At 69.8% G+C, this 57,671-nt stretch carries 51 protein-coding genes and 1 pseudogene (2 of these 52 cut by a window edge); 31 read left to right on the forward strand and 21 right to left on the reverse strand.

The features are described 5' to 3' along the window. Both A5728_RS05345 and A5728_RS05350 read left to right on the forward strand, forming a co-directional pair. Positions 1–705 carry the final stretch of an ABC transporter ATP-binding protein gene (locus A5728_RS05345; protein ID WP_231885521.1) on the forward strand. It extends 1,422 nt beyond the left edge of the window, so the window shows 705 of its 2,127 coding nt (coding positions 1,423–2,127); its start codon lies off the left edge, out of view; its stop codon occupies positions 703–705. Positions 706–844: 139 nt separating this feature from the next. Beyond that, positions 845–1,543, forward strand: coding sequence for a maleylpyruvate isomerase family mycothiol-dependent enzyme (locus A5728_RS05350; protein WP_064846054.1), 699 nt, complete (start codon positions 845–847; stop codon positions 1,541–1,543). A 64-nt stretch (positions 1,544–1,607) separates the two neighbouring features. Here A5728_RS05350 and A5728_RS05355 read toward each other — a convergent pair whose 3' ends face one another. Together A5728_RS05355 and A5728_RS05360 are read right to left on the reverse strand one after the other, a co-directional pair. Next, a complete protein-coding gene (locus A5728_RS05355) occupies positions 1,608–2,762 on the reverse strand; it encodes a calcium:proton antiporter (RefSeq protein ID WP_064846055.1) in 1,155 nt (384 codons plus the stop codon). A gap of 113 nt (positions 2,763–2,875) precedes the next feature. Continuing rightward, positions 2,876–3,433 (reverse strand): hypothetical protein, encoded by a 558-nt coding sequence (locus tag A5728_RS05360; RefSeq protein WP_231885522.1) that lies wholly within the window; start codon positions 3,431–3,433, stop codon positions 2,876–2,878. A 106-nt stretch (positions 3,434–3,539) separates the two neighbouring features. Here A5728_RS05360 and gatC point away from each other — a divergent pair, with 106 nt between their 5' ends. The 3 genes from gatC to gatB are packed head-to-tail and all read left to right on the forward strand — an operon-like array spanning position 3,540 to position 6,945. Then, on the forward strand, positions 3,540–3,836 hold the full coding sequence (gene gatC, locus A5728_RS05365; protein ID WP_064846057.1) for an Asp-tRNA(Asn)/Glu-tRNA(Gln) amidotransferase subunit GatC: 297 nt from the start codon (positions 3,540–3,542) through the stop codon (positions 3,834–3,836). Positions 3,837–3,838: 2 nt separating this feature from the next. Further along, entirely contained in the window at positions 3,839–5,440 is a 1,602-nt protein-coding gene (gene gatA, locus A5728_RS05370; protein WP_064846058.1) for an Asp-tRNA(Asn)/Glu-tRNA(Gln) amidotransferase subunit GatA, read from the forward strand. Continuing rightward, entirely contained in the window at positions 5,440–6,945 is a 1,506-nt protein-coding gene (gatB, locus tag A5728_RS05375) for an Asp-tRNA(Asn)/Glu-tRNA(Gln) amidotransferase subunit GatB (RefSeq protein ID WP_064846059.1), read from the forward strand. Before gatA ends, gatB begins: the two co-directional genes overlap by 1 nt. Positions 6,946–7,032: 87 nt before the next feature. Here the strand turns inward: gatB and A5728_RS05380 are convergent, their stop codons facing one another. Continuing rightward, entirely contained in the window at positions 7,033–8,355 is a 1,323-nt protein-coding gene (locus tag A5728_RS05380; RefSeq protein WP_082943256.1) for a CapA family protein, read from the reverse strand. A 251-nt stretch (positions 8,356–8,606) separates the two neighbouring features. Between A5728_RS05380 and A5728_RS05385 the strand changes: the two genes are divergently transcribed. After that, on the forward strand, positions 8,607–9,389 hold the full coding sequence (locus A5728_RS05385) for a hypothetical protein (RefSeq protein WP_231885523.1): 783 nt from the start codon (positions 8,607–8,609) through the stop codon (positions 9,387–9,389). 161 nt (positions 9,390–9,550) lie between these two features. Here A5728_RS05385 and A5728_RS05390 read toward each other — a convergent pair whose 3' ends face one another. The 3 genes from A5728_RS05390 to A5728_RS05400 all read right to left on the reverse strand — a co-directional run bounded on the left by A5728_RS05390 (position 9,551) and on the right by A5728_RS05400 (position 11,149). Beyond that, positions 9,551–9,829: a DUF1540 domain-containing protein gene (locus tag A5728_RS05390; RefSeq protein WP_035965361.1), complete on the reverse strand. Its 279-nt coding sequence runs from the start codon at positions 9,827–9,829 to the stop codon at positions 9,551–9,553. A 308-nt stretch (positions 9,830–10,137) separates the two neighbouring features. After that, positions 10,138–10,437: an AzlD domain-containing protein gene (locus A5728_RS05395; RefSeq protein ID WP_064846060.1), complete on the reverse strand. Its 300-nt coding sequence runs from the start codon at positions 10,435–10,437 to the stop codon at positions 10,138–10,140. A gap of 1 nt (position 10,438) precedes the next feature. Beyond that, positions 10,439–11,149 carry an AzlC family ABC transporter permease gene (locus tag A5728_RS05400; RefSeq protein WP_064846108.1) on the reverse strand — a complete coding sequence of 237 codons (711 nt, stop codon included), beginning with the start codon at positions 11,147–11,149 and terminating at the stop codon, positions 10,439–10,441. 111 nt (positions 11,150–11,260) lie between these two features. On the opposite strand from A5728_RS05400, the gene A5728_RS05405 reads away from it, so the two are divergent. From A5728_RS05405 to A5728_RS05435, 7 genes are all read left to right on the forward strand, one after another. Next, on the forward strand, positions 11,261–13,285 hold the full coding sequence (locus A5728_RS05405; RefSeq protein ID WP_064846061.1) for an alpha/beta fold hydrolase: 2,025 nt from the start codon (positions 11,261–11,263) through the stop codon (positions 13,283–13,285). 101 nt (positions 13,286–13,386) lie between these two features. After that, a complete protein-coding gene (gene typA / locus A5728_RS05410) occupies positions 13,387–15,294 on the forward strand; it encodes a translational GTPase TypA (RefSeq protein ID WP_064846062.1) in 1,908 nt (635 codons plus the stop codon). 50 nt (positions 15,295–15,344) lie between these two features. Next, positions 15,345–16,202 carry a PIG-L family deacetylase gene (locus A5728_RS05415; RefSeq protein ID WP_231885524.1) on the forward strand — a complete coding sequence of 286 codons (858 nt, stop codon included), beginning with the start codon at positions 15,345–15,347 and terminating at the stop codon, positions 16,200–16,202. Beyond that, entirely contained in the window at positions 16,199–16,684 is a 486-nt protein-coding gene (locus A5728_RS05420; RefSeq protein ID WP_231885525.1) for a hypothetical protein, read from the forward strand. Before A5728_RS05415 ends, A5728_RS05420 begins: the two co-directional genes overlap by 4 nt. Positions 16,685–16,746: 62 nt before the next feature. After that, a complete protein-coding gene (gene fdxA, locus A5728_RS05425) occupies positions 16,747–17,070 on the forward strand; it encodes a ferredoxin (protein WP_035965353.1) in 324 nt (107 codons plus the stop codon). A gap of 4 nt (positions 17,071–17,074) precedes the next feature. Continuing rightward, positions 17,075–18,220: a succinyldiaminopimelate transaminase gene (gene dapC, locus A5728_RS05430; protein ID WP_064846063.1), complete on the forward strand. Its 1,146-nt coding sequence runs from the start codon at positions 17,075–17,077 to the stop codon at positions 18,218–18,220. Between the two features lie 175 nt (positions 18,221–18,395). Next, the gene (locus A5728_RS05435; protein ID WP_064846064.1) at positions 18,396–19,697 is read left to right on the forward strand and encodes a citrate synthase; all 1,302 of its coding nucleotides are present in this window, start codon (positions 18,396–18,398) and stop codon (positions 19,695–19,697) included. Positions 19,698–19,782: 85 nt separating this feature from the next. On the opposite strand, the gene galE is transcribed toward A5728_RS05435, so the two are convergent. Next, the gene (gene galE, locus A5728_RS05440; RefSeq protein ID WP_064846065.1) at positions 19,783–20,799 is read right to left on the reverse strand and encodes a UDP-glucose 4-epimerase GalE; all 1,017 of its coding nucleotides are present in this window, start codon (positions 20,797–20,799) and stop codon (positions 19,783–19,785) included. 112 nt (positions 20,800–20,911) lie between these two features. Next, positions 20,912–21,883 (reverse strand): 2,3,4,5-tetrahydropyridine-2,6-dicarboxylate N-succinyltransferase, encoded by a 972-nt coding sequence (gene dapD, locus A5728_RS05445; protein ID WP_064846066.1) that lies wholly within the window; start codon positions 21,881–21,883, stop codon positions 20,912–20,914. Positions 21,884–22,015: 132 nt separating this feature from the next. On the opposite strand from dapD, the gene dapE reads away from it, so the two are divergent. The 4 genes from dapE to A5728_RS05465 all read left to right on the forward strand — a co-directional run bounded on the left by dapE (position 22,016) and on the right by A5728_RS05465 (position 25,808). After that, positions 22,016–23,119, forward strand: coding sequence for a succinyl-diaminopimelate desuccinylase (gene dapE / locus A5728_RS05450; protein WP_064846067.1), 1,104 nt, complete (start codon positions 22,016–22,018; stop codon positions 23,117–23,119). 119 nt (positions 23,120–23,238) lie between these two features. Next, on the forward strand, positions 23,239–24,210 hold the full coding sequence (locus A5728_RS05455) for a TIGR00730 family Rossman fold protein (RefSeq protein WP_082943264.1): 972 nt from the start codon (positions 23,239–23,241) through the stop codon (positions 24,208–24,210). Further along, positions 24,207–25,481 (forward strand): hypothetical protein, encoded by a 1,275-nt coding sequence (locus A5728_RS05460; RefSeq protein ID WP_231885526.1) that lies wholly within the window; start codon positions 24,207–24,209, stop codon positions 25,479–25,481. Before A5728_RS05455 ends, A5728_RS05460 begins: the two co-directional genes overlap by 4 nt. A gap of 159 nt (positions 25,482–25,640) precedes the next feature. Next, positions 25,641–25,808, forward strand: coding sequence for a DUF3117 domain-containing protein (locus tag A5728_RS05465; RefSeq protein WP_064846068.1), 168 nt, complete (start codon positions 25,641–25,643; stop codon positions 25,806–25,808). Between the two features lie 72 nt (positions 25,809–25,880). Here A5728_RS05465 and crcB read toward each other — a convergent pair whose 3' ends face one another. Genes crcB through A5728_RS05480 form a run of 3 tightly spaced genes read right to left on the reverse strand, consistent with a single transcriptional unit; the run spans position 25,881 to position 27,312 of the window. Beyond that, complete coding sequence (gene crcB, locus A5728_RS05470; RefSeq protein ID WP_064846069.1) at positions 25,881–26,252, reverse strand: fluoride efflux transporter CrcB; 372 nt, start codon at positions 26,250–26,252, stop codon at positions 25,881–25,883. Next, the gene (locus A5728_RS05475) at positions 26,249–26,683 is read right to left on the reverse strand and encodes a CrcB family protein (RefSeq protein ID WP_064846070.1); all 435 of its coding nucleotides are present in this window, start codon (positions 26,681–26,683) and stop codon (positions 26,249–26,251) included. The genes crcB and A5728_RS05475 overlap by 4 nt, the downstream gene beginning before the upstream one ends. After that, complete coding sequence (locus A5728_RS05480) at positions 26,680–27,312, reverse strand: O-methyltransferase (RefSeq protein WP_064846071.1); 633 nt, start codon at positions 27,310–27,312, stop codon at positions 26,680–26,682. Before A5728_RS05480 ends, A5728_RS05475 begins: the two co-directional genes overlap by 4 nt. Positions 27,313–27,628: 316 nt before the next feature. Here A5728_RS05480 and A5728_RS05485 point away from each other — a divergent pair, with 316 nt between their 5' ends. Both A5728_RS05485 and A5728_RS05490 read left to right on the forward strand, forming a co-directional pair. Then, entirely contained in the window at positions 27,629–28,246 is a 618-nt protein-coding gene (locus tag A5728_RS05485) for a hypothetical protein (RefSeq protein WP_231885527.1), read from the forward strand. A gap of 46 nt (positions 28,247–28,292) precedes the next feature. After that, positions 28,293–28,652, forward strand: a complete 360-nt coding sequence (locus A5728_RS05490; RefSeq protein WP_064846073.1) for a sec-independent translocase — start codon at positions 28,293–28,295, stop codon at positions 28,650–28,652. A 179-nt stretch (positions 28,653–28,831) separates the two neighbouring features. On the opposite strand, the gene A5728_RS05495 is transcribed toward A5728_RS05490, so the two are convergent. Genes A5728_RS05495 through A5728_RS05505 form a run of 3 tightly spaced genes read right to left on the reverse strand, consistent with a single transcriptional unit; the run spans position 28,832 to position 31,972 of the window. Beyond that, entirely contained in the window at positions 28,832–30,019 is a 1,188-nt protein-coding gene (locus tag A5728_RS05495; RefSeq protein ID WP_064846074.1) for a P-loop NTPase, read from the reverse strand. After that, positions 30,016–30,681 (reverse strand): DUF1003 domain-containing protein, encoded by a 666-nt coding sequence (locus tag A5728_RS05500; RefSeq protein WP_082943258.1) that lies wholly within the window; start codon positions 30,679–30,681, stop codon positions 30,016–30,018. The genes A5728_RS05495 and A5728_RS05500 overlap by 4 nt, the downstream gene beginning before the upstream one ends. Then, positions 30,674–31,972 carry a magnesium transporter MgtE N-terminal domain-containing protein gene (locus A5728_RS05505; RefSeq protein ID WP_064846075.1) on the reverse strand — a complete coding sequence of 433 codons (1,299 nt, stop codon included), beginning with the start codon at positions 31,970–31,972 and terminating at the stop codon, positions 30,674–30,676. The genes A5728_RS05500 and A5728_RS05505 overlap by 8 nt, the downstream gene beginning before the upstream one ends. 181 nt (positions 31,973–32,153) lie before the next feature. Here A5728_RS05505 and A5728_RS05510 point away from each other — a divergent pair, with 181 nt between their 5' ends. Further along, entirely contained in the window at positions 32,154–33,257 is a 1,104-nt protein-coding gene (locus tag A5728_RS05510; RefSeq protein ID WP_064846076.1) for a general stress protein, read from the forward strand. Positions 33,258–33,519: 262 nt separating this feature from the next. Here the strand turns inward: A5728_RS05510 and A5728_RS05515 are convergent, their stop codons facing one another. After that, positions 33,520–35,127, reverse strand: coding sequence for an aminopeptidase P family protein (locus A5728_RS05515; protein ID WP_064846111.1), 1,608 nt, complete (start codon positions 35,125–35,127; stop codon positions 33,520–33,522). A 199-nt stretch (positions 35,128–35,326) separates the two neighbouring features. On the opposite strand from A5728_RS05515, the gene A5728_RS05520 reads away from it, so the two are divergent. Further along, positions 35,327–36,178 carry a PHP domain-containing protein gene (locus tag A5728_RS05520; RefSeq protein ID WP_064846077.1) on the forward strand — a complete coding sequence of 284 codons (852 nt, stop codon included), beginning with the start codon at positions 35,327–35,329 and terminating at the stop codon, positions 36,176–36,178. Between the two features lie 71 nt (positions 36,179–36,249). Here A5728_RS05520 and A5728_RS05525 read toward each other — a convergent pair whose 3' ends face one another. From A5728_RS05525 to A5728_RS05545, 5 genes are all read right to left on the reverse strand, one after another. Beyond that, on the reverse strand, positions 36,250–37,122 hold the full coding sequence (locus A5728_RS05525; RefSeq protein ID WP_064846078.1) for a site-specific DNA-methyltransferase: 873 nt from the start codon (positions 37,120–37,122) through the stop codon (positions 36,250–36,252). Then, complete coding sequence (locus A5728_RS05530; RefSeq protein WP_064846079.1) at positions 37,123–38,781, reverse strand: DEAD/DEAH box helicase; 1,659 nt, start codon at positions 38,779–38,781, stop codon at positions 37,123–37,125. A 301-nt stretch (positions 38,782–39,082) separates the two neighbouring features. Beyond that, a complete protein-coding gene (locus tag A5728_RS05535; RefSeq protein ID WP_035965329.1) occupies positions 39,083–39,316 on the reverse strand; it encodes a DUF3107 domain-containing protein in 234 nt (77 codons plus the stop codon). Positions 39,317–39,406: 90 nt separating this feature from the next. Further along, positions 39,407–40,087: a TetR/AcrR family transcriptional regulator gene (locus A5728_RS05540; protein ID WP_064846080.1), complete on the reverse strand. Its 681-nt coding sequence runs from the start codon at positions 40,085–40,087 to the stop codon at positions 39,407–39,409. Between the two features lie 39 nt (positions 40,088–40,126). Beyond that, positions 40,127–41,443, reverse strand: a complete 1,317-nt coding sequence (locus A5728_RS05545) for a glutamyl-tRNA reductase (RefSeq protein ID WP_064846081.1) — start codon at positions 41,441–41,443, stop codon at positions 40,127–40,129. Positions 41,444–41,577: 134 nt separating this feature from the next. On the opposite strand from A5728_RS05545, the gene hemE reads away from it, so the two are divergent. The 8 genes from hemE to hemL all read left to right on the forward strand — a co-directional run bounded on the left by hemE (position 41,578) and on the right by hemL (position 50,592). Beyond that, on the forward strand, positions 41,578–42,747 hold the full coding sequence (gene hemE, locus A5728_RS05550; RefSeq protein ID WP_064846082.1) for a uroporphyrinogen decarboxylase: 1,170 nt from the start codon (positions 41,578–41,580) through the stop codon (positions 42,745–42,747). Beyond that, complete coding sequence (gene hemG / locus A5728_RS05555; protein ID WP_064846083.1) at positions 42,744–44,231, forward strand: protoporphyrinogen oxidase; 1,488 nt, start codon at positions 42,744–42,746, stop codon at positions 44,229–44,231. Before hemE ends, hemG begins: the two co-directional genes overlap by 4 nt. A gap of 118 nt (positions 44,232–44,349) precedes the next feature. Next, positions 44,350–45,066 (forward strand): hydrogen peroxide-dependent heme synthase, encoded by a 717-nt coding sequence (gene hemQ, locus A5728_RS05560; protein ID WP_064846084.1) that lies wholly within the window; start codon positions 44,350–44,352, stop codon positions 45,064–45,066. 1 nt (position 45,067) lies between these two features. Continuing rightward, a complete protein-coding gene (locus tag A5728_RS05565) occupies positions 45,068–46,273 on the forward strand; it encodes a ferrochelatase (RefSeq protein WP_064846085.1) in 1,206 nt (401 codons plus the stop codon). Beyond that, on the forward strand, positions 46,270–47,214 hold the full coding sequence (gene hemC, locus A5728_RS05570; protein WP_064846086.1) for a hydroxymethylbilane synthase: 945 nt from the start codon (positions 46,270–46,272) through the stop codon (positions 47,212–47,214). The genes A5728_RS05565 and hemC overlap by 4 nt, the downstream gene beginning before the upstream one ends. Further along, positions 47,211–48,167 (forward strand): uroporphyrinogen-III synthase, encoded by a 957-nt coding sequence (locus tag A5728_RS05575; RefSeq protein WP_064846087.1) that lies wholly within the window; start codon positions 47,211–47,213, stop codon positions 48,165–48,167. The genes hemC and A5728_RS05575 overlap by 4 nt, the downstream gene beginning before the upstream one ends. Positions 48,168–48,183: 16 nt before the next feature. Continuing rightward, positions 48,184–49,191 (forward strand): porphobilinogen synthase, encoded by a 1,008-nt coding sequence (gene hemB / locus A5728_RS05580; protein WP_064846088.1) that lies wholly within the window; start codon positions 48,184–48,186, stop codon positions 49,189–49,191. Between the two features lie 81 nt (positions 49,192–49,272). Next, a complete protein-coding gene (gene hemL / locus A5728_RS05585; protein WP_064846089.1) occupies positions 49,273–50,592 on the forward strand; it encodes a glutamate-1-semialdehyde 2,1-aminomutase in 1,320 nt (439 codons plus the stop codon). Between the two features lie 148 nt (positions 50,593–50,740). On the opposite strand, the pseudogene A5728_RS05590 reads toward hemL, so the two are convergent. Beyond that, positions 50,741–51,424 (reverse strand): annotated as a pseudogene (locus tag A5728_RS05590) (3'-5' exonuclease); the annotation flags it as partial. A gap of 372 nt (positions 51,425–51,796) precedes the next feature. On the opposite strand from A5728_RS05590, the gene A5728_RS05595 reads away from it, so the two are divergent. Further along, positions 51,797–55,342: an ATP-dependent DNA helicase gene (locus A5728_RS05595; RefSeq protein WP_064846090.1), complete on the forward strand. Its 3,546-nt coding sequence runs from the start codon at positions 51,797–51,799 to the stop codon at positions 55,340–55,342. Continuing rightward, positions 55,339–57,671, forward strand: the 5' portion of a protein-coding gene (locus A5728_RS05600) for an ATP-dependent DNA helicase (protein ID WP_064846091.1). 1,177 nt of this gene lie beyond the right edge of the window; 2,333 of the gene's 3,510 nt are visible here — the first part of the coding sequence; its start codon is at positions 55,339–55,341; the stop codon falls past the right edge of the window. The genes A5728_RS05595 and A5728_RS05600 overlap by 4 nt, the downstream gene beginning before the upstream one ends.

Raw genomic sequence — 57,671 nt, forward strand, 5'->3', positions numbered from 1 at the left:
GGTGAATCCGGTTCCGGCAAGACCACGATCGGCCGCGCCGCGGTGGGACTGCTGCCCGTGGTCGAGGGATCGCTTGTGGTGGACGGTGTGGAACTGCACGGTGCCCCGCGCGCCAAGCTCAACGCGGTGCGCAAGGACGTGGGCATGGTCTTCCAGGACCCCGCGTCCTCGCTGAACCCGCGGCTGCCGATCGGTGAGTCGATCGGTGAGCCCATGTTCCTGGCCGGCGAGGCAAAAGGGGCGCAACTGCAGCAGCGCATCGAGCAACTCCTGGACCAGGTGCGGTTGCCGCGCAACTACCGCAACCGTTACCCGCACGAGCTCTCGGGCGGTCAGAAGCAGCGCGTGGGCATCGCCCGGGCCCTGTCCCTGAAGCCGAAACTGCTCGTGGCGGATGAACCCACGTCCGCGCTGGACGTGTCCGTGCAGGCCACGGTCCTGGAATTGTTCGAGCAGCTGCAAGCGGAGATGGGCTTCGCGTGCTTGTTCGTGACCCACGACCTCGCGGTGATCGACCGGCTCGCCAACCGGATCGTGGTCATGCAGCACGGGCACATCGTGGAACAGGGCTCGCGCGAAGCGGTGCTGCGCCACCCCGAGCAGGAGTACACCAAGCGCTTGCTCGCCGCGGTGCCCGTGCCCTCGCCCGAGGCCCAGCGCACGCGCCGCGAACTGCGTCAGCAGTTGGCCCACACGGTGTCCTGAGCATGATCGGAGCCCCGGGAGCAGCGCGGTTCGCGCGGCAGCCCGGGGCTCCGCCCATGGGGGACTCGAACGATATGCGTATGTGTTGAGCCCTGCCATCGTGCGCTGGCTCGCGTGGGGAATTACTACAGTGGGAGCCATGATGAAACCGGCACGCCTCAACTCCGACCTCTCCCGTCTGAGGCGGGAGACCGACATGTTCCTCGCGACCGTGGAGTCCCTCTCGGACGAAGAAATGGTGGGCCCCACCCTGTGCGAGGGTTGGGACCGCGCGCACGTGATCGCGCACCTGGCCTCCAACGCCCGCGCCCTGGTCAAGCTCATCGACTGGGCCACCACGGGCGAACCGCAGCAGCCCTACGAGTCCCACGAGGCGCGCGAGCAGGAGATCGACGAGCTCGCCGCGCTGCCCAAGGACGAGCTGATCGAGACCTTCAAGCAGAACGCGCAGTTCTTCGCCGAGCAGTGCGAGCGTCTCAAGGGCGACATCGTCACCGAAGAGCTCGACCTGCACGGTAAGCCCGTCCCGGCCACGTCCGTGCCCGCGGTGCGGATCGCGGAGGTCGTGGTGCACCACCACGACCTGGACACCACGTGGACCGTGGCGGAAGCGGACCCGGACTCCCTGCTCAACGCCGTGGAGGCCGCGGTGCGCACCATGCGGGCCAAGGGTGCCCCGGGGATGACCCTGCGCACCGAGGAGCGGGACGAGTGGATCATCGGCGACGGCGGTCAGCTCATCACCTCCGACCGCGAGGGCATGCTGCGGTGGCTGGCCCGCGGTGACGACGAGTTCGTGGAGTCCGAGGGCGCCCTGCCCGAGCTCCCCTCGTGGTGAACGCGGCTCGCTGATCCGCTGTCGGACTGACCCCGCTGGGCCTCCCAGCGGGGTCAGTTGCGCATCAGGAGAACACCGTGATCCCGTAGGCCGCGAAGATCACCAGGTGCGCCGCACCGTGGATCGACGTGACCCTGGAGGATGCGAACGTGGTGAGGGACAGTCCCAGCGTGATCCCGAGCAGCACCAGGTTCGCGGGGCTCTCGGCGAGCACGACCGTTTGATCGGTGAGCAGCCCGATCACGAGTATCGCCGGGATGGTCAACCCCACCGTGGACACCAGCGCCCCGTGGCACAGGTTGCTCACGCGCTGGATCTCCCCGGCCAGCGCGGCGCGCAGCGCGGTGAGGGATTCGGGCAGGAACACGATGGCCGCGATCAGCGCGCCGGCCAGCGCGGGCGGTGCCCCCACACGGCCGAGCCCATCGTCCAACAGCGAGGCCATGTCGTGGGACAGCACCACGATGGGCACCACGGTGATCACGAGCAATGCCAGGCGCGCGAGGATCTCGGTGCGGTGCTCGGCCAGGACCGAGCGCAGGGAAGGACGCGTCGTCGTCGTCTCCCGGGCCGCGGTCTCAGGACCCGGGCGCAACCGGGGGTCCACTTCGGTGAAGTCCACGGCTTGCGCGCCCGCCTGTCGGTACAGGAAGAACGCGTAGATCGCCACGGTGACTGCAATGATGGAGATCTCCTGCCACGGCTGGTACGCGCCGTCGGTGCCGAGCGCCGCGGGTAGCACGAAGGCCAGGGCGCCCAGGACCACGAGCAGCGCCAGGTAGTTGGAGGTTCCCGTCCGATTGTGGGCCATGTCCCCGTGCTTGAGGCCGCCCACGAGCAGGCACAGACCGATTACCAGGTTGAGGATGATCATGGCCACGGCCATCACGGAGTCCCGCGCGATCGTGGCGTGCTCACCGGGGCCCAGCATGACCGCGGAGATCAAAACCACCTCGATCACGACGATGGACAGGGTCAGCACCAGCGAACCGTACGGATCGCCGAGTCGGTGGGCCAGGTGTTCGGCCTGTCGCACGACGCCCGTGGCCGCGTACAGGATCACGCCCACGATCACCACGAGCGCCCCCACGAGCAGCGGAGAGGACACGGGTGGGGCCAGCAGCGAGCCGGAGAGTTGAAGCAGCACGAAGAATCCCCATCCCGCGATCACGCGGGCCAGGGCTCCCGGAGTCAGGATGGAACGACGTGTGGGGGACATGGAAGCGTCAGCTCGATTCTCGGGACTGTGCGCGCCCCGGTCCGGGCGGGGTCGTCCCCGAGCTATCCGGTGTGCTGACGGGTCGTCCCGTCGGAGGAGGCGATGTCCGGGTCTCAGCCACGCACCGCGAACAACCACGGATCCGCTCGATCCGTGTGCGGATCGCCAAAGTTCACGAACGTGCGGCCCTTGGCCTCCACGACATTGTATTCCTGGATAACTTCCAGGCTGAGCCGTTCGCGGTGGGCGACCTCCACGATCACCGCGGTGGCACCGGAGCGGTCCGGGAGGGTGGCGGGGTAGGCCAGTGCGGCGACGAGCAATCCGGAGGCCTTCTCGCGCGCGATGTCCCGCAGTTCGGCCAGCACGTCCTGGGGGGCCAGATCGTTCACACGAGACGGGTCCACCGAATCCAGTTCGAACTCCCCGTCCTTGGCGCCGGTGACCAGGAAGGCCGGGAATGCTCCGTACTGGCGCACCTGTTCCTCCACGACCGCCTGGACGTGGCTCAGTGCGGTGTCCACGGTCTCCACGGCGGAGTCCGAGACCCACTGGCGCCACGCGTTGTCGTGATCCACGCGGGCGCGCGCGGCGTCCGCCCGGGTCATCCGGGAGGTGCCCTTGGAAGGCGTGGAGCGGCGTCGTGATGAACGGGCGGAGGACTGAGCCACGAAGTGGGACCCCTTCGGGAGATCGGCGGGAGAACGGGAGTGCTGAGTCCAGGGTAGGCGCTCGCTAGACTGGATCGGAACCAATCAGCGAATACCAGGAGCATGCATGTCTGCGATCAATCGCGAGCAGGTGGCGCACCTGGCCGAACTCGCGCGCATCGAGATGTCGGACGAGGAACTGGCCCGCGTGGCCGGTGAACTCGATCTCATCGTCGAATCCGTGGCCTCGGTCAGCCAAGCCGCCGGGGACGACGTCCCCGCCACGAGCCACCCCCTGCCGTTGCACAACGTCTTCCGCGAGGACGTGGTGGGGGAGACCCTCACGCAGGAGGAAGCCCTGAGTAACGCACCGGACAGCCAGGACGGCAAGTTCCGGGTCCCGGCGATCCTGGACGGGGAGTGAGCATGAGCGAGCGCATCGTAGAACTGTCCGCCGCGGACCTCGCGGCCAAGCTGGCGTCCGGTGAGGTCTCCTCGGTGGACGCCGTGACCGCGCACCTCGAGCAGATCGAGGCCACGGACGGCACCCCGCTGGACGCCCAGGACCGCTCACGCGGGACCGACGGGCTGAACGCGTTCCTGCACCGCAACCGCGAGGAGGCCCTGGACGTGGCCCGTGGTGTGGACGAGGCACGCGCCAAGGGTGAGCAGTTGCCCGAGCTCGCGGGTGTGCCCGTGGCGGTCAAGGACCTCATCGTGACCAAGGGCCAGCCCACCACGGCGGCGTCCCGGATGCTCGAGGGTTGGATGAGCCCGTACGACGGCACGGTGACCCGCAAGCTGCGTGCGGCGCGCATGCCCATCCTGGGCAAGACCAACCTGGACGAGTTCGCCATGGGTTCGTCCACGGAGCACTCGGCGTTCGGTCCCACGCGCAACCCGTGGGACCTGCGCAAGATCCCGGGCGGTTCCGGTGGCGGTTCCGCTGCCGCGGTCTCCGCGTTCCAGGCGCCCCTGGCCCTGGGCACGGACACCGGTGGCTCCATCCGCCAGCCCGCGGCCGTGACCGGCACGGTGGGCGTCAAGCCCACGTACGGTTCGGTGTCCCGTTACGGCGTGATTGCCATGGCGTCCTCGCTCGACCAGGTGGGCCCGTGCTCCCGCACGGTGCTCGACGCCGCGCTGTTGCACGAGGTCGTGGGCGGTCACGATCCTGCCGACTCCACTTCGCTGACGGATCCCGTGGGCTCCTACGCCCGCGCCGCGCGCGAGGGAGCTGCCGAGGGTGGGCTCAAGGGGCTGCGCGTGGGCGTGGTCCAGCAGCTGAGCGGCGAGGGTTTCCAGGCCGGTGTGCAGCAACGCTTCGAGGAGTCCCTCGAACTCCTGCGCGCCGCGGGCGCCGAGATCGTGGACGTCCAGACGCCCAACTTCGAGTACGCGCTGGGTGCCTATTACCTGATCATGTCCTCGGAGGTCTCCTCCAACCTGGCCAAGTACGACGGCGTGCGCTTCGGTCTGCGCGTCACTCCCGAGGGCACGCCCACCATCGAGAAGGTCATGAGCGCGTCCCGCGCCGCAGGCTTCGGGGACGAGGTCAAGCGCCGGATCATCCTGGGGACGTACGCACTGTCCGCGGGGTACTACGACGCGTACTACGGTTCCGCACAGCAGGTGCGCACGCTCGTACAGCGTGATTTCGCGGCGGCGTTTGAGAAGGCGGACGTGCTGATCTCGCCCACCGCGCCCACCACCGCGTTCGACATCGGGGGCGTGGACGAGTCCGCGGATCCCATGCAGATGTACCTGAACGACATCGCCACGATCCCCACCAACCTCGCGGGGATCCCCGCGATCTCCCTGCCGGGCGGCCTGGCACCGGAGGACGGGCTGCCCGTGGGGATCCAGTTCATGGCACCGGCGCGCGAGGACGCCCGCGTGTACCGCGCCGGGGCCGGTCTGGAGCGGTTGCTCACCGAGCAGTGGGGCGGCCCGCTGTGGCGGGAACGCGCCGACGTGACCGCCACCGTTCGTGACTTTGCGGCCACTGCCGCGCAGGGAGGCAAGTGATGAGCCAGGACGTGCTGTCCTTCGAGGAAGCCCTCGAGCGCTTCGACCCCGTCCTGGGGTTCGAGGTGCACGTGGAGCTGAACACCAAGACCAAGATGTTCGATGCCGCCCCCAACACCTTTGGGGACGAGCCCAACACCAACGTGACCCCGGTGTCCCTGGGGCTGCCCGGCGTGCTGCCGGTGGTCAACGGCAAGGCAGTGGAGTCCGCGATCAAGCTCGGTCTCGCGCTGAACTGCTCGATCGCGCCGAAGTGCCACTTCGCACGGAAGAACTACTTCTACCCGGACACCCCCAAGAACTTCCAGACCTCGCAGTTCGACGAGCCCATCGCGTTCGACGGGCACCTGGACCTCGAGCTGGAGGACGGCACGGAGTTCCGGGTGGAGATCGAGCGCGCCCACATGGAGGAGGACGCCGGCAAGCTGACCCACATGGGCGGGGATGCCGGGCGGATCCAGAACGCGCAGTACTCCCTGGTGGACTACAACCGCGCAGGTGTGCCGCTCATCGAGATCGTGACCAAGCCCATCGTGGGTGCGGGGGAGCGGGCACCCGAGCTTGCTCGCGCGTACGTCGCGGCGATCCGCGAGATCGTGAAGAACCTCGGCATCTCGGACGCCCGCATGGAGCGCGGCAACGTGCGCTGCGACGCGAACGTGTCTCTGATGCCCAAGGGCGCCACGCAGTTCGGCACGCGCTCGGAGACGAAGAACGTGAACTCGCTGCGCGCCGTGGAGCGCACCGTGCGCTACGAGATCCAGCGCCACGCCGCCGTGCTCGCCGCGGGGGAGAAGGTCACGCAGGAGACCCGCTTCTGGCACGAGGACACCCGGTCCACGACCGCGGGGCGGCCCAAGTCGGACGCGGACGACTACCGCTATTTCCCCGAACCGGACCTGGTGCCCGTGGTGACCACGGCGGACTGGATCGAGGAACTGCGCGCGAGCCTTCCCGAGCCCCCCGCCGAGCGCCGCAAGCGGCTGAAGGCGGACTGGGGGTACACGGACGAGGAGTTCCGCGACGTCGTCAACGCGGGTGTGCTGGACGAGATCGAGCAGACCATTGCCGCGGGCGCCTCCGCCGCCGTGGCGCGCAAGTGGTGGATGGGTGAGATCGCCCGCCTCGCCAAGCAGCGCGAGGTCGAGATCGCGGACCTGCCCGTGACCCCGGCCCACGTGGTCGAACTCAACGGGTTGATCGACGGCGGCAAGATCAACGACAAGCTGGCCAAGAAGGTCCTCGGTTTCGTGGTCGAGGGTGAGGGCACCCCGGCGGAGATCGTGGAGTCCCGCGGGCTCGCGGTCGTCTCCGACGACGGCGCCCTCACCGCCGCCGTGGACGACGCCATGGCCCAGATGCCGGACGTGGTCGAGAAGATCAAGGGCGGCAAGGTCCAGGCCGTGGGCGCCCTGATCGGACCGGTCATGAAGGCCACGCGCGGCCAGGCGGACGCCGGACGCGTGCGCCAGATCATCCTGGGGAAGCTCGGCGTGCAGGGCTGACGCCCCCGTCACGAGCACGGAGAAGGCCGGTTCCGGGACCTTCACGGGTCTCGTGGAACCGGCCTTCTCTCGTGAACGTTCCGCCGCTCAGTCTTCCGTTTCCTCCGCGACCCGCCACTCCCGCAACCCGTTCGCCGTCGCCGAGTCTGTGTTGATGATCCCCGCGATGCGCTCGCGGATCTGCCGGTCCTCCTGGGGGGAGCGGCACACGCCGTTGGGCTGGTCCGAGGCCGTGGAGCACCACTGGAACCGGCCGTCCTGGGTGTTGGAGCTCGGTGCCCAGGCCAGGTCGCTGACCCGCCACCCGCCGTCGTCCCCGCGCGCGAACTGGAAGCGCGTGATCAGACCCTGGTTGTTGTTCTCGTACGCCGGGGAGGTTTCCGTGACGGTGTTGCCCAGTCCGTAGACGATCCACTTGCCGTTGTAGTGCTCGATGGGCTGCACGCTGTGCGAACCGTGACCGTACACGGCGTCGAACGCACCGGAATCAATCAGCGAGTGGGCCGTGGTTTTCTGGTAGGCGTCGGCGTCGTCCTGGTACTCGATGATCGAGTGCATGGCCGCGATCACCACGTCCGCGCCCTGCTGGCGCGCCTTCTTCGCCTGCGTCACGGCGCGGTCGATGTCCTGTCGCGCGGCCTGCGGCTCCTCGGCGGGGTCCCGCAGCCGGTCCACCTGCCAGTCGTGCTCCGCCCGCTGGCCGTTGAGACTGTTGGTCCCGGTGACCACGGCCACGGTCCCGGCCGGGGTCTCCAGCAGCATGGGCTCCTCGGACGCGCGCTCGGAAGTGTACGAGCCGGTGTGCTTGAGGCTCGCCTCGTCGAGGGTCGCCAAGGTCCGGTTCACGCCCTCGGTGCCGCGGTCCACGGTGTGATTGGTCGCGGACGTGCACGCGTCGTAACCCGTGTTCTTGGCCGCCACGGTGATCTCCGGCGGCACACTGAAGCTCGGGTAGTCCGAGTAGGGCCCACCCTTGGGCGCCACCGGGGTCTCCATTTCGCAGATGGCCACGTCGGCCTGGTCCAGGTACGGCTTCTGACCGGCCAGCAGTGGGTCGAAGTCGAAGTGTCTGCTTTCGTTCATGGCCGGGTCCACCGCGAAGTTGCGCCACAGGCCTTCGTGCAGCAGGAGATCACCGGTCATCGCCACGGTGAAGCACGCGTCCTCGGGACACTCCGGGCCCTTACCGGGCTCGCTCGTACGGGCCGTCTCGCTCGTCGCCCGGTTGGTGGCGGACGACGTCGCTGCGCCGGGATTCTGCCCCGCGTCCCCCTGGGCGTCCCCGCTTAAGGCCCCGCACCCGGAGACCAGCAACGCCACCCCGGTCAGTGCCGCGGCCCCGGCGATCCGCGGCGAGCGTGATCGCCGGGCGGCGCGGGATGAACGGGGTCGGAGGGGTAGGGGAGGCATGCTGCGATGCTATCGCACACGTCCGTGATATGAATCACCTCCGTTTAGGTCATAAAAATCTGACCAAATTCGTCGTAAACCCTTCCGTCCACCTTTTGGGGAGGTTAGGCTTTCCTAAGTTTTGCGAATCGGGTGCGATCGGGATGTTCTCGGCGGACCCGGTGGGATTGGTCACAACGGAAGCGGGGACGGTCGTGGGTCGAACTGACAACGGTGCACAGCTCGGGTACGTGGGCGTGTCGGAGCGAGTCGTGTCACTCGCGCACCGCATGCTCGCGGGCGCGGGCCGAGCGAACGTGGTCGCCTACCGCCTCGAGGGTCAACCTACACTGCCGTGCTTGGCGCACGGGTTCATGCCAAACGGCCGGATGGTCATGGCCGCGGCTCCTCACCCCGACGTCGCTGCGCTGACCCCGGCGGGGCAGACCGTGGACGTGCGCGTGGACATCGCCAAGTTCGCTCCGGACCCCTCCGTACGCATCGTGGCGGCCAGTGCACACTTCCTGGCGGGTCTTGAGTGGCTGACCCCGGGTGAGACCGACGAACTCCTCATGACGGGGGAGTTGCCGGAGCTCGTGGCGGCCGTGGCCGACACGGCCTCCGGGCGACTCGCGATCGTCTCCACGGCACGGGTCGTGGTTCATGACGGTTCCGGTGCCACGCCACTGAGCGTCGACCAGGTGCGGGCGTTCGGCCGCGAGCTCGGGGATTCCATTGCCGCGGTGAACACCGAAGTCGTGGCCCTGGACGCCGCGGTGTCCGTGGATCCATTCGATCTGGCCGGGATGTGCGATGCCGCGGAGAACGGATGGATCCCCGCCCACCTGCTGACGCGTAAGCCCTCGAGCGGCGGGTGCGCTCACACCCGGAATCGGGATTTCGTGGTGGACGTGGATCTCACCGGGGTCACGGTTCTGCGCGAGGGTTCGACCGCTACCAGCGTCTACTTCGTCCCGTTCAATCGTCCGACGTCGTCCGCGCAAGACCTCGCCGACAACCTCGCATCCCTGCTGGGCACCCCCGCCGCAGCGTGACGCCGCGCCGGTACCCCAGCGGCAGCGTCACGCCCCCAGGCTGTCCGGCGGTCGTGTGAACCTGCCGGGGCTCGATCATTCACTGCAGACACGAGAGGACCGTGAGTCGCATGACTCGCGGTCCTCTCGTGTCTGCAGTTGTTACCCGGTGAGCTCCGCGATCAGCGGGCTTCGTAGCTCGCGCAGTTGGCGTCCGCAGTGACCTCGATCGACGAGGCGGTGCACAATAGGTCCTTGTTGTGCACGCACTCGAGGCGCTGGCACGCGCCCACCTGGCCGTTGGCGGTGGGCAGGCCACCGCGGGCGTCGAGCGAGATGAACGTGGTGCACGAGGCCTCGGAGCCCTGGCCGCCCACCGTGATAGCGGGGGCGGTGCAGCCGTTGTCGTTGAAGGCGCAGCCGGTGGCGGTGCAAGCGGAAACAGCGGTGAGAGTGGCCATGATCTTCTCCTGTGATTCGGGTGGTGCTCTGATGGTCGGATGAACTGATATGGACACTACGGGTGTTTTTCGGGGCGCGCCAGTAAGTTGACCCTTATGGTAAAAGGTCGTTACCTAATTGGGGTTAGGTATGCCTGAGTTTGCTGAGGGTGCACTCACCAGAATAGGGAAACAATATTTGATCTAATGGTTCGAGTGAGCTTGAGACCCCGTCGTCGGCTCATCGCAGATGCGCGCGGGGCGTGTGTGCTCACTCACTGCGCGGTGGGGCTCAGAGTTTCCGGGGCCGCTCGAATTATCTCGACAATTTACAGGAGTAATCCCGACAATGAATATGCCGCGAATCCCGCGATAAATGCCATCAGGAAATTCTTGCTCACCGCGTTCACGATCACGGAAATCACCGCCGCGAGAATCAATCGGCTCAACTGCACCCCGGAATCGGCCTCCAGCAATGTATAGGCGACCAGGATCAACATGAGTCCCGCGGGGAGCAGGGTGAAGATCTCCCGCAGGTCCTCGCGATCGCGGAACCGATGGGCCAACAACACGGGGAACAGGCGCAACGAATAGGTCACGGCGGCGCACACGACGATGGCTGCGAGCATCTCAGGCGTCGCCTTCCGCGGTCTGGGACGAACGACCGTGCCGTGGGCGTTTGACGAGCACGACGCATAGCACCGCGTAGCACAGCATGGCACCGAGCAGGAACAGGTCGCGGGGCAGCAGCAGCCCCACCGCAATGGAGGCGAGGGCAGCGAGCACGATCATCACGCGCTGCGAGGCCGCGCTCAGGGCGCTCACGAACAACAGGGTGAACAACCCGGTCAGTGCGAAGTCGAAACCGTCGAACGATTCCGGGATGAGTCCGCTGGCCACGGCTCCGACCGCGGCACCGAAGACCCAGTAGAACTGGGAGATGCCCTGGATCAGCATGAGCTCGTGCTGCGTGGTGGGGCGCACGCCGCTGTTGATCAGCGCATAGGCCTCGTCAGTCAGGGCATAGGGGCCGTAGAACTTGGCGAAGGGCGAACGCAGCAGGTGGGTGGGATAGGAGAAGCCGTAGAAGATGTGTCGGCTGTTGACCAGCAGAGTGGTCACGGCGATCTGTAGCAGGCCCGCTCCCGCCGAGACCAATCCCACGAGCAGGAACTCGATCGAGCCCGCGAAGACCACGAGAGCCGTGAGGGGCGCCAGGTAGGGAGCGAACCCCAGCGAGACCGCATAGGCGCCGAAGGCCATCCCGAGCGGCAGGTATCCCATGGCCACGGGAACCGTGACGCGCACCGCCCACGCCAACGTCCCCTTGTCCGAACTCATGCGTTCCACTCCCATCCGCCACCGCTGCGCCACGTGGCCGAGGGCCACGTTAGTGGCTGGGGTGACACGTGGGCGCTTATGCGTGACCGGCACGTCTGTAATGTGACTCATATGACACCCCGTTATGAAACTCCCGAACAGCTCGTGGCCACCCCACGACTCACCGGATTGAGCGGACACCGGAACGGCCCGGTGATCGCCCTGCGGCAGGAACTGTCCTCAGACGGTAAGCGCTACGTCAAACACGCGTGGTCGGTACCCCGCCCGACCGACGGCGATCGTGCACCTGTCCCCCTGACCTCCGGCGATCACGGAGTCCAAGAGGTGTGCCCGGCGCCGTCGGGGGAGCTCTACTTCACGTCCGACCGACCCATGGACGGGGACCACGAGAAGCGCTCCCGGTTGTGGTTGCTCCCCGAACGGGGCGACGCCCGCATGGTGCTGGACATGCCCGAGGGCATCTCGGACCCCAAGCTGGGCGGGGACATGCTGTTCTTCCTCTCGGGCATGCACCCGAGTGCCAAGGGTGCGGCGGACGAGCTCGCCCGCAACCGTGAACTGCACGAATTGCGTGAGGAATCCGGGGCGAGTCCCATGCTCTACGACCGCGCGCCGTTCCGGTACTGGGACCACGACCTCCCAGCCGCCGAGACCGCCCTGTGGTTCGTGGACACCGCCGCGCTCGCCGAGTCCCGGGACGCGGGGGAGGCCGTGCGCCGCGTGGATCTGCCCGCCGGGCGGTTGACGCGCTACTCGGTCGCCCCGGACGGCACCTGGCTGATCGCACAGTTGACCGCGTGGTTGCCGGAGGGCTGGGAACGGTCCCAGCTGTGGCGGGTGCCGATCACGGCAGACGGCGCCGGTCAGGCCGAACTGTTCCGGGACGCCACCGAGGAGGACTGGTGGGAGCCCGGGCCCGTCTCCCCGGACGGCAGCCGGGTCGTCCTGGAGCGGGACGTCGTGTGGCGCGACGGCGTCAACCTGCAGATCTCGCTGTGGGTCCACGACTTGCGCACGGGTCGGGACACGGAAGTGGTGCCCACAGACGAATACTGGGCGGGGGAATCCCGGTGGATCGATGACGACTCCTTCGTGTGCACGTCCGACTATCAGGGCCGGGGGATCGTGCTGCGGGCCACGTGCCCGCGGGGCGGGGACTCCTCGATCGACGTCCTGGCCGGCGGTGCCGAGCAGCCGTGGACCTATTGCGCGGTCCACCCCGTGGGGGACGCGTTCTACGGTCTGCGGGCCACCTACGACCATCCCCTCGAGGTGGTGACGTGGTCCGGTCGGGAGTTCTGCGCCGAGCCCACCCGGATCGACGGTCTCGTACCCGACGACGCCGTCCCCGGCCGCCTGGAGGAGGTCACCACGACCGCCGAGGACGGGACGAGCATCCGCGCGTGGCTCGCGCTGCCCGAGGGGGAAGGAACCGAACACCCGTTGCTCGTGTTCGTTCACGGTGGGCCGTGGGCGTCCAACAACCAGTGGAGCTGGCGTTGGAATCCGTGGCCGTTCGTGGCCCGCGGTTATGCCGTGCTGTTCCCGGACCCGGCCATCTCCACGGGTTACGGACAGGCCATGATCGACCGGGGTCAGCAGGAGCTGGGCGGGGCGCCGTTCACGGACGTGATGGCCCTCGTGGAGGCCACGACGCAGCGGGCGGACATCGATGCCCAGCGCCAAGCCCTGCTGGGCGGTTCCTACGGCGGGTACATGGCCAACTGGGTGGCCACCCAGACGGCGGACCGGTTCCGGTGCATCGTGACCCACGCGTCCCTGTGGAACTTGGACTCCATGGGTGCCACCACGGACAACACCGAGTGGCGTGAGGCCATGGGCCCGGCCCAGGCCGCCGTGTACTCACCGCACCGGTTCGTGGACCGGATCCAGGTCCCCATGCTCGTGATCCACGGGGACAAGGACTACCGGGTCCCGATCTCCCAGGGCATCGAGCTGTGGTCCGATCTGCAGCTGCGCACCCGGGTGGAGGGCCACCGGTTCCTGTACTTCCCGGACGAGAACCACTGGATCCTCAAGCCGGCCAACTCGCGGGCGTGGTACGAGACCGTGCTCGCGTTCCTGGCCGAACACGTGCTGGGTGAGGAATGGCAGCGCCCCGAACTGCTCGGCTGAGCACACGGGAGACATGCATCACGTGTGCTCCGGGTGGTGGCGGAGGGGAGTAGAATCGCCACGATTCCCCTCTGCATCCACTCATGAAGAGAGACCTGTGCATGTCTGAAACCACCACCCAGCGCGCCGATCTGCGCAACGTGGCCATCGTGGCCCACGTTGACCACGGCAAGACCACCATCGTCGATGCCATGCTCCAGCAGACGAACGCGTTCTCCAGCCACGGAGAGGTCGAGGAACGAGTCATGGACTCGGGCGACCTGGAGCGGGAGAAGGGCATCACCATCCTGGCCAAGAACACCACGGTGTTCTACGACGGCCCCGCGGCCAACGGTGAGACCATCACGATCAACGTGATCGACACCCCGGGTCACGCCGACTTCGGTGGCGAGGTGGAGCGCGGTCTGTCCATGGTGGACGGCGTCGTGCTGCTCGTGGACGCCTCCGAGGGCCCGCTGCCCCAGACCCGGTTCGTGCTGCGCAAGGCCCTCGAGGCCAAGCTGCCCGTGATCGTCGTCGTCAACAAGGTGGACCGCCCGGACGCCCGGATCGACGAGGTCGTCTCCGACACCATGGACCTGCTGCTGGGCCTGGCCTCGGACATCGCCGAGGACCACCCGGACCTGGACCTGGACGCCGTCCTGGACGTGCCCGTGGTCTACGCCTCCGGCAAGGCCGGCCGTGCCTCCACCGACCAGCCCGGCAACGGCGAACTGCCGGACAATGAGGACCTCGAGCCGCTGTTCCGTACCATCATCGAGCACATCCCCGCGCCGTCCTACAACCCGGACGGCGTGCTGCAGGCGCACGTGACCAACCTGGACGCCTCCCCGTTCCTGGGTCGCCTGGCCCTGCTGCGCATCTTCAACGGGACGCTGAAGAAGGGCCAGACCGTGGCGTGGGCGCGTCACGACGGAACCCTCAAGAGCGTGCGCATCTCCGAACTGCTGGCCACCAAGGGCCTGGACCGGGTGCCCGCGGAGAGCGCCGGGCCCGGTGAGATCGTGGCCGTGGCCGGGATCGAGGACATCACCATCGGTGAGACCCTCACGGACCTCGAGAACCCCGAGCCGCTGCCGCTGATCACGGTGGACGATCCCGCGATCTCCATGACCATCGGGATCAACACGTCGCCCTTGGCCGGACGCGTCAAGGGGGCCAAGGTCACCGCGCGCCAGGTCAAGGACCGCCTGGACAAGGAGCTCATCGGTAACGTCTCGCTGCGCGTGCTGCCCACCCAGCGCCCGGACGCGTGGGAGGTGCAGGGCCGCGGTGAGCTGGCCCTGGCCATCCTCGTGGAGCAGATGCGCCGCGAGGGCTTCGAGATCACCGCGGGCAAACCACAGGTGGTCACCAGGACCGTGGACGGCAAGGTGCACGAGCCCTACGAGCACATGACGATCGATGCTCCGGACGAGTTCCTGGGTGCGATCACCCAGCTCATGGCCGCGCGTAAGGGCCGCATGGAGGGCATGAGCAACCACGGCACCGGGTGGGTGCGCATGGAGTTCAAGGTCCCCTCGCGCGGTCTGATCGGCTTCCGCACCAAGTTCCTCACGGAGACCCGAGGCGCGGGCATCGCGTCCTCCTACGCGGACGGCTACGAGCCGTGGGCCGGGGAGATCGAGTACCGCACCAACGGTTCTATGATCGCGGACCGCGCCGGTGTGGTCACCCCGTACGCCATGATCAACCTGCAGGAGCGCGGCTCGTTCTTCGTGGAGCCCACCTCCGAGGTCTACGAGGGCATGATCGTGGGTGAGAACTCCCGCGCGGACGACATGGACGTGAACATCACCAAGGAGAAGAAGCTCACCAACATGCGCTCGTCCACGGCGGACAGCTTCGAGAACCTCACGCCCCCGCGCAAGCTCACGCTCGAGGAGTCCCTCGAGTTCGCGCGCGAGGACGAGTGCGTGGAGGTCACCCCGGAGGCCATCCGCATCCGCAAGGTGGTCCTGGACGCCAACGAGCGCCTCAAGGTCGCCCGGCAGCGGGCGCGCGCCTGATCGTGGCCGATCCTCGATACCCGGGCGGGGGACACGCGACCGAGGGGGCGGTGGAGACACTGCTCCCCGGGGGCGTGGACTCCGCCCGGGCTCGTGTGTTGTGGGTGCACGCCCACCCGGACGACGAAGCCATCGTCACGGGCGTATCCATCGGGTACTACGGCGCGCTGGGCGCCACCACGGTGTTGCTGACCATGACGCGCGGCGAACGCGGTGAGGTTATCCCGCCCGCCCTGCGTCATCTCGAGGTGGGCCAACCCGGGTGCCCGGACACCGACGGCACTGCGCTGGGGCTCTACCGCGTGGGTGAGCTCGACGCCGCCGCGGCCGCCATGGGGCTCGCGGACCGGTTCTTCGCGGGGGAGCCCCCCGCCCACGATCCCGCCGAGGGTTTCGCCAACGGCGCGGACAAGTACGTGGATTCCGGGATGAGCTGGGGGCCCGACGGTCGCCCGCAGCCCGCCGAGGACGTCTCACCCGCAGCGCTCACGGCGGCGGATCCGCAGGAGGCCGCCGCCCACGTGGCCGCAGCTATCCGTGCGGTGCGTCCCCACGCCGTGATCACCTACGACGACGACGGCGGGTACGGTCACCCGGACCACGTGGCCACGCACGGGGTCACGCTGCGCGCCGTGGACCTCGCAGCGTCAGCACCGGACACCGCCCACGACGCGTGGGATGTCCCCCTGACGTGGGGGATCGAGAGCGACGTGAACCCCTCGGACGAACGGCCGCAAGCGGCGATCCACGGTGATCTGGCGGTGAAGCGCGCCGCAATGGCGGCGCACGCCACACAGATCACCCTGGGCGAGGACCCGCAGGGCACCACGTACGAGCTATCCAACGGCGTGCCGCAGACCCTCAGCGCCACCGAGACGTTCCGCCTGTTACGCCGGGGCGGACAATGAGCGCGTCCGGACTGCGCCGCACCGCCCCGTGGGAGAGCGCCCCGGCCGTGCAGACCGCCGGCGACCACGCGCCCGGGGGAGCCGAGAAGCAACGGCCGGGAGCGGCGTCGTCGTTGGTGACGGCACTGCTCACGGGACTCGTGGCGGGAGCGGTGGCCACGGCCATGCACGCCAACATCTGGTACCTGGACGGCTGGTGGCTCCCGTGGGGGCTCGTATTCTCCGGGGCGCTGCTGCTGTGCGCGAGCGTGTGGTGCGGTACCGCGACCCGGCGCGTGTGGGCGGCTGCCGTCCCAGGGCTCGTGACGTACGTGATCGCCTGGACCACCGCGTACCTGCGAGAGGGCTCGGCGCTCGTGGTCACCACGTGGGCCGAGCCCGTGGGGATCGTGGGGTTGCTGTGGTTCGCCGTGATCTTCGTGGCGGTCATGGCCTCCGTGATTGTTACGGGGCATTGGCTGGTGCGCTCGCGGGCGCGGTAGCCTCGAATGCCCGCCGCTAGAATGGTCGAGGACTTGGGAACAGAAGGAGAGGTTCGTCAACCGTGACTTACGTAATTGCGCAGCCGTGCGTGGATGTCAAGGACAAGGCCTGCGTGGAGGAATGTCCCGTGGACTGCATCTACGAGGGCGAGCGATCCCTGTACATCCACCCGGACGAGTGTGTGGACTGCGGTGCGTGCGAACCGGTGTGCCCCGTGGAGGCCATCTACTACGAGGACGACACCCCCGAGGAATGGGCCGAGTACTACAAGGCGAACGTGGAGTTCTTCGACGATCTGGGCTCTCCGGGTGGAGCTGCCAAGCTCGGCAACACCCACAAGGACCACCCCATGATCGCGGAACTGCCCCCGCAGAACCAGGACTGATCCGGTGAGCGTGGCCCGCGGATTCGGTCTGAACCTGCCCGACTACCCCTGGAACTCCCTCGCGCCGTACCGCCGGACCGCGCAGGAGCACCCGGATGGTGTGGTGGACCTGTCCATCGGGACCCCGGTGGACCCCACGCCGCTCGTGATCCAGGATGCGCTCGCCGCCGCCGCGGACGCCCCCGGGTATCCCACGACGCACGGGACCCCCGCGCTGCGGGAGGCCGTGGCCGCGTGGTTCGCCGATCGTCGCGGTGTGCCCGATCTGGACCCGGACGCCGTGATGCCCACGGTGGGGTCCAAGGAACTCGTCGCGTGGCTGCCGCTGTTGCTGGGTCTGGGCCCGGGCGACGTCGTAGTGCGTCCCGTGGTCGCCTACCCCACGTACGACATCGGGGCGCAGATCGCCGGCGCCGAGGCCGTGGCCGCGGACTCGCTGGACGAGCTCGAGCCCTCGGTGCGCGAGCGCGTGCGCATGGTGTGGGTCAACTCGCCGGGCAATCCCACGGGCATCGTGCGGGACGCGCAGAGTCTCAAGCGGCTCGTGGACCAGGCCCGCTCGCAGGGGGCCGTGGTGGTCTCCGACGAATGCTACGCCGAGCTCGGCTGGGGTCAGTGGGATCCCGCACGCGGTGGCGAACCCGTGCCGTCCGTCCTGGACCCGCGCGTGAGCGGCGGGGACACGTCCCTGCTGTTCAGCGCGTACTCGCTGTCCAAGCAGTCGAACCTCGCGGGCTACCGCGCGGCGTTCCTCACGGGTGACCCCGCGCTGATGCCCTCGCTCATCAACTCGCGCAAGCATGCCGGGATGATCGTGCCCTATCCCGTGCAGGAAGCCATGCGTGTGGCCCTGGGGGACACCGCGCACGTGACGGCGCAGAAGAACCTCTACCGGCAGCGGCGCGAGGCACTCAAGCCCGCCGTGGAGGCCTTCGGGCTCACGATCGAGCATTCCGAGGCCGGCTTGTACCTGTGGGCCACCGCCGGTGAGGACACGTGGGACACCGTGGAACGCTTCGCCCGCGTGGGCATCGTGGTGGGCCCCGGGACCTTCTACGGGGACGCCGGGCACGGCTACGTGCGGCTGTCCCTGACCGCGAGCGACGAGCGCATGGCGGCCGCCGTGCAACGGCTCTCAGGCGCCGTCTGAGCCCGCCGCACACGGGTGGGCAAGTGGAATCCCGATCACACCAACGGGTAGGTTGGTGGGGAATGACATCGTGTTCCCGCCCGGTGCGCACCGACCCGAACCGCCACGACGGCGTGGGGGTGAACCGCACCGCGAACCCGTCGTGGAACACCTAGCGAACCGTGAAGGACACATCATGGCAGAGGCCAAGAAGTCCACCGACAAGGTGGAGCTGAACTACGAGAAGGGCAAGTCCCTCGAGCTCCCCGTACTGGAGGTGACCGAGGGCAACAAGGGCTACGGCGTGGGTTCCCTGCTCAAGGAGACCGGCAACGTCAGCTTCGACCCCGGGTTCGTGAACACCGCGAACACGCGCTCCACGGTGACCTACATCGATGGCGCCCAGGGCATCCTGCGCTACCGCGGCTACCCCATCGAGGAGCTTGCGGAGCACTCCAACTTCCTGGAGACCGCCTACCTGCTGATCTACGGCGAGCTTCCCACGCGTGAGCAGTACGAGGACTTCCAGCACCGCATCACCACGCACACCATGGTGCACGAGGACATCAAGATGTTCTTCAACGGCTTCCCCCGCTCCGCGCACCCCATGCCCGTGCTGTCCTCGGCCGTGTCCGCGCTGTCCACCTTCTACTCGGACTCCCTGGACCCGTTCAACAAGGAGCACGTGGAGATCTCCACCATCCGCCTGCTCGCAAAGGTCCCCACTCTGGCCGCGTACGCGTACAAGAAGTCCGTGGGCGAGCCGCAGCTGTACCCCCACAACAACCTCAACTACGCGGAGAACTTCCTGCGCATGTGCTTCGGTGTGCCCGCCGAGGACTACGAGGTGGACCCGGTGGTCGCCAAGACCCTGGACATCCTGTTCATGCTGCACGCGGACCACGAGCAGAACTGCTCCACCTCCACGGTGCGCCTGGTGGGTTCCTCCCACGCCAACATGTTCGCGTCCGTCTCCGCGGGCATCAACGCCCTCTACGGCCCGCTGCACGGCGGTGCCAATGAGGCCGTGCTGGCCATGCTGGACCAGATCCAGAACCGTGGGCTCTCCGCGGACGAGTTCATGGAGAAGGTCAAGAACAAGGAGGACGGCGTCCGCCTCATGGGGTTCGGGCACCGTGTCTACAAGAACTACGATCCCCGTGCCCGCATCATCAAGGGCTACGCGCACGACGTCCTGGCCAAGATGGGCGGCAACAACGAGCTGCTGGACCTGGCCATCGGCCTGGAGGAGAAGGCCCTCGCGGACGACTACTTCGTGGAGCGCAAGCTCTACCCGAACGTGGACTTCTACACGGGCTTGATCTACAAGGCCATGGGCTTCCCCGAGAAGATGTTCACCGTGCTCTTCGCGATCGGCCGCCTGCCCGGCTGGATCGCGCAGTGGCGCGAGATGATCGAGGACCCCGAGACCAAGATCGGCCGCCCCCGCCAGCTCTACGTGGGCGAGGGTGAACGCCACTACCCGACCGCCAACTGAGTTCCCCGGTCAAACCGACGAGCCCCGATCACCGTTCGGTGATCGGGGCTCGTTCGTCGGTGCGGGCACGACGCCGCCGCTCAGCTCAGCCGTCGTAACCGTTCGGGTTGTTCTTCTGCCAGTTCCAGTGGTCCCGGCACATGGTGTCGATGTCCCGGTCCGCGGACCAGCCCAGCTCGGCGAGGGCGGAGGAGGGATCGGCGTAGGACACAGCGGCGTCGCCGGGGCGGCGCGGGGCGATCTCGTAGGGGATCTCCCGGCCCGAGGCCTTCTGGAATGCCTCGCGGACCTCCAGCACGGAGTAGCCGCGGCCGGTGCCCAGGTTCCACACGTGCACGCCGTGGTCCCGGCTGATCCGGTCCAGGGCACGTAGGTGTCCGTCCGCGAGGTCCACCACGTGGATGTAGTCGCGCACGCCGGTGCCGTCCGGGGTGGGGTAGTCGTCGCCGAAGACCATGAGCTTCTCGCGGCGGCCCACGGCCACCTGCGCGACGAACGGCATGAGGTTGTTGGGGATCCCCGAGGGGTCCTCACCGATCCGCCCGGACTCGTGCGCGCCCACGGGGTTGAAGTAGCGCAGCAGGGCCACGGACCAGCGGTCATCGGAGGCCGCAAGGTCCGCGAGCATGTCCTCGATGTGTTCCTTGGTACGACCGTACGGGTTCTGCGCGTCCATAGAGAGCTTCTCGGTGAGCGGCATGGTCTCCGGGGCGCCGTACACGGTGGCCGAGGACGAGAACACGATACTGCGGCACCCGTTCTCCTCCATGGCCCACAACAGGTTCACGGTCCCGCTGACGTTGTTCGTGTAGTACCACAGCGGCTTCTGCGCCGATTCCCCCACGGCCTTGAGCCCCGCGAAGTGGATCACGGCGTCCGGGCGGTGCTGCGCGAACACACGGTCCAGACCCTCGCGGTCCAGCAGGTCCACCTCTTCGAACGCCGCGACGTCGCGTCCGGCGAGTTCCGCCACCCGCTCGAGCGACGTCTTGGACGAATTGGACAGGTTGTCCAGGACGACGACGTCGTGCCCCGCCTCGAGCAGCGCCAGAACCGTGTGCGAGCCGATGTACCCGGTTCCCCCGGTGACAAGAATCTTCATGGTCCCCACCCTATCCAGTGGACCTCACGAAAACGCGCGGCCGGGCCCGCGAGCTGCGGGACCCGGCCGAGCGGCGTCGTCGTCGCGATCCGTGGACGCGCGACGGCGGGGATCAATTGGCGTGCAGTGCGGCGTTGAGCTCCACCGTGCTGCCCTGGCGGGGCAGCGCCTCCACGGCGCCGTTGGTGGAGTTGCGGCGGAACAGCAGGTTGTTCACGCCGGAGAGCTCGGACGCCTTGACCACGCGGGGTTCGGCGCCGCCCTCGATGAGGCTCACGCGGGTACCGGCGGTGACATACAGGCCGGCCTCGACGACGCAGTCGTCACCCAGGGAGATGCCCACGCCCGCGTTGGCGCCCAGCAGGCAGCGCTGGCCCAGCGTGATCCGCTGCTTGCCGCCGCCGGACAGCGTGCCCATGATGGATGCGCCGCCGCCCACGTCCGTGTGGTCGTGGACCACGACGCCGGCGGAGATCCGGCCCTCAACCATGGCCTCGCCGAGCGTGCCGGCGTTGAAGTTCACGAACCCCTCGTGCATCACGGTGGTGCCCTCGCCCAGGTAGGCACCGAGGCGCACGCGGTCCGCGTCACCGATGCGCACACCGGAGGGCACCACGTAATCGACCATGCGCGGGAACTTGTCCACGCCAAGCACGGTCACGGTCCCGCTGGCGCGCAGGCGCAGCAGGGAGCGGGTCAGTTCCTCCGCGAGCACGGGACCGCGGCTGGTCCACGCCACGTTCGCGAGCTTGCCGAAGACGCCGTCCAGGTTGAGGGTGTTGGGCCGCACCAAGCGGTGGGACAGCAGGTGCAGGCGCAGGTAGGCGTCCGCGGCGTCCTGGGGTGCCTCGTCCAGGTTGATCACGGTGGTCACGATCTCGGAGCGCACGTTGCGATCCGGGTCCGTGGTGGCGGCCACGCGCAGATCCGCCTCGTAGCTCGTATCCGGGTTGGCGCTCAGGCTCGGCGCAGGGTAGAAGACGTCCAGCACGGTCCCCTCCCGCTCGCCGGAGTCCACCACGGTGGCCAGCCCCACTCCGGAGGCGATACGGGAATTCTCGGTGCTCTCGCTCGTTGAAGTCATGGGCCCATCCTAAAAGATGCCCCGTGACCCGGTGGTAGATGACCCGACCCGCGCGGCTCGTCAATGAGGCCCCGCGGCAGCCGACCGCGATGCCCACTGCGGGGCGCAGGGGCAAACTGTAGGCTGGCACGCATGAGTTCAGACGCTTCCGTGACCCTCGACCTCACCATGGATCCCGCGGATCTGACCGCCGCGCTCGTGGACGTGGAGTCCGTGTCCGATCACGAGGGCCCCCTGGCCGACGCCGTCGAAACAGCCCTGCGCGCTCTGCCCCATCTCAGTGTCCACCGGGACGGGGACACCGTGATCGCCCGCACGGACCGCGGCCGAGACGAACGCGTGATCCTCGCCGGCCACCTGGACACCGTGCCCCTGCCCACCGTGGAGGGATCGCTGGGCGGAGTCCCGGCCACGCGGCGTCGGGAAGCGGACGGGGACGTGATCTACGGCCGCGGCACCACCGACATGAAGGGCGGTGTGGCCGTCCAACTGGTGCTCGCGCACGAACTCACCGAGCCCAACCGGGACGTCACCTACGTGTTCTACGACCATGAAGAGGTCTCGAGCGATGCGAGCGGGCTGGGCCGCGTGATGCGCAACAGCCCCGAACTGCTCGAGGCGGACTTCGCGGTGCTGCTCGAACCGACCAACGGGACCGTGGAGGGCGGGTGCAACGGCACCATGCGTTTCCGGATCACGACCCACGGCAAGGCCGCCCACTCCGGGCGCTCGTGGATCGGGGAGAACGCGATCCACAAGCAGGCGGACGTCCTGGCCCGGTTGAGCGCGTACGAGGCGCGCACCGTGACCGTGGAGGGCCTCGACTACCGTGAAGGGCTCAATGCGATCCGGATCGGCGGGGGAGTCGCGGGCAACGTGATCCCGGACACCGCGTGGGTCGAGGTCAACTACCGCTTCGCCCCGGACAAGTCCCTCGAGCAGGCACAGGACCACATGCGCGAGGTCTTCACCGGGTACGAGCTCGAGTGGCAGGACCTCTCGCCGGCGGCCCGTCCCGGGCTGGACCGGCCCTCCGCCGCGCAGTTCGTGGCCGCCGTGGGGCGGGAGCCCATGCCCAAGTACGGCTGGACCGACGTCGCCCGCTTCTCGGAGGCCGGGGTGCCTGCCGTGAACTTCGGCCCCGGGGACGCCCTGCTCGCCCACACCGACGACGAGCACGTGTTCGACGACGCCGTCCGGGCCTGCCACCGTGCGCTCGCGTCCTGGTTGTCCTGAGCGCGGGGTGATCGGGTATCCGATCCGAGGCGGGGGAGGTTGGCTCGAGTACTCACCGCGTTGCATGCCGCAGGGGAGTTCTGCGGCGTCGTGCAGCACGAGAACGTAGCCTGGTGGGCATGCACACCCCTGAGACACCGCACGAACGTTCCCTACCCCCCGAGCGTCACAAGGGGCCGGTGGTGCTGCGCCGCAAACAGCTGCATCGGCGCACGTCCGACCAGCGTTTCCTGGACCAGCGCCCCGCCGAACCGGACGACTTCACCCGCACCGACCCGTGGCGCGTCCTGCGGATCCAGGCGGAGTTCGTTGAAGGCTTCGACGCACTCGCGAACCTGGGCCCCGCCGTCTCGGTCTTCGGGTCGGCGCGCACCGCGCCGGGGCACCCGGAGTACGAGCTCGCGCGCGAGCTGGGACGGGAAATCGGCAAGGCCGGCTACGCCGTGGTCACGGGCGGCGGCCCCGGTGTGATGGAGGCCGCGAACAGGGGAGCGGTGGACGTGGGCGCGCACTCGGTAGGGATCGGCATCGAGCTGCCCCACGAACAGCGCCTCAATGACTGGGTGGACCTGGGCATCAACTTCCGCTACTTCTTCGCCCGTAAGACCATGTTCGTGAAGTACAGCCAGGGCTTCGTGGCGCTGCCGGGCGGCTTCGGTACGCTCGACGAACTCTTCGAGGCACTGACCCTCGTGCAGACGGGCAAGATCACGCGTTTCCCGGTGATCCTGGTGGGCACGGACTACTGGGGCCCGTTGCTGGACTGGATCACCACCACGCTGGTGGCCGACGGCAAGGTCTCCACCGCGGACCTCGAACTGTTCCGGGTCACGGACAGCGTGGCCGAGGTCGTGGAGATCCTCACCGCGGTCCACGCCGACGACGACGGCATCCCGGTCTCCGGCCCCGCCCCGGGTGCCTCTCCCGCCCCGGGCAAGGCAGCGGTCGACGCCGCGGCGCCCGGTTCCGGGGGCGACGACGCCGCTCCCGCGGATGGCGCGCGTGGTTCCGTGCGCGGCGACACCGACCCTGGCACCGCAATACCCCGTTCCAGGGGCGACGACGCTCGCGCCCCCGGTTCCGGCGCGTGAGTTCCACGGCGGTGGCGGACCCCGCGCGCAGCGCGCACGACTCCCGTGCGGGGAGGATGCGTCGACTGTGGGCGGCGGCTCCGTGGTGGCTCGCCGTGCTCGTGGTCTACGGGGTGTCGCGGGTCTGGGGCTGGGCGGTGTTCACGGTCGTGGGTGCCCAACAGGGTCCCGGGCCGTGGGGCAACGGCGCCCTGGGTTACCTGGATTTCGTGAACACGTGGGACGCCGACTGGTACCACACCATCTTCCGGGAGGGGTATCCGTTCCAGGTGCCCCGGGACTCGCTGGGCACGGTGTCCGAGAACGCGTGGGCGTTCTACCCCGTGTTCCCGCTGCTCGTGCGCGGCATCGACGCACTGACCGGGACCGGGTGGGCCGTCACGGCCGCCACGGTGTCCCTCGTGGCCGGTTTCGGTGCGGCCCTGGTGTTCTACCGACTGGTGTGCCAAGCACCCGTGATGGCCGGGCCCCGCACTCCCGGGGGCGTCTCACGCCCGGCACTGTGGGCCGTGGCGGTGTTCGCGTTCAACCCCGTGGCACCCGTGCTGCAGACCCCGTACGCCGAGGCGCTGAGCATGCTGTTCTTGCTGAGCGCCATGTTGTGCGTCGTGCGGGACCGGCCCGTGTGGGTCACCGTGTTCGTGGTGGCGCAGGCACTGACCCGACCCACCGGCGTGGCCCTGGCCGCGGCGCTGGGGGTGTGGTGGTTGTGGCGCAGCGTGGGGGACGTGCTCGCGCGACGTCGGGCGTGGTACCGGTGCCTGGACCGCTGGCTCGTGGTGGCGCTGATCGCGTGCGCTGCCGCCCTCGCGTGGCCGGCCATCGCGTGGGTCGTCACGCGGGAGCCCATGGCCTACACCGAGACGGAGGCCGCCTGGCGCGGGAGCCAGCACGTGATCCCCGTGTTGCCGTGGTTCCGCGAGGCCACCGATCTGCTGGGCCCGATCGCCGGACTCGTCGCTCCCGTGGTGCTCGTGGCGACGGTCGTGATGCTGTTGCGTTCGGACATGGTCAAGCGGGCCCTGCCGTTCTTTGTCCGTGTGTGGATCGCGGCCTACGGGTGCTATCTGCTGCTCGTGCTCAACCCGCAGAGCTCCACGTTCCGGTTGCTGTTGCCGTGGGCGCCGCTCGCCGCCGCCCTGGTGCACGTGAGCGACTCGCGCGCCTATCGGGTGCTGCTCGTGATCTTCGGGGCAGTGCTGCAGATCGTGTGGGTCGGGTGGCTGTGGCACTGGAAGCAACTACCCGGCGGTGGCGACTACCCGCCGTGACCCCGCGCGGCGGCCCTTGCCGCAGGCGCTGTCCACACACGCGCTGCGCGCTATGGCACAGATGGTTCCGAGCGCTCCCGCGTCGTGTGCCGGGTCACGGTACTGGCTGAGCGTTCGATAAGATAGCGAGCGTAAGTACTCACGAAGAGGAGCTCATAAATGGCGGCCATGAAGCCGAGGACGGGTGACGGACCCATGGAGGTCACCAAAGAAGGACGCAGTCTGATCATGCGGGTCCCCCTGGAAGGCGGAGGGCGTCTGGTGGTGGAACTCAAGTCGGACGAGGCCGCGGAATTGCGCGAGTGCTTGGCTTCGGTGACGCAGTAGCACCGACACCCCCCACGCCCGTGTCGCGGGGGCCCCTCACATCGAGTGGGGGGCCCGCGCGGCGTTCGGGGCTCAGAACGCCCAGTGGCTCCCGAGGGTGAGCCCCGCGGCCACGGCGAGCAGGCTCCACAGGACGGTTCCGAGCACCGACACCACCGCGGCCCCGGCACGTTGTTCTCGCGCGAGCCGTACGGCGTCCACCATGGCCGTGGAGAACGTCGTGTAGCCACCGCACAGCCCGGTGCCCAGGGCGAGCGTCCACACGGGTCCCAGAACCGCGCTCAGTCCGGTGACCACACCGAGCACGAACGACCCCGTCACGTTGATCAGCAGTGTGGCCGCGGGGAAGGTGGGAGCCCACCGGGCGGTGATCCCGCGGTCCACGAGGAAACGCAGGACCGCTCCCACGGCGCCGCCCAGGGCCACGGCGGGCGCCGCGATCACCGCGCCGCTCCCGCGGTGGGCGTGCCGCGGCGTCGTCCCCGGAGCCAGGCGCCCACCGCGAGACCCGCGGCCGCGGCGGCCAGCCCCGCGACGAGCATCAGCACCGCGTCACCGAACGCGGCCGCGCTCGCCCCGGAGCGCACGCGCTCCCACAGCTCCAGTGCGAAGGTCGAGTAGGTGGTGAACCCGCCGAGAAGTCCGGTGCCGAGCAGCATGCGCGCGGTGTGGGCACCACGGCGCTCGCGGCCGGGGCGGGTGAGCGCTTCGAGCAGCAGCCCGAGCAGGAAGGCGCCGGAGGCATTGACCGCGAACGTGGCCCACGACCACCCGGATCCTGCCGGAAGCACGAGGGTCACCCACCAGCGGGCCAGACTCCCCGCGGCGCCGCCGAGGGCCACGAGTCCGGCGTCCTTGAACAGGGAGCCGCTCACAGCCGGACGGCCAGCAGTACACCCGTTCCCGTGGGCACCACGGCCGTGGACAACCGCGGTTCGTCCCGCAGGGTGCGCACGACGTCGCGCATGATCACGGTCTCCTCCTGGCGCTGCGCGGGCTGGGGGACTAGGTCCTGGTGCAGGGCGTCGTTGACCACGAGCATCCCGCCGTGACGCAGCAACCGGGCGCCCTCGATGACGTACTCGGCGGTGTTGACCACGTCCGCGTCGATGAACACCATGTCGTACGCGTTCTCGGTGAGCCGCGGCAGCACCAGGGAGGCCGCACCGGAGATCGTGCGGGTGCGTTTGGTTTCGAAACCGGCCTCGCGGAACGTGTCCCGCGCGGCGCGCAGGGCCCGGATGTCGGTGTCGATGGTCGTGAGGACGGACTCGGACGGCATCCCGCGCAGCAGCGCGAGCCCCGAGACGCCCGCACCGGTGCCCACTTCCACCACGGTCGCGGGGCGGGACGACGACGCCAGGACGGTCAGCAGCGCCGCGGTGGCCGGGGTCACGGGGTCCAAGCGCAGGGCCAGGGAGCGCTCGCGCGCACGGAAAGCGGTTTCGTCCTCCGTGGCGTAGGCCTCGCAATAGGCCCAGCTCGTGGTTTTATCCGTGCTCATGGACGCGGCGTGCCCTTCACTGCTGTGTGTGCCCGGATCCCCGCGGACCCAGCGCTTCGACGTGGCGGGCCCGGCGTCATGTCCGGGCTCACGGTGCTTCAGCTTATCGCGGTCTGAGGGCACCGCCGGGAACGCCCGGTCGGTGTCCAGATCGCTGTCAGAATCCTGCCGCACAATGGGGGCGTCGAACGCGGCCGCCGCAGGGCGGTCGCAGCAGGGGACGAACAGGGAGGGGGACGGGGTGTCCACACGGGTCGCGGGTCGCAGCAGGGTGCGCCGGCCCTGGCGTCGGCCGAGTCGGCGGGCCGTGGGTCTCATGACCGCCTTCGCGGCCTGCGTGTGCGTCGCCCTGCTGACCACCGCCGTGTGGAGCGTGGGCAAGCAGGTGCAGCAGCGCCAGAGCGCGGACGCTCGGTCGGAGGCCACGTGGTCACCCGGTCCCCGGGGAATGGTAGACACCACCTCGGAGGCCGACATCCAGAGCCTGCGCGCCCGGGGGTGGGCCGTTCCGGGTCTGGCCGCGAAGGGGTACTCGGTCGCGGACATCCAACAGTCGCAGGTGGGGGGCCAGCCCGTCGTGACGGTGGCCCTGCACAACGATCACGGCTCGGTGACCATCGTGGAGCAGCGCGGTGACATCAATCCCGACAACCCCATGGACGGCATCACCGGGCTCCCCGTGGGCACCGAGGGCATGCACCGGTCGGTGCTCGACGGCGCGCGGTTGTGGGTGGACCGCTCCCAACCATGGCGCGCGGTGATGGTGCGCCCGGACGCCGTGTACACCCTCACATCGGACACCGCACCGGCCACCCTGGCCCAGACCGTGAGCGCAGTCGTGGCGGAGGACCGGGGACGGGTCAGCCTGCCCTCGCAGAAGGACGAGAGTTTCGGGGCCACGGTCGCGGACGGACTCAAAGAAATTTTCGGTTAAGGACCGCCCCCACCGGGGCGTTCCACGACGTTGATAGGCTCAGCGGGTGTTCGGGATTTCAGGCGGGGAAGCCATCATCATTCTCATCGTGGCCCTGGTGATCATCGGGCCCGAGCGGTTGCCCGAGTACGCCGAGAAGTTCAAGGACATGGTCAAGTCCATCCGGCGCTACGCCACGGGTGCCACGGACGATCTCAAGGAGACTCTCGGCCCGGAATTCTCGGACCTCGACTGGCGCAAGCTCGACCCCCGGCAGTACGACCCGCGCGTGATCGTGCGTGAAGCGCTGCTCGAGGACGACGAGGAACAGAACCGCCACCAGTACGAGGCCTCCACCGTGGCCGCACCCACGGTGCGACGGCTCGCACGAGGCGAACGCGCCCCGTTCGACACCGAGGCCACGTGAGCCGTCGAGCGCGGCGTGAGCAACCGGCCGCCGCGCTATCGGCCGCGCGCCGCGTGAGCTGACAGCCGTCCCGTCATCAGACCGACGCCGCGCGGAGGTCGACGCCGCGTGAACAGACGGGTAGGTGCCGGGCGAGCGGGAAGCGGGCCGTGCGGCGGCGTCGTCCCGAGGGAGATCGCTCAACCGCGCGGCGTGACGCCCAGATTCTTACCGGCCAGCCCGCGGCCCTGCTGATCCAGGGCGCGCGCGACGGCCCACAGCTGCTCGGCGGCGGGGGAGTTCGGCCGATCCCATACCGCGGGCACGCCGCGGTCCGAGGCCTCCCGCACGGTGACGTCCAGGGGGACGCTGCCGAGCAGGGGGACGGGGTAGCCCAGGCGCTCGGACAGCGAGCTCGCGATCGTCTCGCCACCGCCCGCTCCGAAGACCTCCATGCGCGTGCCGTCCGGCATGACCATCGCGGACATGTTCTCGACGACGCCCGTAACCTTCTGCTCGGTCTGCTCGGCGAGCGTCCCCGAACGCTGGGCCACGCTCACGGCGGCGTGCTGGGGCGTGGAGACCACGACCACGCCCGAGCGGGGCAGCAGCTGACCCACCGAGATCGCGATGTCCCCCGTGCCCGGGGGCAGGTCCAGGAGCAGGTGGTCCAGGTCCCCGAAGTGCACGTCCGTGAGGAACTGCTCCACCGCGCGGTGCAGCATGGGGCCGCGCCACGCCACGGGCTGGGCGGGATCCACGAACATCCCGATCGAGATCACCTTGAGCACCCCGCGCGAGCGGTGACCGGCCCCAGCCGCGCTGTCCTCGGGCCGGCGGTCCGCACCCTTCGGGACCTCCACGACGGGCGGCAGGATCATGTCCCCCACGCGCGTGGGTGGTTGCGCGATCCCCAGCAGACCGGGTACTGAGAAGCCGTGGATGTCCGCGTCCACGATGCCCACGGTGCGTCCCATCGCGGCCAGCGCGGCGGCGATGTTCACCGTCACGCTGGACTTTCCCACCCCGCCCTTGCCGCTCGTGATTGCGTGCACGCGCGTGAGTGAATGCGGGTCCGCGAACGGGTTGGTGCGGTGGTGCCCGAGTTTCTCCTGCAGTTCCTGGCGCTGCGCCGGGGTCATCACACCCACGTCCACGGCGACGTCGCGGACGTCCGGGAGCTCGTTCAGGGCGGCACGGAGATCCGCTTCGATCGTGGTGCGCATGGGGCACCCGGAGACCGTGAGCAGCACGGTCACGCGTGCCGTCCCGCCTTCGAGGACGGCCTCGGGGATCATCCCGAGCTCGGTCACCGGGCGGCGCAGCTCGGGGTCGATCACGCCGTCCAGGGCTGCGCGCAGTCGGGGATCGATGGTGCTCCCGTTCACTGATGCGGTCCTTCCTGCTCGGGGTCCTCGAGCTCGATCTTCTTCGCGCGCGGGGCCCTGGTGGAGCCGTCGGACTTCTTGCCCTCGGACTTCTTGGTCTTGGACTTGGTGGCCTGGGACTGCGCGGCGGCCTGATCGGCGGCGCGGCGGTCCTGGTCCTCGAGGATCTCCTCGAGCAGCCCGCGCAACTCGGAGCGGACGTAGTCGCGGGTCGCGACCTCGCGCAACGCAATGCGCAGGGACGCGATCTCCCGGGTGAGGTACTCGGTGTCCGCGAGGTTCTGTTGCCCGCGTTTACGGTCCTCCTCGGCGACCACGCGGTCACGGTCGTCCTGCCGGTTCTGCGCGAGCAGCAACAAGGGAGCGGCGTAGGAGGCCTGCAGCGAGAGCATCAGTGTCAGCAGCGTGAAGTTCAACGCGCGCGGATCGAACTGCATGCTCTCGGGCGCCAGGGTGTTCCACGCCAACCACACCGTGACGAACACGGTCATCCACAGCAGGAACTGGGGCGTGCCCATCCAGCGGGCGAAGGACTCCGTGAGCCGCCCGAAGGCGTCCGGGTTGGGGCGGAAGCGGGTCAGGTACCCCGGGCGTTTCTCGCGCGGTTGGTCCAGGGGGCCGGGCGAATACTGCGAGGACGCGCTGCGCCGGGGATTACTCATACCGCTTACCCACCTTCCGGACCGGGGTTCCGTCGTCGTACGTGCGCCAGTCCTCGGGCAGCAGGGCGTCCAGGACGTCGTCGATCGTGACCGCACCCACGAGCCGGTCCTGGTCGTTGACGACCGGCAGGATCGTGAGGTCGTACGTGGCCAGTTCGCGAGCGACGTCGGCTAAGGACGCCTGGTCCGAGACGGGCTCGATGGACCGATCGATTAGGTTACCAATCGCCTCGGGCGGCGGGTAACGCAGCAGTCGCTGCGTGTGCACGAGACCCAGGTACTTACCCGTGGGGGTCTCGAGCGGCGGGCGGCACACGAGCACCGCGGATGCCGCGGCCGGGATGACCTCCTCCTGGCGGATGTGCGCGAGCGCTTCCGCCACGGTGGCCTCCGGGGGCAGCACGATGGGGACGGGCGTCATGAGCGAACCGGCCGTGCCCTCCTCGTACTCGCGCAGGCGCCGGACGTCCTCCGCGTCCTCGGGTTCCATCATGGTGATGAACCGCTCGGCCTCCGCTTCCGGCAGTTCGTTGAGCAGGTCGGTCGCGTCGTCGGGGTCCATCTCGGCGAGCAGCGTGACGGCGCGCTCGTTGTCCAGGTGGGTCAGAATGAAGACCTGGTCGTCCTCCGGCAGCTCCTCGAGCACGTCCGCGAGCCGCTCGTCCTGCAGTTCCGCCGCGATCTCGAGCTTGCGCTTGTCCGGCATGTCCCGCAGCTCGTCCGCGATGTCCGCGGCCTGGTCCTCCTCGTGCTGCGCGATCCACTGCGTGGCCGGTTGCGGCCCCGCGTTGGACGGGTCGTCCGCGTCCTCCCAGTCCACCACGAGCGTCTGATTACGACGCCGGATCAAGCCTCCCGTGGCCTGCGACCTGCGCACGAACAACTGCGAAATGACCCAGTCACCCCGGTTGTTGCTCTTCTCCATGGCCACGTCCTCGATCGTGGCGGTCCCGGAACCGTCCAACAGCACCACGGTGCGGTCGAAGAGCTCACCCACGGCCAGCGTCTCGGCACCGCGCTGCTCGAAGCGGCGCAGGTTCACGAGCCCGGTGGAGATGATCTGCTCCGCGTCGATGCTCGTAACACGCGTCATGGGCACGAACACACGCTTCTTCCCGAGCACCTCCACCACGAGACCCACGACGAGCGGGCGGGTGCGCACCGACGGTTTGCTACCCGGGCGCAACAGCACCACGACGTCGCGCAATCGCCCCAGGCGGTCGCCCAACGGGTCGAAGACGTCCAGGCCGATGAGTCTCGCGACGAAGATCTTGGAAAGGTTTGTGCTCACCCGCCCAGCCTAGTGAACCGTGCTGTGCGGTCCCATTCCTGGAGTGGGGGATCAGAACCCGGGCAATACCGGTTGCTGGGCACCCGATCCGGGGTGGGTTCACCGGCCGCCGTGTTCACCCGCTGCGATGATCCAGGGTTTTCCCGGCGGGCTCGTGGGTGACTACGGGACAATGGATGGCATGAGCAACTCGAAACCAGGCCCCGCCCAACTGTCCATCGCCCCGGAAATGCCCCGCGGTGAGGTGGTGGGCCGTTACCGGACCTACGCCCTGGCGCAGAAAGCCGTTGACTACATGGCGGACGAACACTTCCCCGTGGCCATGGTCTCGATCATCGGCAGCGACCTCAAGTCCGTGGAGCAGGTCACCGGTCGGCTCTCCTACCCCAAGGTCGCCCTGCAGGGTGCGCTCAACGGTCTGGTCTTCGGCGCGTTCTTCGGCCTTTTGATGTCCCTGCTGGGCGGGGCCAACATGGCTTCGTCCCTGTTGCTCACCATGATCCTCGGTGGCGCGTTCTGGATGCTCATGGCCACCATCACGTACGCCATGTCCCGCGGCAAGCGGGACTTCACCTCGACCAGCAGGATCGTGGCGGGCAGCTACGAGGTCCTCGCCGCCCCGGAGGTCGCGGGTCAGGCCCGCCAGGTGCTCAACGGCATGGAGGGCGGCCACGTGGTGGGGCAGCGCGGGCAGAACCCGGGTCAGGGGTACCGCGGTCCCGCCGGTCCGCAGGGCAACCAGTACCCCGGTGGCCCGCAGCACGGTGGACCGGCCCAGGGCGGACCGCAGTACGGTGGACCGGCCCAGGGCGGGCGGCCGGGCGCTCCGGGTCAGGGCGCCCCGGTTCACGGTGCTCCGGTGCAGGGTGATCCCGGGGGACAGAACGCTCCCGGCGGTTCCGAGCCGCGCTACGGTGTGTTTCTCCCGGGTGCAGATCAGCAGCAGGAAGACGCCAACCGTTCCGCGAAGTTCCCGGACCTCCCGGACGGACGCCCGCAGTACGGTATCCGGCTCGAACCCTCCGACGCCGCCCCGGCCGGTGGGCAGCCCGCACCGCAGGCCCCCGCGAACGCCGCCGCTCCGTCCCACCCCGCGGCCGACGCTCCCGCTCCCTCCACAGACGGGGCGTCATCGGGCACGATCCCCGCGAACCCGGCTCAGTCGGCCGACCGCGCGGCGCCGTGGACACAGCCGGGTACCCCCGAGGCACCGCGCGAGGGCGGGTCCACCCCGCACAACGGACAGGGCACGACCCAGCGGCCGCACGGCGAGGACCAGCGCTGACCCACGGCACACGCGCAACAAAATTTCGGGCACGCCAGAGCCACAAATGGTGCCCGAAGGTGGCGCGGGAGTGACTGGGAGTTGCGGCGCCCGTGGATGGCCCCGCGACATACGGCTGGCGACATTTCGGGCAGTGTGAGGCCACTTTCGGCCCCCGAATGTGGCCTGGGAGTGACTGAGAGTTCGGCGGCGTCACGCACAGAGAGCGATCCCCGGGTCCTGACATGCGGGCCCGGGGATCACTCTCTAGGTGTTCCGGGGGTTACGCCGCGGGGCCCGCGCTGGGGCCCACGTTCTCCTCCCGGTTCCAGATGCCCTGGATCCACGACTCCACGTCGTCGGGGTTGCGGGGGAGGGCCTCGGAGAGGTTCTCGTTGCCCTGCTCGGTGATCAGCACGTCGTCCTCGATGCGCACACCGATGCCGCGGTACTCCTCGGGGATCGCGAGGTCCTCGTTCTTGAAGTACAACCCGGGCTCGATCGTGAACACCATCCCCGGCTCGATCACAGCGTCCAGGTAGAGCTCACGCTTGGCCTGGGCGCAGTCGTGCACGTCCAGTCCCAGGTGGTGGCTCGTACCGTGCGGCATCCAGCGGCGGTGGTGCTGACCGGCCTCGGACAGGGAGACCTCCGCGGACACCGGCAACAGCCCCCATTCCTCGAGCCGCTGGGCGAGCACCTTCATGGCCGCGGCGTGGAGGTCCCGGAACTTGTTACCGGGGACGGCGACGTCGAACGCGGCGTCCGCGGCGTCGAGCACGGCCTGGTAGATCCGGCGCTGCACGTCCGTGTAGCTGCCGGTCACGGGCAGGGTGCGGGTGAGGTCCGCGGTGTAGAGCGACTCGGCCTCCACACCCGCGTCCACGAGGATCAGCTCGCCCGGCTTGACCGAGCCGTTGTTGCGGATCCAGTGCAGCACGGTCGCGTTGTTCCCGGACGCCGCGATGGTGTCGTAGCCGAGGTCGTTGCCCTCGAGGCGGGCGCGGGAGAAGAACGCGCCCTCGACTACGCGCTCGCCGCGTTCACCGCCGATCGCGCGCGGCAGCACGGAGACGATGTCCTCGAAACCGCGGATCGTGGCCGCCACGGCCTCGCGCAACTGCCCGACCTCGTACTCGTCCTTGATGAGCCGCAGCTCGCTCAGGGCCTCGGCCAGGGTCGCGTCCTTGGTGTCCGACTGCTCGAGGTCCACGCCCGTGTTGATCCGGGAGGTGTCCACGAGCGCGTCCATGTTCAGGTCCACGTCCCGCACCAAACGAATGCTGAGACCACCCAGGGCGGTGTTGCCTGCGTCCTTGGTGACCGCGGTCTCCAGAGCGGAGAGGTCCTCGGTGGGCAGCGCGAACTCGTCGCGCAATTGCGCCAGCGTGGGGCGGGGCCCCACCCAGAACTCACCGTTCTTGGCATCCGCGTAGAACTCCGCGGAGTCCCGCCCGGCCATGGGGTGGAAGTACAGGGTGGAGGTGTGGTCGCTGCCGTCGTCTCCCTGACCCTGCTCGGTGGGTTCCATGACCAGCACGGCCTCGGGCTCGTGGTCCACTCCCATGCCCGTGAGGTGCGCGAACGCGGAGTGCGGGCGGAAGCGATAGTCGGTGTCGTTCGAGCGCACCTTGGGGGCGCCCGCGGGGATCACGAGACGCTCGCCGGGGAACATCCGGGAGAGCCGGGCACGGCGCTGAGCGGCGAACTCCGCGACCTCGGCGCGCGGCGTCGTCGTGTGCTCCGGAGCGGCCCAACCCGAGGCCATGAACTCGCGGAACTCCGCGTTGTCGGGGCGCTGCGAGCGGTTGTCCACCCGCTCGTCCATGGGCTGCGCGGCGTCCTCGCTCGCGTGATGGGAAGCGGTGGGGTGTGCTGAGCCTTGGCTCATGGACGCGGTCATCTCCTTCGGGGCGCGGGCTCCCGCGCGGGTCGCGATGCTGGCGGAATGTTCTCGTCCATGGTGCCACGCCGGTCAACCCTGGCCCGTGGGCAGCGAGGACCGGGCGATCGGTAGCGATGGCTCGGCCTCGTCCGATCGGCGCGTATCGCGGGCCGACCCACCGCGGTCCGCGGGTATCGTGGAGGTGATGAGAATCGACCTGCACACCCACTCCAACGCGTCGGACGGCACGGAGTCCCCGGCGGACGTGGCCCGCGCGGCACACCGGGCCGGGCTCAACGTCTTCGCGCTCACCGATCACGACACCACCGCGGGGTGGCAGGAGGCGGGGGACACCGCCGTGTCCCTGGGGGTCGCGTTCGTACCCGGCATGGAGATCACGTGCACCACCGCGGACGGTATCTCGGTGCACATGCTCAGCTATCTGCACGGCCCGGACCACGCACCGCTGCTGGACGCGATCGAGGAGTCCCGGCGCAGCCGACTCTCCCGCGCGCACAAGATGGTGGACCTGCTCGCGCAGGACTACCCGATCAGCTGGGACGACGTCATGGCCCACGTGAGTCCCGAGGCCACGGTGGGCCGCCCACACATCGCGGACGCCCTGGTGGAGCTGGGCGTCGTCCCAAACCGCTCTGCCGCGTTCTCGGACATGCTCTCCGGGCGATCTAAGTACTACGTGCGGCACATGGCCCTGGACCCGGTGCAGGCCATCAAACTCGTGCGCGCGGCGGGCGGGGTCCCGGTGTGCGCCCACCCCATGGCCCCGTTGCGCGGTCGCGTGGCCACCCCGGCCGATTTCAACGCGATGATCGACGCCGGTCTGGCCGGCGTGGAAGTCGCCCACCGGGACAACCCGGACGAGTCCCGCGCGGTGCTCATGAAGCTCGCCGCGGACCACGATCTCATCGTCACGGGATCCAGCGACTACCACGGCGCGGGCAAGCCCAATCGGTTGGGGGAGAACTCCACGTCAGTGCGTTCGCTCACGAGGATTTGCGAACAGGCCACCTCCGGGATGGAGGTCCGCTGGCCGTGAGGCCGGGGCGCACGGCACGGTCCTGACGACGTTTCGAAGAACAGTCGGGATGCAGCGGCTCGTGAACCGGATCAGGACGCGCTGAACACCGCCGTATCCGGCAGGCGCCGACGCATGACGTCCACGGCCTCGGGGTTGGAGTCCACGCACACGAACTTCCGGCCCAGTTGCTCGCTGACCGCGCCCGTGGTCCCCGAGCCTGCGAAGAAGTCCAGCACCCAGTCCCCGGGACGCGAGGACGCCGTGACGATCCGGCGCAACACCCCGGCGGGTTTCTGCGTGGGATAACCGGTCTTTTCCTTGCCCGTGGGGGAGACGATCGTGTGCCACCACACGTCCGTGGGCAGCTTGCCGCGCGCGGCTTTGACGGGACCCACGAGCCCCGGGGCCATGTACGGCTCCCGGTCCACGTCCGCGGAGTTGAAGTGGTAGGCGGTCGGATCCTTGACGTAGACCAGGATCGTGTCGTGCTTGGCCGGCCATCGCTTGGCGGTGCGTCCGCCGAAGTCGTAGGCCCAGATGATCTCGTTGAGGAAGCACCGGCGGCCGAACAGCGCGTCCAGCAACACCTTGACGTAGTGCACCTCGCGGTAGTCCAGGTGCACGTACAGCGTCCCGTGCGTGGCCAGCACGCGCCGGGCATGCATCAGCCGGGGTTCCAGGAAGCCCAGGTAGTCCGCGAACGAGTCCTCGTAGCGCAGCAACGAGCCCATGATCGTTTCGTAGGAACGCCCCGCGAAGCCCACGCGATCGCCCTCGCCCGCGGCCGCGGGGACGGAGCGAGTGGTGCGGCGCACCTGGTCCCTGCCCGTGTTGAACGGGGGGTCCAGGTATACCAGGGAGAACGCCTCGTCCGGCAGCCCCTCCAGCACGTTGAGGTTCTCACCGTGCACGATCGCGCTGGTGCCCTCCGCGTCGAATGCGAAGGGCTCCCACTGCGCCATCTACTCTCCCGCTGCAGAGGACTGCTGCGCCTGCTGACCGCCCTGGGCAGCCTTGTTCTGCCCCGAGGAACGACGACGCCGCCGGCGCCGCTTGGTGCCCTCGCCCGTGTTCTCCACGGAGGTCTCCCGGGAACGCTCGCCCTGCTCGGAGCGGGGCCGCTGGTTCTCCGCCTGGGATCGCCCCGCGGAGCCGCTGCGGGGGTCGGAACCGCCCGAGCGGCGTCGTGCGCCGGAGCCGTTGCGGCCACCGGAACCACCGCGACCGCCGCGGCCCGAACGCTTCTCGGAGTGCTGCGGCCTGCCGTCACCGAGGTCCTCGAGCTCCTCGGCGTCGAGGCCCTCGAGCGTGCGCTGCGACTTGGGCAGCTTGCCCTTGACGCCGCGCGGGATGTTCAGGTCCGTGTAGAGGTGATCGGAGGACGAGTAGGTCTCCACGGGTTCGGGCACGCCCAGCTCGAGGGCATTGTCGATCAGGCGCCAGCGGGGGACGTCGTCCCAGTCCACGAACGTGATGGCCGTGCCCTTGTTGCCCGCGCGCCCGGTGCGCCCGGTGCGGTGCAGGTAAGTCTTCTCGTCCTCGGGGCACTGGAAGTTGATCACGTGGGTGACGTCCTCGACGTCGATCCCTCGCGCGGCGACGTCCGTGGCCACAAGCACGTCCACCTTGCCGTGACGGAACGCGCGCAGCGCCTGCTCGCGGGCGCCCTGGCCCAGGTCGCCGTGCAGGGGAGCGGCGGCGAAACCGCGGTGGATGAGCTCGTCCGCGAGCTTGGCGGCCGCGCGTTTGGTACGCGTGAAGATGATGGTCCGTCCCCGGCCCTCGGCCTGCAGGATGCGCGCGACGACCTCGTCCTTGTCCAGGTGGTGGGCGCGGTAGATGACCTGACGGATGTCCTTCTTGGTGCTGCCCTCGTCCGGGGCAGCCGCACGGATGTGCATGGGCCGGGTCATGTACCGCCGTGCCATGGCCACCACGGGGCCGGGCATGGTCGCGGAGAACAGCATGGTTTGGCGCACCTGCGGAACCGTGGCCAGCAGCTTCTCCACGTCCGGGAGGAAGCCCAGGTCCAGCATCTCGTCCGCCTCGTCCAGCACGACCATGCGCACGTGGCTCAGGTCCAGGAAGTGCTGGCGGTTGAGGTCGATCAGGCGCCCGGGGGTGCCCACGACGACCTCCACGCCCTTTTCGAGCTCGGCGATCTGCGACTCGTAGGGGCGGCCACCGTAGATCGTGGCCACGCGGGCGTTGCGGGTCTTGGCGGCGATCGCGAGGTCGCTGCCCACCTGGACCGCGAGCTCACGCGTGGGGACCACGATCAATGCCTGGGGGGCGCCGGGCTTCTTCAACTGGGCCCAGCCGTCGTCGTCACGGCCTACGGCACGCTGCAGTGCGGGGATGCCGAAACCGAGGGTCTTGCCGGTACCGGTCTTGGCCTGACCGATGATGTCCTGGCCGGACAGCGCGATGGGCAGCGTCATGGCCTGGATGGGGAACGGGGAGGTGATGCCGTGCTCGGCGAGCGCGTCCACGATGTCCTGGCGGACGCCGAAGTCCGCGAACGAGGACTCGGTCACGGGTTCGGCGGTGTCGACCGCCTGGGTCCCGGCCTCGTCCGGCTCGATGATGTCGTGTTCGGGTGTTGCAGTGATATCGGTCACGAATGTCCTTCACGGGTCGGCGCGGGGCACCACACCGGATCATCGGCCGGGCCGTCCCGGAGGACGGAGCGGCACGAAGCGGGGGCCGCCGCGCTGTGAGAGGAAGCCGATCGTGAAACGCACCCCGCCCGGGCGCTCAGCGGAAGGCGCGGGACCTTCCGGGCGCGGGCCGAAGCCGGGTAACAAGTGAACGTGACGGTCTCATGGGACGACCGGTCATCCTGATAAACACCTCCAGTGTACCCGCAAAACGGTGAGGCCCCCGGACGCGGTGGTCCGGGGGCCTCACGGCGTGGGCGGTTCAGCCGAGGGGCAGGGGGGTGAAACCCACCTTTCGCTTGGTCTCCTGGCCGGTCTCCACGTAGCCGATGCTCGCGGAGGGGACCACGGTGGTGGAACCCTTGGTGTCCTGCAGCACGAGCGGTGCGCCGGAGCTCAGCGCCTCCGTGACCTTGGTCTGCACCTCGTCCGCGGAGAGGTCGGCGTTGACCACAAGCTCGCGGGCCACGTTCTGAATCCCGATCTTGATTTCCATGAGTACCTCCTGCGGCGTCACCGGCCCACGGTGATCACGGGCCGGACCATGTCTTCCAGGTGCCGCGCACCCCGGTGAGGGGCGGGCGCGTCAGCCTCGGTCGTTGCCGATCAGTTTAGGAGCAGGTTCCCGGCGCTCCTCGTCGAGCGTCCTGATTCCGCCCCAGGCTAAACGGAAAATCCGGTCCTGGACCTCTTCGCGTGTGCCCGCTTCCGGGTGGCGGGTCCAGAACACAGCGGAGGTCTGGACCAGGTGCACGAGGCCCCGGGACAGCATGATGGCCTGGGCCGGTGGCATGCCCGCTTTGGGTCCGAGCACCGCGGCCACGGCCACGGCAATCCCCTGGTAGAACTCGTCCAGTTGCGCCGCGACCTCGGGGAAGGACATGAGGTCCGCGCTGAACACGAGCCGATGGGCCTCCGGCTGGCTGTTCACGAACTCGAAGTGGGTGTCGATCACGTTCTGCACCCGCGCCTTGTTGGTCTCGGCGCTGGCCAGGGACCGCTCGAGCTTCTCGGACAGTTCCGCGAGCGTGAACTGCACGAGCGCCAGGAACAGGTCCCGCTTACCCGGGAAGTGCTGGTAGAGCACCGGTTTGGAGACCCCGGCCGCGGCGGCGATCTCGTCCATGGAGGTCGAGTGGTAGCCGCCTTCGGAGAACACCCGCAGTGCCGTGCTCAATAGCTGCTCCCGCCGCTGGTCCCGGGTCATGCGAGGGGCCCGCGTGTGGCCGGTGGGCGCGGGCGCGTCGCGTGCATCGGGAGCGTTCATGGGGTCCTCCTCTGTGACGGGCCCTCGCCCGTCGTGGCTTCAACCGGCCGCGCGGGGACGCGGGGTGTCTGAGGGGGATCGTTCAGCGAGGGGATCCTGATCCGCGGGGAGGGTCTGCGGTGGTGCGACCTCCAGACCGAACAGCGCTTCCAATCCGGAAATGTATTCGTCCGCGCGGCCCTCCGCGGCGAGCTGACGGGCACGGACGGTGGGGATGTGCAGCAGTGAGCGGACCATGCGGCGCATGGCCATCTCGATCTGTTCCTCCGCGCCGGTGCAGCCGTGGTGGGCACGGACCTTCTCGAGTTCGGTGTCCAGCACGGCCATGGTGTGCTTGCGCAGCGCCACGATGGCCTGGTCCATGGTGCGGGCGTTCTGGGCTGCCGCGAAGCCCTGGGCGGCCTCGTCCACGATCTCGCGCGCCGCGCTTACGGACTCGCGGGTCTCCTCGGGTGCGGCCACGCGCACCGATTCCAGGGTGATCAGCTCCACGTCCGGCAGGTCCGCGACGGCGGGGTCGAAGTCCCGCGCCAGCGCGAGGTCGATCACGGTGCGCGGTCCGCTCGGGAAGGCGGACGCCGGTATGGGGGCGGAGCCGCCCGAGCAGCCGATCACGACGTCCGCGCGGCGCAGTGCCGCCGGCAGCTCGACCTCCGTGACGGGGGAGCCGCCGCGTTGGTCCGTGAACTGCTGGGCGCGTCCGGAACCGGAGTAGACCTCGATGTCCGCGCAGCCGCGGTCGCGCAGCGCGGCCATGGTGGCGCCGGCGTACGCGCCGGTGCCGAAGATCAGGGCGTGCCGGTTGGGCCAGCTGCCGCGGGTGATGTCGTCGGCGAGGTCCAGGGCCACGGACACGATGGAGCGTCCCCGCTCACCGAGGCCGGTGCGGGCCCCGACCTCACGTGCGGTGCGGGCGGCGGCCTCGAATAACTGCACGAGGTGTCCCGAAGCGGTGCCGGACTGGCGGGCCTGGTTCAGCGCGCGGCGGACCTGTCCGGTGATCTCACGCTCGCCCACCACGGCGGACTCCAGACCAGAGACCACGGTGAACAGGTGTTGCGGGACCTCGGTGCCGTGGTAGGTGTCCATGGTCTCCAGGACGAAGCGTTCGTCCAGCCCCGCGCGCTCAGCCACGCGTTCGGCGAGCTGCTGCTGGGCCAGGGCGACGTCGCGGGTCCCGTCCTCGGGCAGCTCAGCGTAGAGTTCGAGCCGGTTGCACGTGGATAGCGTGATGGCCCCCGAGAGCGCGCCCTGGGACACGGCCTCCTCGGCCACCCCGAGAGCCCCCGTGCTCAACCGTGCGACGGTGTTGAGGTCGACGGAACGGTGCGATGCGACAAGACAGAAAAGAACCACAATCCGGCCATCCTAGACGAATTCATCCTGGCTCGCTCAGCATAACCACTGGGCGCACCCGGCGCAGAGATTGTGTTCCCGGCGGACACTACGTCATCAAAACCGGCGGGCTCCTTTGGCACAATGGGGCCATTATGGCTTCCCAGAATGATCGCACCGTAGAATCCCGCCGCGCCGAGTCCCCCCATGATCCCGCCGCGGCCACGGAGCCGGGCGGCGATCACGCGTGGGAGCAGCGCATCGCCGCGCTGCCCACCGAGCACCCGCTGCGCTCGGCGGGTGTGGCCGACTCCCCCCTGATCAGTACCCTGCGGGGGCTCCCCGCCGCGCACACGCCCGTGTGGTTCATGCGTCAGGCGGGTCGCTCGCTGCCCGAGTACCGCGCCGCCCGGGAGGGCACGGGGATGCTCGAGGCGTGCCTGACCCCGGACCTCGCCGCGGAGATCACCCTGCAGCCGGTGCGCCGGCACGGCGTGGACGCGGCCATCTTCTTCTCCGACATCGTGGTGCCCATGAAGCTCGCCTCGGTGGCCGTGGACATCGTGGCCGGGCGCGGCCCAGTGCTCGACCACCCTGTGCGCACCGCCGCGGACGTCACCGCGCTGCCCGAACTGCCGGACTCGGCGTTGGACCCGATCCGCGAGGCCGTGGCGCGCACGGTCGCCGAGCTCGGGGACACCCCGCTGATCGGTTTCGCGGGCGCGCCGTTCACGATCGCCGCATACGCCGTGGAGGGCGGGCCCTCGCGCGACCACTTGCGCCCGCGCACCATGATGCACGCGGATCCCGCGTCCTGGACCGCTCTGGCCGAGTGGGCCGCGCGCACCTCCGGAGCGTTCCTGCGCGCCCAAGTGGAAGCGGGGGCCTCGGCCGTGCAGTTGTTCGACTCGTGGGCGGGCTCCCTGTCGCTCGCCGACTACGAGGCGCACGTCCAGCGCCACTCCGCGGACGCGCTCGCCGCCGTGGCGGACCTGGGGGTACCGCGGATCCATTTCGGCACGGGTACGGGCGAGCTGTTGGCCGCCATGCGGGACGCGGGAGCGGACGCCGTGGGTGTGGATTACCGCATCCCGTTGGACATCGCATCGCAGCGTCTGGGTGGGCGCACCGTGGTGCAGGGCAACATCGATCCCGCGCTGCTCGCCGCCCCGCGGGAGGTGCTACACGAACACGCCCGCGACGTTCTGCGCCGCGGTCGCAGCGCCCCCGGTCACGTGGTCAACCTGGGCCACGGCGTGCCGCCGGAGACGGACCCGGACGTGCTGAGCGAACTGGTGACCTTCATCCACAAGGAGACTCGGTGACAACTTCCCCCGGTGCCCAGCGGCGCACCGCGCCACGGCGTCCTCGCACGGCTCTCGTGGTGGGCGGCGGCGTCGCCGGGTTGACGGCCGCCCGTGACCTGGCGCGCGCCGGTCTACGCGTGACCCTGGTCGAGGCCTCGGACCACTTCGGCGGCGCCGTGGGTGCCCACGAGGTGGCGGGACTCGTCCTGGACTCCGGCGCGGAATCCTTCGCCACACGCTCGGACGCCGTACCCGATCTGCTCGAGGAACTCGGGCTCTCCGACCGCGTGGTCACCCCCCATCCCGCGGGCTCCTGGTTGCAACTCCCTGAGGGTGCGGTGCCCGCACCCAAGTCCGGGGTGCTCGGGATCCCCGCGGACCCCACCGCACCGGAGCTGCGCAAGCCCCTGGGCCGGGCGGGCGTGGCCCGTGCGCGCATGGACAGGGCGCTGCCGGCCCGCGTGGGCGCGGGGGAGCGTTCCATCGGCGGTCTCGTGCGTGCCCGCATGGGCCAGCGCGTGCTGGACCGGTTGGTCACCCCGTTCGTCTCCGGGGTCTACTCGACCCACCCGGACGAACTCGACGTCGACGCCGTGGCCCCCGGTTTGCGCGCCCGCTTGCGCGAACTCGGCAGCCTGGGCGCGGCCGCGGGTGCACTGCGAGCAGCGAGCCCCGCGGGTGCGAACGTGGCCGGTCTCGACGGCGGGATGAACCTGCTCAGCGAACGGCTCGTGCGGGACGCGGAGCGGTTGGGCGTCAAGCTCGTGACCCGCTACGACGTCATCGCCCTGGACCGCGACCCGCGCAGGCCCGGGTGGATGGTGATCCAGCGCCAACCCGTGAACGGGGACAAGACGGCCGTGGCCCGCGGGGAACTGCTCGTGATGGCCACGGACGGACCCACCACGGTGCGCTTGCTCGGCACGCAGGTCAGCGACGTCCAGAACTTCACGCCTCGCTCGGGGCCCCGGATCGCGCTCGCCACCCTCGTGCTGGATTGCCCCGCCCTGGACAGTGCACCCCGCGGTACCGGTCTGCTCGTGAGCGACGACGTGCGCGAGGTGCGCGCCAAGGCCCTGACCCACGCCACGGCCAAGTGGAAGTGGGTGGCTCGCGAGGCCGGGGAGCACCGCCACGTGGTGCGGTTATCCTACGGCCGGGCCACCCCGCGTGGATCGGGCCCCTCCCCGGAGGTCACGCTCGAGGACAAGCACCTCATCTCGCTCGCCCTCGGGGACGCGAGCACGCTGCTGGGCGTACCGATCGAGCCGGAACAGCTCGTGGGCGCGGACGTCGTGCGGTGGCACACCGCCCTGCCGCGCACGGACGCGGGTCACAGCGCCCGCGTCACGGGGTTCCGCCGGGCGCTCAAGGACGTCCCGGACGCCGCGGCCGTGGGGGCGTGGCTGTCCGGCACGGGACTCGCGGCGGTCGTCGCCGACACCCGCCACCAGGTCAGGACCCTGCTCAAGCACCACGGGTTCGACGTGACCCCGAACTGAGGGACCGCCGCGCGCGGGACCGAGCCGTGCGACGTCGTCCGCGCAGCCCGGGCAGTGCTGCGCGGGACGAGAACCATCGAACGTGAACAGAACGAGAAGTCGAAAGGGAGCACACACGATGAGTGAGCACGCAACCGAGGCACGCCAGGACGCGGCACAGGCCGGTGGGGACACGCTGTACTGGGCCGGTTACACGGTGTTCGAGCGGACGGGTGAGCGCCCGCGGGACGCGGACTCGCAGGCCAACCGCAGCGCGTTCGACGAGCTCGTGAAGGACCTCGAGGGTCGGGGCGTCACCGTGCGCGGCGTGTACGACGTCTCCGGGATGCGCGAGAGCGCCGATCTGATGCTGTGGCTCACGGGCAAGGAACCGGACGCCCTGCAGGCCGCGATCCGGCAACTGCGCCGTCAGCCGCTGCTCGCGGGCACCCGGCAGTCCTGGAACGCCATGGGTGTGCACCGCGAGGCGGAGTTCACGTCCAACCACTCGCCCGCGTTCGCGCGCGGTGCGGAAGCCAAGGACTGGGTGTGTGTGTACCCGTTCGTGCGCTCCTACGAGTGGTACTACATGAACCCGCAGCGCCGCGGTGAGATGCTCAAGAACCACGGCATGAAGGCCCGTGAGTACCCGCAGGTGCTCGCCAACACGATCGCGTGCTTCGGGCTCAACGACTTCGAGTGGTTGCTCGCGCTCGAGGCCCCCGAGCTCGTGGACCTGGTGGACATCATGCGCCACTTCCGCAACACCGAGGCACGCCTGCACGTGCGCGAGGAGACCCCGTTCTACACGGGGCGCCGGATCACCACCCACGAGATTGCCGAGGTGCTTGACTGAGATGACTGACACCCGAGAGACCAATGCCCTGAGTGCCGAGCGCGCCAACGCGCCGCACAGCTTCGACGCCCTGATCCTCTCCTCCTTCGGCGGGCCGGAGGGTCAGGAGGACGTGATCCCGTTCCTGCGCAACGTCACGCGCGGCCGCGGCATCCCGGACGAGCGGCTCGAGGAGGTGGCCACCCACTACCGTGCGAACGGCGGCGTGAGCCCCATCAACGCCCAGAACCGGGCGCTGCGCGATGCGCTCGAGGCCGAGCTGCGGCGTCGTGGTGTGGAGCTGCCCGTGCTGCTCGCCAACCGCAACTGGGACCCGTACGTGGCGGACGTTCTGCGCGAGAGCCACGAGCGCGGGTACCGGGACCTCCTGGTGCTCGCCACGAGCGCGTACTCCGGGTACTCCAGCTGCCGCCAGTACCGGGAGGACTACGGCGTGGGCCTGGAGGAGACGGGGCTGCAGGACGAGCTGCACGTGGAGAAGATCCGGCAGTACTACGACTCCGAGGGCTTCCTGCGCCCGTACGCCACCAAGCTGCGGGACTCGCTGCTCGCCCTGCGCGAGCGTACTGACGGACCCGTGCGCGTGCTGTTCACCACCCACTCCGTGCCCATGACGGACGCCAACGCGGCCGGCTCCCAGCGGATGAGCTTCGAGGGGGACTCCGCCTACGTGGCGCAGCACCTTGCGGCCGCGCGCTGGATCGTGGAGCAGGTGGGCGAGCCCATGAACGGGGTGGAGTGGGAGCTCGTGTACCAGTCCCGCTCCGGGCCCCCGCAGGTCCCGTGGCTCGAACCGGACATCTGCGACGTCATCGAGGAGCTGCCTGGCAAGGGCGTCACCGGCGTGGCCGTGGTGCCCCTGGGCTTCGTCTCGGACCACATGGAGGTGCTCTGGGACCTCGACACCGAGGCCCGTGACGCCGCGGCCGAGGCCGGCCTGGAGTTCGAGCGCATCCCCACCGCCGGCACCGATCCCGAGTTCGTGGCCGCGCTCGCGGACCTCGTGGAGCAGCGGCTGGGCACGCCCACCGCGCCCCCGCGGGTATCCGCGTGCGCCCAGGGCACGTGGTTCGACACGTGCGCCCCGGACTGCTGCGTGAAGGTGCTGCGCGGCCAGAGCGAACCCCGCCCCACGATCGCCCAGCGGCCCGTCGGCGAGCCGATCCCCGTGGGGCTCGACGAGAACGGCGAGGTGATCCACCGGTGAGTGGACCCGTGTTCAGGGTGGGCACCCGAGGCTCGCAGCTGGCCATGACCCAGAGCCGGTGGGCGGCCGAGGCCGTCTCCCGTGCCGGGGGCATCGACCACGAGCTGGTCACCGTGCGCACCGAGGGCGACGTGCTCACCGGGCCGCTGTCCCAGTTGGGCGGTACAGGGGTCTTCGCCACGGCGTTGCGGTCCCAGGTGCTCGATGGCGCCGTGGACCTGGCCGTGCACTCCCTCAAGGACCTGCCCACCGCGGCGGTCACGGGGCTCACCATTGCCGCGCTGCCGCAGCGTGAGGACCCGCGGGACGCCCTGTGCGCCCGTGACGGTCTGACCCTCGACGAACTGCCGGAGGGCGCGGCCGTGGGCACGGGCTCGCCGCGGCGCGTCGCGCAGTTGCGCGCGCTGCGCCCCGACCTGCGCATCGTGGACATCCGCGGCAACGTGGGCACGCGGCTCAACCGCGTGGCTCCCGGGGACCCGGGGGACCTCGACGCGGTGGTGCTCGCGGCGTCGGGCCTCAAGCGCCTGGGCCTCGAGGGGCGGATCACCGAGTACCTGGATCCGCACCGGATGCTGCCGGCCCCGGGCCAGGGTGCGCTCGCGCTCGAGGTCTCGGCGGAACTCGCGGCGGACTCGGGTCTCGCGACCGGTCTGGCCGCGGTGGACCACCTGCCCACGCGGCTCGCGGTCACCGCGGAGCGCTCGGTGCTGGCTCGTCTCGAGGCGGGCTGCGCCGCACCTGTGGGAACCTTCGCACGCCTCGTGGACGGTGATCTCGAACTGGACGTCGTCGTGGCGAATCCGGACGGCTCCGAGGTCATGCGCCGCACGGAGTCCGCGCCGGAACCCTCGGTCGAGGCCGCGCGGGCTCTCGGTCAGCGGGTCGCGGAGGACCTGTTGGCCCACGGCGCGGACCGGTTGGCACGGTTGAGCCTGTGACCGCGGCGCGCGTGCTCATCACCCGCGACCCCGCTTCCGCGAGCGCCCTGGCGGTGCTGCTGCGGGAACGCGGGTACGAGCCGTGCGCCTCGCCCCTGCTCGAGGCCCAGTTGCCGTCGGACGTGGAATCACTGCGGGAGCTGCTGGCCGAGGCCACCGGCCCGAGCGGTCCCACGTGGTTGTGCGTGACGTCCGCGACCACGGTGGCGGCGCTTGCCGCGGTCGCCCCCACCCCGCAGTGGGGTGCCGCGCTCGACGCCGCTCGGCGGCCCTCCGCTCGTCACCGCACCGAGGCCGGTGAGCCCGCGCTGCGGGTCGCCGCGGTGGGCGAGGCGACCGTCCGCGCGCTGGGGGAGTATGGTGTGGGCGTGGATTTCGTCCCCGCGCGCGTCTCGAGCGCGGCGGGCATGCTCGCCGAGTGGCCCGAGGAGCACCCGGGTGCATCCGGGGCCCCGGTGCGGGCCCTCGTGCCGGTCTCGGCGCTCGCGTCCGACGCCCTCGTGAGCGGACTGCGGGAGCGGGGGTACGACGTCGTGCGGATCACCGCGTACGACACCGTCCCGGCCCCGGCGGACCGCCCGCTGCGCGCCCCCGGTGCCGGGACCGCAACCACACCGGAAGCCCCCGAGGAATGGGGCGCCGACGCCGCTCGGGCCGCGTGCGCGTCCGGTGAGCTGGCCGCGGTGGTGGTCACGGCGCCGTCGCGCGCGGACGCCCTGCTGGAGGGCATGACGCCCGCGGCCGCCACGGCGTGGATCGCGATCGGGGAACCGACCGCCCGCGCGCTGCGGGCCCGCGGAGTCGACCCGATGACCTCCGCGCAACCGACCCCAGCGGCCCTGGCCGACGCCGTATCGCGGGCGCTGGGTGAGCCGGACACTTCGGCGCCGGAGCGGGACGGTCACGCCGAGCCCGCAACGACCCGCCCCGTGACGACTCAAAGATTTCGATGATCAGGAGATGTGAACCATGACCGACCATGACGTGTCGTACGACCTCGTGTCACGGCCCCGCAGACTGCGCAGTACCCCGGCCATGCGCCGGTTCACCGCGGAGACCCGCGTGACGCCGTCCGAGCTGATCCTGCCCGTGTTCGTCAAGGAAGGACTCGACGAGCCGCAGCCCCTGGCCTCGATGCCCGGTGTGGTGCAGCACAACATGGACTCTCTCAAGCGCGCGGCCGCCGAAGCCGTGGAGCTGGGGCTGGGCGGCTTCATGTTGTTCGGGATCCCGCAGACCCGCGACGCAGAGGGCTCCGCCGCGCTGGACCCGGACGGCATTCTCAACCGCGGGATCCGTGCCGTGCGTGACGAGGTGGGGGACGACATCGTGGTCATGTCGGACCTGTGCCTGGACGAGTTCACCGATCACGGCCACTGCGGCGTGCTGGATGATCAGGGCCGCGTGGACAACGATCGCACCCTGGAGATCTACGGCCGCATGGGCCTGGCCCAGGCCGAGGCCGGCGCCCACATGCTGGGACCCTCCGGGATGATGGACGGCCAGGTGGGCGTGATCCGCGCGGCACTGGACGCTGCGGGCCGCGAGGACGTGTCGATCCTCGCCTACAGCGCCAAGTACTCGTCCGCGTTCTACGGCCCGTTCCGTGAAGCCGTGGACTCCACGCTCACGGGTGACCGCAAAACCTATCAGATGGATCCTGCGAACCGCCGGGAGGCCCTGCTGGAGCTGCAGCTGGACCTGGACGAGGGCGCGGACATGGTCATGGTCAAGCCGGCCATGAGCTATCTGGACATCCTGCGCGAGGTCGCGGACGCGTCCCCCGTGCCGGTCTCGGCGTACCAGATCTCGGGTGAGTACGCGATGATCGAGGCCGCCGCGGCGAACGGCTGGATCAACCGCGACGCCGCGATCCGCGAGTCCGTGCTGTCCATCAAGCGCGCCGGGGCCAACTCGATCCTGACCTACTACGCGACCGAGCTCGCCCGCTGGTTCCATGAGGAGAACGGCAGGTAACCCCAGAACCCCCGCGCCCGCGCCGTCGCGCGGCACGGTCTCACCGGGAGAGCCTCCCGGCGAAAGGAATGAAGTGATCTCATGAGTGTTTCGCAAGAACTGTTCGACCGCGCCCAGCGCGTCATGCCCGGGGGCGTCAACTCGCCCGTGCGCGCGTTCAACTCCGTGGGCGGTACCCCGCCGTTCATCGCCGCGGCCAAGGGCCCGTACCTCACGGACGTGGACGGGCGCGAGTACGTGGACCTGGTGTGCTCGTGGGGCCCCGCGCTGATCGGTCACGCGCATCCCGTGGTCACGGAGGCCGTCCACGAGGCCGTGGAGCGCGGTCTCGGTTTCGGCGCCACCACGCGCGGTGAGACCGAACTCGCCGAGCTCGTGGTAGACCGCGTGGCCCCGCTCGAGGAGATCCGCATGGTCTCCACGGGCACCGAGGCCACCATGACGGCGCTGCGCCTGGCCCGCGGGTTCACGGGCCGCGACCTGGTGGTCAAGTTCGCCGGGTGCTACCACGGTCACGTGGATTCGCTCCTGTCGGAGGCCGGTTCCGGTGTCGCGACCCTGGCCCTGCCGGGTTCCGCGGGAGTCACCGAGGCCACCGCCGCCCAGACGCTCGTGGTGGCCTACAACGACGTCGCGGCGCTCGAGACCGTCTTCGCCGAGCACCCCGGTGAGATCGCCGCGGTGATCACCGAGGCCGCTCCGTGCAACATGGGCGTGGTCACCCCGGAGAACGACTTCAACGAGCACATCCGTCGGATCACCCGGGACAACGGCGCCCTGATGATTCTGGACGAGGTGCTCACGGGCTTCCGCGTCCACGAGGCCGGGTACTGGGGGCTCAGCAACCAGAACGGCGAGGACTGGGTCCCGGACCTGTTCACGTTCGGCAAGGTCATCGGCGGGGGACTGCCCACCGCCGCACTGGGCGGGCGCCGCGAGATCATGGAGTACCTGGCCCCCATGGGCCCGGTGTACCAGGCGGGCACGCTGTCCGGGAACCCCGTGGCTATGGCCGCGGGGATCGCGACGCTCAAGTGCGCGGACCGGATCGCGTATCAGACCATCGACCGCCGTTCCGAGCAGCTGCAGGCGGGGGTGCACGAGGCCCTCGATGCCGCCGGGGTCGATCACTCGATCCAGGTGGCTGGCAACCTGTTCTCGGTGGCCTTCGGGACCGGTGCCCGCGGGGTGCACGACTACGCGGACGCCAAGGCTCAGGAGAGCTTCCGGTACACGCCGTTCTTCCACTCCATGCTGGATGCCGGGGTCTACCTCCCGCCCTCGGTCTTCGAGGCGTGGTTCCTCTCCGCGGCGCACGACGATTCGGCCATGGACCGGATCCTCTCGGCCCTTCCCGCCGCGGCTCGTGCGGCAGCGGAGGCTCGACCCGCCGAAGGCTGATCCGCTCCGCCTTTTCTGTACGCCTTTTCCTGTACGACGACGGCGCGGCGCCGCCCGGGTGGTTCCCGGCGGTGCCGCGCCGTCGTCGTTGCGCAGTGCGACGGCCGCGGTCGTGCGCGTGACGGTCGCTGTAGTGGTGCGGGTGGGGTCAGGGGTGCGGGTGGACGGGCCACGTGCCGTCCACCACGGCCTCGGGATCTCGGCGCCGGAAGTACTCCTGCAACGACGCCGCTTGCTCGGCTGCCCAGCCGATCTGCAGTTCGTGCAGCTCTTCCGCGGGTCGTTCGAGCTCTGCGAACCGTTCGACCAGGGCGGTGGCGAGCCGCTCGGTGGCCAGCGCGTCCGCCGCGGAGGTGTGTGCGGCATCCAGGACCACGCCGTACTCCTCGCACAGTGCGCCCAGCGTCCGCTTGCCGCGGCGGTAGCGGTGCACCTGCTTGTTGAGCACGAACGGGTCCAGCACGGGCATCGGGGCCGGGGCGGGCAGACCGTGGCGCTCGCTCTCTCTCGCGAGGACCGTGAGGTCGTAGGCGGCGTTGAATGCGAGCACCGGGATCCCCGCGCGCCACAGCCCGCTCAGCACGTCGTGCAGTTGCGCGGTGACCTCCGCGGCGGGGCGGCCCTCGGCGCGGGCCCGTTCGGTCGTGACGCCGTGGACCGCGGCGGCCTCCGCGGGGATCTCGATCCCGGGATCGGCGAGCCACTCCCATTCCCGCGTCACGGTCCCAGTGGCGTCCACGAGGACCACCGACGCCGTCACGATCCTCGCCTCCTGCGGATCCCGCCCCGTGGTCTCGAGGTCGAACGCCGCGCGCTCGCCGGCGGTCCACGACGGCGCGGCGCCGACCTCCCTGCGAGCCGCCCCGTGGGGGACGGTTGCTGCGGTCGCCGCGGGCTCGACGGCGTCGTCGCCGGCGGTCTGTGCTACTTCGGACGCGCGGTCGCGTGAGGGCGCGGAGCGGGTGTCGGCAGCGTTGTCCCGCGTGAGTTCAGACCCGGGCTCGGGCGCGGCGTCGAACAGCGTGGGCTGCTCGGGCTGCGGCGCGGCGGGCTCCTCGGGGTCCGCCGCGGGTGGCGGGGACGGCACGTCGAAGAGTGCGGGCTGATCGGTGTCACCTGTGTCGTGCGGGGAAGCCATGCGACCACGGTACCGGTCGGTGCGCGGGCCGTTATGCGTGTCGGATGACCGTGATGTGATCACCACATGCGAACGCAGCGTGAACCGTCCTGGCGCGTCCTGCCGCCCCGCGGCGTCGAATCCGGCGGGGCGGACCCGGAGCTGGACCCCGCGCAACGCACCGTCGTGGAGCTACCGGCCGACCACGGGCCGGTCCTCGTGCTGGGAGCACCCGGGACGGGGCGCAGCACGGTGACCGTGGAGGGTGCGGTGCGACGGATCGTCGAGGGAGCCGATCCGCAGCGCCTGCTGGTGCTCGCGCCATCGCGTGAACTGGCGGCCACGCTGCGGGACGAGATCAGCCGCCGTGCGCGCGCGACCATCAGCACGCCGCTCGTGCGCGCGTGGCAGGCGTACGCGTTCGACGTCCTGCGCCGCGCACAGGCCCAGGACCTGTTGCCCGGGGTCACCACCACACCGGTGTTGTTGTCCGGGCCGGAACAGGACGCGTTCCTCGCGGAGATGATGCGCGGGCACGCTGCCGGGTACGGCAGCCCCGTGGTGTGGCCCGCGGAACTCGATCAGGCGCTCGGCACGCGCGGCTTCCGCGGCGAATTGCGCGAGCTGTTCGACCGCATGAACGAATACCGCATGGCGCCCGACGTCCTGGCGCGCTGGGCGCAACCCCTCGGTCGCCCCGAGTGGCGCAGCGCGGCGGCGTTCCGCGCCGAGTACCAGCAGATCCGCGCCCTGCGCATGCCCAACGCCTTCGACCCGTCCGAGCTCGTGGACCGCGCGGCCCGCGTCTTCGAGGAGAATCCGGATTTCCTCGCCCGGGAACAGGACCGGTTGGACGTCGTGCTCGTGGACGACCTCCAGGACGCCACCCCGTCCGCCCACCGGCTCATCGGGGTGCTCACCCGGGGCCGGGACGCCGTGTTCACCGCCAATCCGGACACCACCGTCCAGGGGTTCCGCGGCGCCCGCCCGGACCTGTTGCGCACGCTCGAGGACCGGGTGGGCACCCCCGCTCGGCCACTGCAGCGCTTACAGCTAGGCACGAGTCACCGCATGCCGCTGCGGGTCAACGAGGCGTGGCAGCGCGTGGCGCGGGCCATCTCGGTCGTGCCGGGGGCCCGGGTCCAGCGGGCTCCCGAGCAACCCCGTGCGACCGAGCACATCGCCTCCCAGGCAACCGATGCCGACACAGCCGACGACCTCCATGCCGCCGACGACGCCCACCCTGCCGACGACGCCGCAGCGCCGGGTTCGGTGCGCGCGACGCTCTTCGATTCGCCCACGGCCCAGGCGCGCTGGTGCGCGGACCACTTCTTGCGTTTGCATGTTTTGCACGGTGTGCCCTACCGGGACATGGCGGTGATCGTGCGCAGCGGTTCCCAATTGTCGGCGCTGACCCGGCAGCTGTCGGCGCTGGGCGTGCCCACGACCACGTCCGCCGCCGAGACCCCCTTGCGGGAGGAACCCGCGGTGATCCCGCTGCTGCATGCCCTGCGCTTGTTGCTCGCGGCGCAGGATGCGGTCGCGGAACCGGACGGAGCACTTGATCAGGAAGCACAGGAGGCCGGCCCGGGCCGGGGTGGGCAACCGGGCGACGATCCCGATTCCGCTTCCGGAACGTCGATGGAAGGCTCGGAGGCCGAGGACGCGGACCGTGAGCGGGCCGCCCACCGATCCATGCTCACGGCCAGTGCCGCGGTGGCCCTGTTGACGTCGCGGATCGGCGGGGCGTCCCCCATGGAGGTGCGCCGGATCCGCCAGAAACTGCGCGGTTACGAGCTGCGTACCGGGGGTGGACGCACGAGCGACGACCTCCTCGTCCAGGCGCTCGCGGACGGTGTGTTGCTCGAGCTCGCGGAGGTGCACTCGGATTCCGCGGCGCGCGTCGCTGACATGCTCCAGGCCGGTCAGGAGGCGCTGGACGAGCCCGGCGCCACCGCTGAATCCGTGTTGTGGGCCCTGTGGGACGCGTCCGGGGTCGCACCGCGCTGGCGGCGTCGTGCCCTGGCCGGGGGAGCGGAGGCCGTGCGGGCGGACCGGGACCTGGACGCCGTCGTCGGACTGTTCGAGGCCGCCGAGCGGTTCGTGGACCAGGTCCCGGGCGCCACGGCACGGGCGTTCATGGACTACATGGACCACCAGGAGTTGCCCATGGACACCCTGGCGGCCCGAGCACCGGCGGAGGACAACGTCTCGGTGATGACCCCCGCGGGGTCGGCGGGTCGGCAGTGGGCGCACGTGGTCGTCGCCGGGGTGCAACAGGGGGTGTGGCCCAACACCGCCCTGCGCGGTCAGTTGCTGGGAACGGACGTGCTCACCGACGCCCTGGACCACGGGCCGGAACAGGCCACACGGTTGAGCGCGGTGGACCGGTTGCGGCAGGTGCGCTTCGACGAACTGCGGCAGTTCGCCACGGCCGTCTCCCGCGCCACGGCCGGCCTCACGGTCACCGCGGTGGCCAGCCAGGACGAGCAACCGTCCGAGTTCGTGGACCTCGTGGCCGGTGGGAGCCGCGACGATCCCGGCATCTCCGTCGAGGAACTGAGCGCACCCGAACCCCTCACGTTGCGCCAGCTCACGGGTGCGCTGCGCCGCACCGTGCAGCAACCGGACGCGGCCGCCCACGAACGAGAGGCCGCCGCGCGTCTGCTGCATGATTTCGCCGCCCTCGCAGAGCCCGTGCCGGGTGCCGCGCCCGAGCAGTGGTGGGGCCGCAACGCTTTGTCCACCGAGGACGCGCTGTTCGCACCGGACGAGGCGGTACGCGTCTCCCCGTCCACGATCGAGACGATCCACCGCAGCCCGCTCGACTGGTTCGTGAGCGAGGCCCATGCCACCGAGGTGACCGATCTGCGGCGCAGCCTGGGAACGCTCGTGCACGACATCGCCGAGCGACTCCCGGACGCCGACAGCGTCGAGTTGATCGCGCACCTGCGCCGCCGCTGGCCCTCCCTGGGCATGCCCCACGGCTGGACGGGGGAGCAGGAGCTCGAACGCGCGGAGAAGATGTTGCGTAAGTTCGCGCAGTACTCGCGGGAGATGCGCTCCGAGCACGGGCGCGAGCTCGTCTCGGTGGAGGGCAGTTTCGAGGTCCTGGTGCGCAGCGAGGCCCGGGACGCCCTGCTGACCGGGCGCGTGGACCGGCTGGAGGTGGACGCCCACGGGCGCCACGTCGTCGTGGATCTCAAGACCGGCAAACACCAGCCGACCAAGAAGGACATCCCCGAGCACCCGCAGCTGGGCGCGTATCAGGTGGCCTTGCAGGCCGGCGCCGGGCGGGCCATGCAGGAGGCCTCCCGCACCGAGGATCTGCATGAAACCCGACGTCCGGAGCGCATCGAGCTGCCCGAGGGCGCCGTGTCCGCCCAACCAGGGGGAGCGCTGCTCGTCCAGCTCGGCAGCCCCGCGGCGTCGCCCGGTGTGCAAGTCCAGGACCCCCTGGACGAGGAACACCGCTGGGCGCGGGACCTCATCACGCAAGCGGCCCTCCTCGTGGCGGGCACGCGATTCGAAGCGCGGCACACCGCGGATCAGGAGGCCGGATTCGGGATCCGGTGCTCCGTCCCGTGGCTGTGTCCGCTGTGCGCCCAGGGAAGGCAGGTCACAGAGAAATGACCCAGCAGGATTCCGCCCCCCAGCCCCGCTCACCGCAGGACGTCCGGTACTCCCCGTACGAGATCGCGGAGGCGCTCGGGGACTTCCCGCCCACCGAGCAACAGGCCGCGGTGATCGCGTCCCCGTTGACCCCACGACTGGTCGTGGCGGGCGCGGGCTCGGGTAAGACGACCACCATGTCCGATCGCGTCGCGTGGCTTGTGGCCAACGGGCTGGCCCGCCCGGACGAGATCCTCGGGGTCACCTTCACGCGCAAGGCCGCGGGCGAACTGTCCCAGCGGATCAACCAGAAGCTGCGGAACCTGCGCCGCGCGGGACTCATCGACGAACCCGAGGACGACAACGCCCCGGCCGCGGCGCAGGAGCCCACGGTCAGCACGTACCACTCCTACGCGAACTCGCTCGTACGCAGTTACGGGCTTCGGCTGGGCGTGGAAGCGGACACCGTCCTGCTCGGTCAGGCCCAGGCCTGGCAACTCGCACACGACCTCGTGCAGAGCTGGGACGGTCCGTTGCCCGCGACCGTGCCCGCCGCATCCACGCTCACCACGGGTCTCATGCAGTTGGCGTCCGAGGCCTCGGAGCACCTCGTGGAACCGCGCCGGATCCACGAGTTCGTGGGCCGGCTGCGTGCGATGTGCCTGGACACCCCTCCGGACGGGCGGAAGAAGTCCCCGGGGCGCAAGGTGCAGGACGCCGTGCGCCGGATGGAGCAGACCGAGGTCCTCGCGCAGCTCGTGGAGCGCTTCCGCGCGGCCAAGCGCGTGGACTCGGCGCTCGACTACGGTGATCTGCTGGCACTCGCGGCACGGATCGTGCGGATGGACCCCCACGCGCGCACGGTCGAGCGGGAACGCTTCTCGGTGGTCCTGCTGGACGAGTTCCAGGACACGTCCCACGCCCAGTTGGCCCTGTTCTCGGGATTGTTCGGGGAGGGGCACTGCGTCATGGCCGTGGGCGATCCCCAGCAGTCCATCTACGGCTTCCGGGGGGCGTCCTCCGGCCAGCTGTTCAGTTTCGTGGAGAACTTCCCGGTCCGGGGGTCCTCGGACGTGGAGCCGTCCCGGTTCGCGGACACGAGTTTCCTCACCACGGCGTGGCGCAACAGCCTCGCGGTCCTCGAGGTGGCGAACGCCGTGGCCGAGCCGCTGCGCACCCCGCCCGCGTGGAGCCGTTCCGCGGCCACGGCCGAGGTCCCGCCGCTGGACCCGGCGCCGGGTGCGGTGCGCGGTCGTGTGCGGGTGAGCCGCTACTTCACGGACACCGAGGAGGCCCAGGCCGTGGCCGCGTCGATCCACGACCAGCGGGCCGCGCATCAGGGCCAGGCCCCGGACGAGATGCCCACCATGGCCGTGCTGTGCCGCAAACGCGCGCAGTTCGAACCCCTGCGCCTGGAACTCGAAGCCCGGGACATCCCCTACGAAGTGGTCGGGCTGGGTGGGCTGTTGCACACCCCGGAGGTCGCCGACGTCGTCGCGATGCTCCACGTCCTCACCGATCCGGGCCGCTCGGATGCCCTCGCCCGATTGCTCGCCGGTGCCAGGTGGCGGCTGGGTGCACGCGACCTCGCGGCACTCGGCGACTGGGCCGCGACCCTCGAGCGCGGCCACGAGCGGGCCGCGCGCGGCGAGGATCCGGAGCCCGCCGACGACGCGGCCACCACCGGCGAGAATGCCGAGGAGCCCGTGGTCATGGCGGACATCGTGGACCGCGCGAGCCTGATCGAGGCGCTCGAGACACTGCCCCCCGAGGGCTGGGTCTCCTCGCGCGGTCGCGGGATCAGTGCCGAGGGCGTGCGCCGGTTGCGCGCATTGCGCCGGGACGTGCGAGACCTGCGCAGTGTGCTCGGGGACGAGCTGACCACCGTGATCCACGAGGTCGAGACCGTGCTGGGCCTCGATATCGAACTCGCCGCGCTGCCCGGGGAGGATCCCGTGCACGCGCGGCGCAACCTGGACGGCTTCCACGACCAGGCGGTCCAGTTCGCGGCCACGACCCGCACGCACGACGTCGCCGCGTTCCTGGACTGGCTCGAGGCCGCGTCCCACGAAGAGAACGGCCTGGAACTTCCGCCCGCGCACACGCGCCGGGACGCCGTACAACTGCTCACGGTCCACGCCTCCAAGGGCCTCGAGTGGGACCACGTCTACGTCCCCGGGCTCAACAAGAACGACTTCCCCTCCAAGAAGTCCTCCGCGTGGACCCTGGAAGCGGCCAAGCTGCCGTGGCCGTTACGGGGCGACGCCGCTCAGTTGCCCCAGTGGGATGCGCGCGTCTCGGACGTGCGCGAACTCGAGAGTTCTTACGAGGAGTTCGCGGAGGACGTCGA

The sequence above is a fragment of the Kocuria sp. ICS0012 genome (assembly GCF_001665945.1).
Classification (GTDB): domain Bacteria; phylum Actinomycetota; class Actinomycetes; order Actinomycetales; family Micrococcaceae; genus Kocuria; species Kocuria marina.

Bases quoted from the DNA above. Each gene is read 5' to 3' on its own strand.
- A5728_RS05435 (WP_064846064.1), top strand. From the start codon at position 18,396: ATGGCAGAGGCCAAGAAGTCCACCGACAAGGTGGAGCTGAACTACGAG.
- hemB (WP_064846088.1), top strand. From the start codon at position 48,184: ATGACCGACCATGACGTGTCGTACGACCTCGTGTCACGGCCCCGCAGA.
- A5728_RS05485 (WP_231885527.1), top strand. From the start codon at position 27,629: ATGACCGCCTTCGCGGCCTGCGTGTGCGTCGCCCTGCTGACCACCGCC.
- gatA (WP_064846058.1), top strand. From the start codon at position 3,839: ATGAGCGAGCGCATCGTAGAACTGTCCGCCGCGGACCTCGCGGCCAAG.
- A5728_RS05510 (WP_064846076.1), top strand. From the start codon at position 32,154: ATGAGCAACTCGAAACCAGGCCCCGCCCAACTGTCCATCGCCCCGGAA.
- hemE (WP_064846082.1), top strand. From the start codon at position 41,578: ATGGCTTCCCAGAATGATCGCACCGTAGAATCCCGCCGCGCCGAGTCC.
- A5728_RS05355 (WP_064846055.1), bottom strand. From the start codon at position 2,762: ATGTCCCCCACACGTCGTTCCATCCTGACTCCGGGAGCCCTGGCCCGC.
- A5728_RS05515 (WP_064846111.1), bottom strand. From the start codon at position 35,127: ATGAGCCAAGGCTCAGCACACCCCACCGCTTCCCATCACGCGAGCGAG.
- A5728_RS05520 (WP_064846077.1), top strand. From the start codon at position 35,327: ATGAGAATCGACCTGCACACCCACTCCAACGCGTCGGACGGCACGGAG.
- gatB (WP_064846059.1), top strand. From the start codon at position 5,440: ATGAGCCAGGACGTGCTGTCCTTCGAGGAAGCCCTCGAGCGCTTCGAC.
- A5728_RS05405 (WP_064846061.1), top strand. From the start codon at position 11,261: ATGACACCCCGTTATGAAACTCCCGAACAGCTCGTGGCCACCCCACGA.
- A5728_RS05395 (WP_064846060.1), bottom strand. From the start codon at position 10,437: ATGCTCGCAGCCATCGTCGTGTGCGCCGCCGTGACCTATTCGTTGCGC.
- A5728_RS05465 (WP_064846068.1), top strand. From the start codon at position 25,641: ATGGCGGCCATGAAGCCGAGGACGGGTGACGGACCCATGGAGGTCACC.
- A5728_RS05390 (WP_035965361.1), bottom strand. From the start codon at position 9,829: ATGGCCACTCTCACCGCTGTTTCCGCTTGCACCGCCACCGGCTGCGCC.
- A5728_RS05350 (WP_064846054.1), top strand. From the start codon at position 845: ATGATGAAACCGGCACGCCTCAACTCCGACCTCTCCCGTCTGAGGCGG.
- A5728_RS05380 (WP_082943256.1), bottom strand. From the start codon at position 8,355: ATGCCTCCCCTACCCCTCCGACCCCGTTCATCCCGCGCCGCCCGGCGA.
- A5728_RS05595 (WP_064846090.1), top strand. From the start codon at position 51,797: ATGCGAACGCAGCGTGAACCGTCCTGGCGCGTCCTGCCGCCCCGCGGC.
- A5728_RS05420 (WP_231885525.1), top strand. From the start codon at position 16,199: ATGAGCGCGTCCGGACTGCGCCGCACCGCCCCGTGGGAGAGCGCCCCG.
- A5728_RS05500 (WP_082943258.1), bottom strand. From the start codon at position 30,681: ATGAGTAATCCCCGGCGCAGCGCGTCCTCGCAGTATTCGCCCGGCCCC.
- A5728_RS05540 (WP_064846080.1), bottom strand. From the start codon at position 40,087: ATGAACGCTCCCGATGCACGCGACGCGCCCGCGCCCACCGGCCACACG.
- A5728_RS05400 (WP_064846108.1), bottom strand. From the start codon at position 11,149: ATGAGTTCGGACAAGGGGACGTTGGCGTGGGCGGTGCGCGTCACGGTT.
- dapD (WP_064846066.1), bottom strand. From the start codon at position 21,883: ATGACTTCAACGAGCGAGAGCACCGAGAATTCCCGTATCGCCTCCGGA.
- typA (WP_064846062.1), top strand. From the start codon at position 13,387: ATGTCTGAAACCACCACCCAGCGCGCCGATCTGCGCAACGTGGCCATC.
- hemL (WP_064846089.1), top strand. From the start codon at position 49,273: ATGAGTGTTTCGCAAGAACTGTTCGACCGCGCCCAGCGCGTCATGCCC.
- A5728_RS05455 (WP_082943264.1), top strand. From the start codon at position 23,239: ATGCACACCCCTGAGACACCGCACGAACGTTCCCTACCCCCCGAGCGT.
- A5728_RS05525 (WP_064846078.1), bottom strand. From the start codon at position 37,122: ATGGCGCAGTGGGAGCCCTTCGCATTCGACGCGGAGGGCACCAGCGCG.
- dapE (WP_064846067.1), top strand. From the start codon at position 22,016: ATGAGTTCAGACGCTTCCGTGACCCTCGACCTCACCATGGATCCCGCG.
- A5728_RS05480 (WP_064846071.1), bottom strand. From the start codon at position 27,312: ATGAGCACGGATAAAACCACGAGCTGGGCCTATTGCGAGGCCTACGCC.
- A5728_RS05565 (WP_064846085.1), top strand. From the start codon at position 45,068: ATGACTGACACCCGAGAGACCAATGCCCTGAGTGCCGAGCGCGCCAAC.
- A5728_RS05535 (WP_035965329.1), bottom strand. From the start codon at position 39,316: ATGGAAATCAAGATCGGGATTCAGAACGTGGCCCGCGAGCTTGTGGTC.
- hemQ (WP_064846084.1), top strand. From the start codon at position 44,350: ATGAGTGAGCACGCAACCGAGGCACGCCAGGACGCGGCACAGGCCGGT.
- galE (WP_064846065.1), bottom strand. From the start codon at position 20,799: ATGAAGATTCTTGTCACCGGGGGAACCGGGTACATCGGCTCGCACACG.
- gatC (WP_064846057.1), top strand. From the start codon at position 3,540: ATGTCTGCGATCAATCGCGAGCAGGTGGCGCACCTGGCCGAACTCGCG.